General features: G+C 50.6%; 47 protein-coding genes, 1 tRNA gene and 3 pseudogenes. 18 read left to right on the top strand and 33 right to left on the bottom strand.

Annotated elements, in window-relative coordinates; genetic code table 11:
- The coding region (locus tag LH51_RS00340) for a sensor histidine kinase (protein ID WP_036518645.1) at nucleotides 1-346 on the top strand (346 nt) is incomplete at its 5' end.
- Nucleotides 347-377: 31 nt separating this feature from the next.
- On the top strand, nucleotides 378-989 hold the full coding sequence (locus tag LH51_RS00335) for a nucleoside 2-deoxyribosyltransferase (protein ID WP_052063303.1): 612 nt from the start codon (nucleotides 378-380) through the stop codon (nucleotides 987-989).
- A gap of 120 nt (nucleotides 990-1109) precedes the next feature.
- Here the strand turns inward: LH51_RS00335 and yiaY are convergent, their stop codons facing one another.
- The gene (yiaY, locus tag LH51_RS00330) at nucleotides 1110-2198 is read right to left on the bottom strand and encodes an L-threonine dehydrogenase (RefSeq protein ID WP_235263352.1); all 1089 of its coding nucleotides are present in this window, start codon (nucleotides 2196-2198) and stop codon (nucleotides 1110-1112) included.
- Nucleotides 2199-2467: 269 nt separating this feature from the next.
- Nucleotides 2468-4642, bottom strand: coding sequence for a catalase/peroxidase HPI (katG, locus tag LH51_RS00325; RefSeq protein ID WP_036518642.1), 2175 nt, complete (start codon nucleotides 4640-4642; stop codon nucleotides 2468-2470).
- 327 nt (nucleotides 4643-4969) lie between these two features.
- Here katG and LH51_RS00320 point away from each other — a divergent pair, with 327 nt between their 5' ends.
- The 3 genes from LH51_RS00320 (at nucleotide 4970) to LH51_RS00310 (ending at nucleotide 7814) form a co-directional block, all read left to right on the top strand.
- Nucleotides 4970-5413: a lipocalin family protein gene (locus LH51_RS00320; protein ID WP_235263350.1), complete on the top strand. Its 444-nt coding sequence runs from the start codon at nucleotides 4970-4972 to the stop codon at nucleotides 5411-5413.
- A 207-nt stretch (nucleotides 5414-5620) separates the two neighbouring features.
- Nucleotides 5621-7213, top strand: coding sequence for a PAS domain S-box protein (locus LH51_RS00315; protein WP_160173658.1), 1593 nt, complete (start codon nucleotides 5621-5623; stop codon nucleotides 7211-7213).
- Between the two features lie 157 nt (nucleotides 7214-7370).
- A complete protein-coding gene (locus tag LH51_RS00310; protein ID WP_052063302.1) occupies nucleotides 7371-7814 on the top strand; it encodes a hypothetical protein in 444 nt (147 codons plus the stop codon).
- 159 nt (nucleotides 7815-7973) lie between these two features.
- Here the strand turns inward: LH51_RS00310 and LH51_RS00305 are convergent, their stop codons facing one another.
- The 3 genes from LH51_RS00305 to LH51_RS00295 all read right to left on the bottom strand — a co-directional run bounded on the left by LH51_RS00305 (nucleotide 7974) and on the right by LH51_RS00295 (nucleotide 11145).
- Nucleotides 7974-8873 carry an MBL fold metallo-hydrolase gene (locus tag LH51_RS00305; protein WP_235263349.1) on the bottom strand — a complete coding sequence of 300 codons (900 nt, stop codon included), beginning with the start codon at nucleotides 8871-8873 and terminating at the stop codon, nucleotides 7974-7976.
- 270 nt (nucleotides 8874-9143) lie between these two features.
- Nucleotides 9144-10556 carry a dihydrolipoyl dehydrogenase gene (locus LH51_RS00300; RefSeq protein WP_081960585.1) on the bottom strand — a complete coding sequence of 471 codons (1413 nt, stop codon included), beginning with the start codon at nucleotides 10554-10556 and terminating at the stop codon, nucleotides 9144-9146.
- Between the two features lie 118 nt (nucleotides 10557-10674).
- On the bottom strand, nucleotides 10675-11145 hold the full coding sequence (locus LH51_RS00295; protein ID WP_036518637.1) for an MgtC/SapB family protein: 471 nt from the start codon (nucleotides 11143-11145) through the stop codon (nucleotides 10675-10677).
- A gap of 251 nt (nucleotides 11146-11396) precedes the next feature.
- Here LH51_RS00295 and LH51_RS00290 point away from each other — a divergent pair, with 251 nt between their 5' ends.
- Both LH51_RS00290 and LH51_RS00285 read left to right on the top strand, forming a co-directional pair.
- The gene (locus LH51_RS00290) at nucleotides 11397-11678 is read left to right on the top strand and encodes a DUF883 family protein (protein WP_052063301.1); all 282 of its coding nucleotides are present in this window, start codon (nucleotides 11397-11399) and stop codon (nucleotides 11676-11678) included.
- Complete coding sequence (locus LH51_RS00285; RefSeq protein WP_200881811.1) at nucleotides 11678-11953, top strand: hypothetical protein; 276 nt, start codon at nucleotides 11678-11680, stop codon at nucleotides 11951-11953. The genes LH51_RS00290 and LH51_RS00285 overlap by 1 nt, the downstream gene beginning before the upstream one ends.
- Before the next feature lie 5 nt (nucleotides 11954-11958).
- Here the strand turns inward: LH51_RS00285 and LH51_RS00280 are convergent, their stop codons facing one another.
- From LH51_RS00280 to LH51_RS21020, 7 genes are all read right to left on the bottom strand, one after another.
- Nucleotides 11959-12390 carry a hypothetical protein gene (locus LH51_RS00280; RefSeq protein ID WP_036518633.1) on the bottom strand — a complete coding sequence of 144 codons (432 nt, stop codon included), beginning with the start codon at nucleotides 12388-12390 and terminating at the stop codon, nucleotides 11959-11961.
- A complete protein-coding gene (locus LH51_RS00275) occupies nucleotides 12387-13562 on the bottom strand; it encodes an AI-2E family transporter (RefSeq protein ID WP_036518631.1) in 1176 nt (391 codons plus the stop codon). The genes LH51_RS00280 and LH51_RS00275 overlap by 4 nt, the downstream gene beginning before the upstream one ends.
- A gap of 15 nt (nucleotides 13563-13577) precedes the next feature.
- The gene (locus LH51_RS00270) at nucleotides 13578-13793 is read right to left on the bottom strand and encodes a DUF3185 family protein (RefSeq protein ID WP_036518629.1); all 216 of its coding nucleotides are present in this window, start codon (nucleotides 13791-13793) and stop codon (nucleotides 13578-13580) included.
- Nucleotides 13794-13894: 101 nt separating this feature from the next.
- On the bottom strand, nucleotides 13895-14287 hold the full coding sequence (locus LH51_RS00265) for a PRC-barrel domain-containing protein (RefSeq protein ID WP_036518626.1): 393 nt from the start codon (nucleotides 14285-14287) through the stop codon (nucleotides 13895-13897).
- Entirely contained in the window at nucleotides 14284-14418 is a 135-nt protein-coding gene (locus LH51_RS23245; RefSeq protein ID WP_268746495.1) for a hypothetical protein, read from the bottom strand. The genes LH51_RS00265 and LH51_RS23245 overlap by 4 nt, the downstream gene beginning before the upstream one ends.
- Nucleotides 14419-14542: 124 nt before the next feature.
- Entirely contained in the window at nucleotides 14543-14947 is a 405-nt protein-coding gene (locus LH51_RS21025; RefSeq protein ID WP_200881810.1) for a phospholipase D-like domain-containing protein, read from the bottom strand.
- Nucleotides 14948-14955: 8 nt separating this feature from the next.
- A complete protein-coding gene (locus tag LH51_RS21020; RefSeq protein ID WP_200881809.1) occupies nucleotides 14956-15750 on the bottom strand; it encodes a phospholipase D-like domain-containing protein in 795 nt (264 codons plus the stop codon).
- Between the two features lie 169 nt (nucleotides 15751-15919).
- Here LH51_RS21020 and LH51_RS21795 point away from each other — a divergent pair, with 169 nt between their 5' ends.
- The 3 genes from LH51_RS21795 to LH51_RS21015 are packed head-to-tail and all read left to right on the top strand — an operon-like array spanning nucleotide 15920 to nucleotide 18059.
- Entirely contained in the window at nucleotides 15920-16534 is a 615-nt protein-coding gene (locus tag LH51_RS21795) for a catalase (RefSeq protein WP_235263347.1), read from the top strand.
- Nucleotides 16483-17712: a catalase gene (locus LH51_RS00255; RefSeq protein ID WP_235263345.1), complete on the top strand. Its 1230-nt coding sequence runs from the start codon at nucleotides 16483-16485 to the stop codon at nucleotides 17710-17712. The genes LH51_RS21795 and LH51_RS00255 overlap by 52 nt, the downstream gene beginning before the upstream one ends.
- Nucleotides 17703-18059: a DJ-1/PfpI family protein gene (locus LH51_RS21015; RefSeq protein ID WP_200881808.1), complete on the top strand. Its 357-nt coding sequence runs from the start codon at nucleotides 17703-17705 to the stop codon at nucleotides 18057-18059. The genes LH51_RS00255 and LH51_RS21015 overlap by 10 nt, the downstream gene beginning before the upstream one ends.
- A 37-nt stretch (nucleotides 18060-18096) precedes the next feature.
- On the opposite strand, the gene LH51_RS00250 is transcribed toward LH51_RS21015, so the two are convergent.
- A complete protein-coding gene (locus tag LH51_RS00250; RefSeq protein ID WP_235263344.1) occupies nucleotides 18097-18414 on the bottom strand; it encodes a GlsB/YeaQ/YmgE family stress response membrane protein in 318 nt (105 codons plus the stop codon).
- A 165-nt stretch (nucleotides 18415-18579) separates the two neighbouring features.
- On the opposite strand from LH51_RS00250, the gene LH51_RS00245 reads away from it, so the two are divergent.
- Both LH51_RS00245 and LH51_RS00240 read left to right on the top strand, forming a co-directional pair.
- Nucleotides 18580-19194: a hypothetical protein gene (locus tag LH51_RS00245; protein ID WP_036518624.1), complete on the top strand. Its 615-nt coding sequence runs from the start codon at nucleotides 18580-18582 to the stop codon at nucleotides 19192-19194.
- A 48-nt stretch (nucleotides 19195-19242) separates the two neighbouring features.
- Nucleotides 19243-19824, top strand: a complete 582-nt coding sequence (locus LH51_RS00240; RefSeq protein WP_036518622.1) for a hypothetical protein — start codon at nucleotides 19243-19245, stop codon at nucleotides 19822-19824.
- 235 nt (nucleotides 19825-20059) lie between these two features.
- Here LH51_RS00240 and LH51_RS21010 read toward each other — a convergent pair whose 3' ends face one another.
- Nucleotides 20060-20395, bottom strand: coding sequence for a PRC-barrel domain-containing protein (locus LH51_RS21010; RefSeq protein ID WP_200881807.1), 336 nt, complete (start codon nucleotides 20393-20395; stop codon nucleotides 20060-20062).
- Between the two features lie 659 nt (nucleotides 20396-21054).
- On the opposite strand from LH51_RS21010, the gene LH51_RS00225 reads away from it, so the two are divergent.
- From LH51_RS00225 to LH51_RS00215, 3 genes are all read left to right on the top strand, one after another.
- Nucleotides 21055-21996: a GGDEF domain-containing protein gene (locus LH51_RS00225; RefSeq protein ID WP_052063300.1), complete on the top strand. Its 942-nt coding sequence runs from the start codon at nucleotides 21055-21057 to the stop codon at nucleotides 21994-21996.
- A gap of 570 nt (nucleotides 21997-22566) precedes the next feature.
- Nucleotides 22567-22968, top strand: a complete 402-nt coding sequence (locus LH51_RS20715) for a hypothetical protein (protein ID WP_160173657.1) — start codon at nucleotides 22567-22569, stop codon at nucleotides 22966-22968.
- A complete protein-coding gene (locus LH51_RS00215) occupies nucleotides 22857-24827 on the top strand; it encodes a sensor domain-containing protein (protein WP_052063299.1) in 1971 nt (656 codons plus the stop codon). Before LH51_RS20715 ends, LH51_RS00215 begins: the two co-directional genes overlap by 112 nt.
- Before the next feature lie 78 nt (nucleotides 24828-24905).
- Here the strand turns inward: LH51_RS00215 and LH51_RS23810 are convergent, their stop codons facing one another.
- The 8 genes from LH51_RS23810 to LH51_RS00185 all read right to left on the bottom strand — a co-directional run bounded on the left by LH51_RS23810 (nucleotide 24906) and on the right by LH51_RS00185 (nucleotide 30518).
- Complete coding sequence (locus LH51_RS23810; protein ID WP_200881806.1) at nucleotides 24906-26999, bottom strand: CheR family methyltransferase; 2094 nt, start codon at nucleotides 26997-26999, stop codon at nucleotides 24906-24908.
- On the bottom strand, nucleotides 26930-27328 hold the full coding sequence (locus tag LH51_RS23805; protein ID WP_052063297.1) for a chemotaxis protein CheB: 399 nt from the start codon (nucleotides 27326-27328) through the stop codon (nucleotides 26930-26932). Before LH51_RS23805 ends, LH51_RS23810 begins: the two co-directional genes overlap by 70 nt.
- A 2-nt stretch (nucleotides 27329-27330) precedes the next feature.
- Nucleotides 27331-27504, bottom strand: coding sequence for a hypothetical protein (locus tag LH51_RS21000; protein ID WP_200881805.1), 174 nt, complete (start codon nucleotides 27502-27504; stop codon nucleotides 27331-27333).
- Entirely contained in the window at nucleotides 27501-27920 is a 420-nt protein-coding gene (locus LH51_RS00205) for a hypothetical protein (protein ID WP_036518617.1), read from the bottom strand. The genes LH51_RS21000 and LH51_RS00205 overlap by 4 nt, the downstream gene beginning before the upstream one ends.
- Nucleotides 27921-27936: 16 nt before the next feature.
- Nucleotides 27937-28758: a Crp/Fnr family transcriptional regulator gene (locus tag LH51_RS00200; RefSeq protein ID WP_081960583.1), complete on the bottom strand. Its 822-nt coding sequence runs from the start codon at nucleotides 28756-28758 to the stop codon at nucleotides 27937-27939.
- Nucleotides 28759-28903: 145 nt separating this feature from the next.
- The gene (locus tag LH51_RS00195; protein ID WP_036518615.1) at nucleotides 28904-29218 is read right to left on the bottom strand and encodes a BON domain-containing protein; all 315 of its coding nucleotides are present in this window, start codon (nucleotides 29216-29218) and stop codon (nucleotides 28904-28906) included.
- Nucleotides 29219-29344: 126 nt separating this feature from the next.
- Nucleotides 29345-30148 (bottom strand): transglutaminase-like domain-containing protein, encoded by an 804-nt coding sequence (locus LH51_RS00190; protein ID WP_200881804.1) that lies wholly within the window; start codon nucleotides 30146-30148, stop codon nucleotides 29345-29347.
- Nucleotides 30149-30299: 151 nt separating this feature from the next.
- Nucleotides 30300-30518: a CsbD family protein gene (locus tag LH51_RS00185; protein ID WP_235263342.1), complete on the bottom strand. Its 219-nt coding sequence runs from the start codon at nucleotides 30516-30518 to the stop codon at nucleotides 30300-30302.
- A 467-nt stretch (nucleotides 30519-30985) separates the two neighbouring features.
- Between LH51_RS00185 and LH51_RS00180 the strand changes: the two genes are divergently transcribed.
- Together LH51_RS00180 and LH51_RS23240 are read left to right on the top strand one after the other, a co-directional pair.
- Nucleotides 30986-31930 carry a DUF2254 domain-containing protein gene (locus LH51_RS00180; RefSeq protein WP_036518614.1) on the top strand — a complete coding sequence of 315 codons (945 nt, stop codon included), beginning with the start codon at nucleotides 30986-30988 and terminating at the stop codon, nucleotides 31928-31930.
- Nucleotides 31837-32271 (top strand): annotated as a pseudogene (locus LH51_RS23240) (DUF2254 family protein); the annotation flags it as partial. The gene LH51_RS00180 and the pseudogene LH51_RS23240, both read left to right, overlap by 94 nt.
- An 89-nt stretch (nucleotides 32272-32360) precedes the next feature.
- Here LH51_RS23240 and LH51_RS00170 read toward each other — a convergent pair.
- The 11 genes and pseudogenes from LH51_RS00170 to LH51_RS00120 all read right to left on the bottom strand — a co-directional run bounded on the left by LH51_RS00170 (nucleotide 32361) and on the right by LH51_RS00120 (nucleotide 40856).
- Nucleotides 32361-32437, bottom strand: a tRNA-Met gene (locus LH51_RS00170).
- Between the two features lie 66 nt (nucleotides 32438-32503).
- A complete protein-coding gene (locus LH51_RS00165) occupies nucleotides 32504-32872 on the bottom strand; it encodes a PilZ domain-containing protein (protein WP_036518610.1) in 369 nt (122 codons plus the stop codon).
- The gene (locus LH51_RS00160; protein ID WP_036518608.1) at nucleotides 32869-33657 is read right to left on the bottom strand and encodes an OmpA/MotB family protein; all 789 of its coding nucleotides are present in this window, start codon (nucleotides 33655-33657) and stop codon (nucleotides 32869-32871) included. The genes LH51_RS00165 and LH51_RS00160 overlap by 4 nt, the downstream gene beginning before the upstream one ends.
- Entirely contained in the window at nucleotides 33654-34481 is an 828-nt protein-coding gene (locus LH51_RS00155) for a motility protein A (protein ID WP_052063296.1), read from the bottom strand. Before LH51_RS00155 ends, LH51_RS00160 begins: the two co-directional genes overlap by 4 nt.
- Before the next feature lie 67 nt (nucleotides 34482-34548).
- Nucleotides 34549-34935 carry a Co2+/Mg2+ efflux protein ApaG gene (gene apaG, locus LH51_RS00150; RefSeq protein ID WP_036518606.1) on the bottom strand — a complete coding sequence of 129 codons (387 nt, stop codon included), beginning with the start codon at nucleotides 34933-34935 and terminating at the stop codon, nucleotides 34549-34551.
- A 9-nt stretch (nucleotides 34936-34944) separates the two neighbouring features.
- Entirely contained in the window at nucleotides 34945-35754 is an 810-nt protein-coding gene (rsmA, locus tag LH51_RS00145; protein WP_036518605.1) for a 16S rRNA (adenine(1518)-N(6)/adenine(1519)-N(6))-dimethyltransferase RsmA, read from the bottom strand.
- Nucleotides 35755-35760: 6 nt separating this feature from the next.
- Nucleotides 35761-36765: a 4-hydroxythreonine-4-phosphate dehydrogenase PdxA gene (pdxA, locus tag LH51_RS00140; protein ID WP_036518603.1), complete on the bottom strand. Its 1005-nt coding sequence runs from the start codon at nucleotides 36763-36765 to the stop codon at nucleotides 35761-35763.
- A gap of 8 nt (nucleotides 36766-36773) precedes the next feature.
- Nucleotides 36774-38051 (bottom strand): peptidylprolyl isomerase, encoded by a 1278-nt coding sequence (locus LH51_RS00135; RefSeq protein WP_036518600.1) that lies wholly within the window; start codon nucleotides 38049-38051, stop codon nucleotides 36774-36776.
- 3 nt (nucleotides 38052-38054) lie between these two features.
- Nucleotides 38055-38624 (bottom strand): annotated as a pseudogene (gene lptD / locus LH51_RS23235) (LPS assembly protein LptD); the annotation flags it as partial.
- Nucleotides 38625-38676: 52 nt separating this feature from the next.
- Nucleotides 38677-39402 carry an LPS assembly protein LptD gene (gene lptD, locus LH51_RS23230; protein WP_036518592.1) on the bottom strand — a complete coding sequence of 242 codons (726 nt, stop codon included), beginning with the start codon at nucleotides 39400-39402 and terminating at the stop codon, nucleotides 38677-38679.
- Entirely contained in the window at nucleotides 39399-40856 is a 1458-nt protein-coding gene (locus tag LH51_RS00120) for a putative LPS assembly protein LptD (RefSeq protein WP_036518589.1), read from the bottom strand. The genes lptD (LH51_RS23230) and LH51_RS00120 overlap by 4 nt, the downstream gene beginning before the upstream one ends.
- Nucleotides 40857-41005: 149 nt before the next feature.
- On the opposite strand from LH51_RS00120, the pseudogene LH51_RS00115 reads away from it, so the two are divergent.
- Nucleotides 41006-41469 (top strand): annotated as a pseudogene (locus LH51_RS00115) (phosphotransferase); the annotation flags it as partial.

Below are 41469 nucleotides of genomic sequence, written 5' to 3'. Positions count from 1 at the left end.
GGACACCTACCCCGGCCCTCTGGAACAGGTGTTGATTAACCTGATCCAGAATGCCTTGATACATGCCTTCGAAATACAGCCGGGAAGCATCCGTATTACAGCCACGGCCTCTGATGAGTGGGTGTATTTGCGAGTGCGCGATGACGGTAAGGGTATGACAGAGGCCATCCAGCAGCGCATTTTTGAGCCCTTCTTTACCACGCGTCTTGGCCAAGGAGGCAGCGGTCTGGGGTTAAGTCTGGTTCACAACATGGTCACTGGCATATTGGGTGGTAAAATTCGCTTGATCAGTCAGCCAGGGCAGGGCAGCGAGTTTGAGCTGACCTTGCCACGTTCATCTGCATGATTTTTTATTTTTCCAATAAAGCGGAAACGGTATGAGCAACCCTATGCAGTCTGACTTATTGAAAAACGAGGCTCTGAAGTTGTTGGTTGAATCTGAACAGCAACCCTTGTCGCCTACCCCGTTCCAGATATACCTGGCCGGTCCCTCGGTGTTTTACCCGAATGTTGCCAGTTTGTCGGCACAGCTCAAAGCCGCTTGCTGCAAACTGGGCATGGAACCCCTTTATCCGCTGGATAATGAAATACAGCAAGGACACCTGACACCTGTCGAAATGGCTCAAGCCATTGCTCAGGCCAATATCCATATGATTCAGAAAGCCGATGCAATCATTGCTGATATCAGCTGTTTCCGTGGTACCGCAATGGATGTGGGTACGGCGTTTGAAATCGGCATGGCCGTGCAGCGAGGCATTCCGGTAATCAGTTACACAGATGCACCACGTCCTGAATACCTGACTCGGGTTAAGGCTGCTGATGGCAGTGTGCGGCAGGAGCAGGGGGTATGGATGGATGCGGTGGGTATGATTGAAGATTTCGGTCTGCAGGAGAATCTGATGATTGCCTGCACCACTGAGTATACCGATCAGGGCGCGGCGATGGCGCTGTCAATGGTCAGAGTGTTGCTGTCTGCTGATCGTGCTTAGCTAAGTTATGAACATGGCGTCTTATTTTCAGACGCCATGTTAGCGTTAATCTAAATTACGTTTACCAGGCGCTTTTGAAAATTTCCTCAATTTGAGCCTGTGTTGCTTGGATCGGGTTAGTTATTCCACAGGCATCCTTAAGGCATTTTCAGCCAGAATGGGGATGTCTTCCTGCTTGGCACCCAAGTCAGCCAGTCCACGTGGAATACCCACCTGATCTTTAAGTGCCTTGATCGCCTCGATGCAGGCGTCTGCGCCAGCTTGTGCTGATTCGCTGGCGGCCAGTCCCATTGCCTGACCTACTTGCGCCAGGCGTTCAGCCGCTACCTGGCTGTTAAAGGTTTGTACATGAGGCAGTAGTACGGCATTACATACCCCGTGTGGCAGATCATAAAAACCACCCAGTTGGTGGGCCATGGCATGCACATAACCCAACGATGCATTGTTGAACGCCATACCGGCCAGGAACTGGGCATAGGCCATCTGCTCACGAGCCTCCATGTCATCTCCCTGAGCAACCGCACGAGGCAGATACTGAGCAATCAGTTCGACAGCTTTCAAGGCGCAGGCATCGGTGATAGGGGTAGCGGCGATGGAAACATAGGCTTCAATCGCATGGGTTAAGGCATCCATCCCTGTTGCCGCTGTCAATTGGCGAGGCATACCCCGCATGGTCAATGGATCATTGACCGACAGAATAGGCGTGGTGTGTTTATCCACTATGGCCATTTTAATATGACGGGTTTCATCGGTGATGATACAAAAACGTGTCATTTCACTGGCTGTACCTGCGGTTGTATTGATGGCCACCAGCGGCAATTGGGGTAGGGCAGATTTATCCACACCTTCAAAATCTCGTATATTGCCGCCATTGGTGGCGACCAGAGCTATGCCCTTGGCGCAGTCGTGAGGTGATCCACCTCCTAACGAAATCACCAGATCACAGTTGCCTACTTTAAGTAATGCCAGTCCAGCCTCAACGTTGGCAGTGGTTGGGTTGGGGTGTACCTCGGCAAAGACACTGCACTGGATGCCTGTCTGTTGTAGTGAGGCTGTGACCTGATCTACCAGTCCTGCCGCGACCAAACCTGCATCCGTGACAATCAGCGCATGCTTGAAGCCCTTTTTTTGAACGGTGTCGATGGCTTGCGCAAGTGCGCCTTCACCCATTAGATTCAATGAGGGAATATGAAATTCGCTGACCGTCATGGTCTATCTCCTTGTTGATAACTGATTAGACTTTAGTTTATCAAGTTAGACGGTGAACCCTTTGATCCGAATCAAGTTCAAGGGTAGTAAGAACAGGCACGCATAGCTTACTGTACTTGTGCACAAAAACCGGGGACAAGCCTGTGTATAACCCGTGGGGGAATCTGGCAAGTCGCTGCTGGTGTGGCGTTGAGAGGGGCTGGGTAGTAAACACACAGCATAATCAATGAACGCCCCGTAGGGCGCTCATTGGTCACAAAGGTTGATGATCAGTGCAGATCAAAACGATCCGCATTCATCACCTTGGTCCAGGCTTTGACGAAATCCTGCACGAACTTCTCTTTAGCGTCATCCTGCGCATAGACCTCCGCATAAGCGCGTAGGATCGAGTTGGAACCAAACACCAGATCCGCACGTGTTGCTGTCCACTTAACCTTACCCGACTTGCGTTCTACTATCTCGTAGGAGTTCTTGCCAGTAGGCTTCCAACTGTTATGCATATCGGTCAGGTTGACGAAAAAGTCATTGGTCAACTGTCCTGCGTTATCGGTGAACACGCCATGTTGACTACCACCATGATTGGTGCCCAGTACCCGCATGCCACCCATCAGCACGGTCATCTCTGGTGCCGTCAGGCCCATGAGTTGTGCACGGTCCAGCAGCAGTTCTTCCGGACTAACGGCGTAATCTTTCTTCACCCAGTTGCGGAAGCCGTCATGCACTGGTTCCAGATAGCTGAAGGACTCAGCATCGGTCATCTCGGCCGTGGCATCACCACGACCTGGTGAGAAAGGTACAGAGACCTCTATGCCTGCTGCTTTGGCGGCCTGCTCTATGCCAACATTACCCGCCAGCACGATAACATCCGCAACACTGGCACCTGTTTCGGCGGCAATGCCTTCCAGTACGCCCAGTACTTTAGCCAGGCGAGCCGGCTCATTTCCTTCCCAGTCTTTCTGGGGAGCTAAACGGATACGTGCACCGTTGGCACCGCCGCGCATATCCGAACCACGAAAAGTTCGTGCACTGTCCCAGGCAGTTGCGACCATTTCACTGATGCTTAGACCGCAGGCGGCAATGTTTGCTTTCACGGCCGCGACATCATAGTCACTGTTACCAGCCGGAACAGGGTCCTGCCAGATCAGATCTTCCTGAGGTACTTCCGGACCTATATAACGGGCTTTGGGGCCCATATCACGGTGTGTCAGTTTGAACCAGGCGCGGGCAAATACCTCACTGAAGTACTCCGGATCCTTATAGAAACGCTCCGAAATCTGGCGATATTCCGGGTCCATTTTCATTGCTATATCGGCATCGGTCATGATTGGATTATGACGGATAGAAGGATCTTCCACATCGACCGGTTTGTCTTCCTTCTTGATATTGACCGGTTCCCACTGCCAGGCTCCAGCCGGACTTTTTTTCAGTTCCCACTCGTAGTTCAGTAGCAGATAGAAATAGCCGTTATCCCATTGGGTCGGATTGGTTGTCCAGGCTCCTTCCAGTCCACTGGTTACCGTATCACGGCCAACACCCCGCTTGGTTTTGTTGTTCCAGCCCAATCCTTGCTCATCTATGTCAGCCGCTTCCGGTTCGCCACCCAGCAAACTGGCATCACCATTACCATGGCACTTGCCTACTGTGTGTCCACCGGCAGTCAGCGCGACAGTTTCTTCATCATTCATTGCCATGCGCTCGAAGGTCTCACGCACATCTTTGGCAGTTTTCAGCGGGTCTGGATTACCATCAACACCTTCCGGGTTAACATAGATCAGACCCATCATGACCGCAGCCAGCGGGTTTTCCAGATCACGCTCACCGGAATAGCGGCTTTTTGCATCGTCACTGGGTGCCAGCCATTCCTCTTCTGCACCCCAGTAGATATCTTCTTCTGGGTGCCAGATATCCTCACGACCAAAGGCAAAGCCATAGGTTTTTAAGCCCATGGATTCATACGCCACATTACCCGCAAGAATGATCAGGTCAGCCCAGCTGATCTTGTTGCCGTACTTTTGCTTGATTGGCCAGAGCAGGCGCCGTGCCTTGTCCAGATTGGCATTGTCCGGCCAGGAGTTCAGTGGTGCAAAACGCTGGTTACCTGTACCGGCACCGCCACGGCCATCGGCAACACGGTAGGAACCTGCCGCATGCCAGGCCATGCGGATCATCAGGCCGCCGTAGTGCCCCCAGTCAGCAGGCCACCAGTCCTGGCTATCAGTCATAAAGTCGGTCAGGTCTTTTTTTAGAGCCGCTACATCCAGGCTTTTCACCGCTTCACGGTAATTAAAGTTCTGACCCAACGGGTTGGTCTTGCTGTCGTGTTGGTGAAGAATATTCAGGTTTAGCGCATTCGGCCACCAAGCCATATTTGTTTTGCCGCTGCTGGTGTTGGCGCCATGCATCACGGGGCATTTACCAAAGGAACCGGCATTATTGTTGTCCATATCACTCTCCTGTTTTGACTTGCACATTGTGTAACTGCCAATATTTATAAGGGCATTTACACTTCACTAACAGGATAGATGAAAACTGGGTATTCCTCTTTATTTACTCAATTTTAATTAATTACTGCTTTGATAGTTTATATCTATGGTGTGTCTCGCTCAGTAGATCAGTGCTAATTCCGACAGCCTCCCAGGCTCCAAAATCGTAAAGCATGCGTATCAGTAATCATGTTTCAATGGGTAACTTAAATGTTCAAATTATCAGTTCTAATAGTGTGTTTAGTGTTTTTAACAGCTTGTAGCGGTGTACCTGACAAGGTAACACCTGTGAGCCCTTTCGATCTAAATAAATACTTGGGTGAATGGCATGAAATAGCACGCCTCGATCATCGATTTGAAAAAGGGCTAACACAGGTGACTGCACAGTATTCACTTCGTGATGATGGCGGGGTGAGCGTTATTAACCGTGGCTTTAATGCAGCTGAGCAGCGTTGGAATGTGGCTGAAGGCAAAGCTTATTTCGTGGAAGGCACAGATGTCGGTAGGCTTAAGGTTTCTTTTTTTGGTCCTTTTTATGGCGGCTACAACATTGCGAAGTTGGATGACGACTACACGCTGGCGCTGGTGGTGGGGCCTACAACAGACTATGCTTGGTTATTAGCACGAACAAAAGATCAATCGAAAACTGATTGTGATCTTTATATACAAGAAGCTGAGCATATCGGTATTGATAGGGATTCTTGGATATGGTTACAGCCATGCACCGATTAGTTCAGTTTTCCTGGTGTACGAAACTTCCAAATATATCCAAGGTGTCATGATGCTTTTTAACTTCAGTAACTTATCTTCACGTTCATTAGATCAAACGACTATTGCAGTCGTGACTATTGATAATAAAAACTGCGTGATCTATTACAATGATGCGGCTGAGCTGCTCTGGGATATTCGCGTAATGAAGTGCTGGGCCAGAATGTTAAAATGCTTGTTCCACAAATGCACCGGGCCAGCCATGACAGTTACGTGAATCGCCATCGTGATCAGGGTGGCGACCGAATTGTTGGCTCTGCGGTAGAAGTTCCTATTGAGCGTAAAGACGGCAGCACATCCTGGATCAATATTACCCTGTCAAAAATCAAGGTGGGTAAACAGCAGTACTACACTGGTTTTGCCCGCGATTGCAGTAAGGAGCGAGCTGAGCGCTCTGTTGTAGAGCAGGTGCTTGAACAAGCTAATGATGGTGTGATTACCATTGACGCTAAAAATGAAATTATTTTTGCCAATCCGGCGGCTGAAGCCCTGTGGGGATACAGCCGTGACGAACTCATGGGCAAAAATGTAAAAATGTTGGTGGCACCAGAGCATCAGGGTAATCACGATAAGTATGTCAATCGTAACCGTGAAACAGGTATCAACCGAATTATAGGTAAGCCGATTGAGTTACCTATACACACCCGTAGCGGTGAGCTGCGTTGGGGGCTTTTTACCCTGGCGCGCATCGTTGTTGCTGATCAGGTGCTTTTTACCGCATTTGTCAAAGATGTGACCGACGAAGTACTGAAGCGAGATGAAATAGCCATGCTCTCGCTGGTGGCTAACAAAACCAGCAATGCCGTTATTATCACCGACAAAAAAGGTGCAATTGTTTATAGCAACAAGGGCTTTGAGATGATGACGGGGTATACCCTCGATCAGGTAAAAGGGCGTGTACCAGGCAGCTTTCTTCAAGGGCCTGATACCAATCCTGAAACGGTTGAGCATATCCGTACCAAGCTTCAGTATGGCGAGCCTTTTTATGAAGAAATTCTAAATTACACGCGTGATGGCAAACCCTACTGGATTGCTATGTCCATAGACCCGGTGTTCGATGATCGCGGCCAGGTGAGCCATTATATCTCGGTTCAGGCTGATATCACTCATACCAAGCAAAGTGCCAAAGACTCAATGGATCGTCTCAGCCTGATGGACGAAGCGCTGATGGTTGTTGAATGGCAACCTTCCGGCCAGGTGGCGCACATGAATGCGTTATTCCTGGAACGTGCAGGGAATGCTGATAGCGCCAGAAATGCGGCCGCCACTATCTGGCAGCAGATCCAGGCAGAAAAAAAGAACATTGGCTCAAGCCATAATGCTAAACAAATAAAACTCATCGTCAGTTTTACTGATCATAAAGGACTGCTGAGATCCTTTGATGCGCGCATTTGTGAGCTAAATGACCTTGAAGGAAAGGTTACCCGTTATGTTGTCTTCGGTGTCGATATTACTGATCGGCAGATTGCGTTAAAAGAAACCAATCAGGCAATGGGTGAGTTGTTGAGTGTGGGTAATGAGATTGGCAATATTGTCGGAAGTATTGCCGGGATCGCCGGACAAACCAATCTGTTAGCGCTTAATGCCGCCATCGAGGCGGCGCGTGCCGGTGAGGCAGGTCGAGGCTTTGCTGTCGTGGCTTCAGAAGTTCGCGATCTTGCCAGCCGTTCTTCAGACTCGGCTGGTCAGATCACTAAACTGGTTGAAGCAACACGTGCGCGTATAGACGAACTGGCCAAATCACTTGATCGTATTGATAGCTGATTTTTGCTTTTAAATCGCTGTTTTGCTGCCACTTAGGTATTTCTGCTTGTGATGCTTTTCAGTATTTGAGCTTATTCCCAGCGTAATAATGCTATAAAAATTAGTTTATGCTAATATGTTCTTAGTATATTCCTAATTAATACGATGGAGACAGCTCATGAAGAAACGCAACTATGCCGCATTGATTTTAGGTGTATTCCTGCTGGCGCCACTCGCTGTTCAGGCCGCAGGCCACGAGCAGGCTGGAGAAAAAGCACTGATTATGGTCAACAGTGATTCTCTGATGACACAGGGTATGGCCATGGTGCTGGGCAATTCGATGCAGGGCCAGGGTGTGCAGGTTGATGTACTCCTGTGTGACCAGGCGGCGGATCTGGCGTTGCAGGAAACAACCAGTGCAGAATTAAAGCCAAACGATGTAACGCCTGAACAACTGATGATGAAATTGCAGCAGGGTGGTGCCACTATCAGCGTGTGTGCCCTGTATCTTCCCAATAGCGGTAATGACATGGATGCTTTACGTGAAGGGGTAGAGGTTGCGGCTCCACCGGCTATCGCCGAGCAAATGATGGCGACAGATACGCGCGTATTTAGCTTCTGAATAAATGCGTGTTAAATAGTATTTTTCTACTAAACAATAATGGGGCCATATAGCCCCATTATTGTTTGTTTAAACAGAGCCAAATGATCGCTCAGTGTGAAGAAGGAGGAGACCCCGGTAGTCACTATCTCAGCCCGCATCCTGTTGTATCCCAACGGCTCAAAACAAGTTAATCGGAATTTTTAAATACACCTGGCCATTGTCTTCGGCAGGAGGCATTTCACCCGCACGCATGTTCACCTGCACAGAAGGTAAAATCAGAGTAGGCATAGCCAGTGTAGCGTCACGTTCGGTACGCATGCGTACAAACTCGGCTTCACTGATGCCTTCATGTACATGAATATTGTTTTTGCGTTGTTCAGCTACGCTGGTCTCATGCACATATTCTTTGCGTCCTGGCGCCTTATAATCATGGCACAGAAAAATACGCGTTTCGGCTGGCAGGCTCAGCACTTTCTGAATGGAGCGATATAAAGTTTTCGCATCGCCACCCGGGAAATCGCAGCGTGCGGTGCCGTAATCAGGCATAAACAGGGTGTCTCCGACAAATACGGCATCACCGATTACATAGCTCAGACAGGCTGGTGTGTGTCCCGGTGTGTGGAGTATGTAACCTTCCATATTGCCGATCGCGAAGCGGTCACCTTCGTTGAATAACCGGTCAAACTGGCTGCCATCACGGGCAAACTCGGTTCCGGCATTAAAGGCTTTTCCAAAGGTTTCCTGAACCAGGGTAATCATGGCACCTATGCCGGTTTTGCCACCGAGTGCCTCATGCAAATAAGGAGCTGCTGATAAGTGGTCAGCGTGTACATGGGTTTCCAGAATCCACTCAACCTGAAGCTTTTCGGCTTTAACGTAGGCAATGATTGCATCGGCCGAATGCACGTCAGTGCGACCACTGGCGTAATCAAAATCCAGCACTGAATCGATAATGGCACAAGCCTTGGATGTAGGATCCTGTACCACGTAACTAAAGGTATTGGTCGGCTCGTCAAAAAAGGCTTTAACCTTTGGTGTCATTGGCGAATCGATGTGATGATTGGCTAAGTCACTCATGCTGTATCTCCTGGGTGCTGATAGTGAGTGCTGGCTGCTGCTTAAAAATTACCCTCACTTCTGTTAAAGAAAAGAGGGTAACATTTCAGACTACAATAGCTTAGTGTAGTTTTTACAGCTGCTTAGTTTAGAAGTAAAAATCAACACACTCGTATTCACCGGAATTAACGCGCTTATCCACGCCTGGATGAATCATGCCATAGGCGCGTGCTACATCCATTATTTCATGCTCTTCACTGACTATAATGCTGTCACGGGTAATCAGTTCGCTTAATTTAGCGCCTCTGCTTCATAATTACTGCAGGTTACTAGATCTCGTTGGCTGCCATTTAATTGCCCCGCGATGTCTCTAAGCGCCGAACGTAACCCTTCTTCAAGAACAGGATGATAGAAGGGCATTCCAAGCAAATCCTGAACAGTTAAGTGACGGCCTATCGCTAAGGCGAGTAGATGTGACATATGCTCGGCAGCGGGACAGCACATCTCAGCACCGAGCAGCAGGCCATCAGATTGCCTTGCATAAATACGCATCAGACCGTTATTGCGTTGAGCGCTGAGTGCCCGTCCTTGCGTTGCAAAGTTAATACTACCGATCAGGCTGGCAGGCTGATCAAGTTCGCTGTAACGCACACCCACAGCGGCAATGCCGGGATCAGAAAATACAACGGCCAGGGGTGTGCGACGTTGGAAACAGGTGACGTCATCAGCTGTGGCATTTAAGCCTGCGATATATCCCTCATCGGCGGCTTCGTGAAGCAAGCTGACATCCGCATTCGCGTCACCGGCAATAAAAATAGGAAGATTCTCGATCTGCATTGTATGACGGTCAAATGAAGGCATGCCTCGTGAATCAAGCGAAACACCCAATCTATCCAGGCCTAAATTATCTACATTGGGTTTACGTCCGACAGCAGCCAAAACTTTATCAACCTCAATCGATACAGGTCCCGCTTCAACACGAACACCCTCAGCAGTCCCTGTTAATTCAACTTCATGACTCGTATAAATAGAAAATTCTGATTCGAGCGAAGTGCGCAGTGTCTTGGCTATTTCTGGATCAGAAACGCCTGCAATTTGATCTGTTTTACCAAACGCATGAACGTCTATACCCAGACGCGAAAGTGCCTGAGCTATCTCGACACCAATTGGACCCAATCCAATGATAGCCATGCGCTTGGGTAAGTCTTTTTGCTCAAAAAAATTATCTGTGGTGAGTATTTTATCGCCAAGTTGCATCCAGGGTTTTGGCATGATTGGTGTAGAACCGGTTGCGAGAATAATTCGTTTGGCTTTGAAGGTATTACTGCCTACCTTGACAGTTTGGTGATCAAGCAGGATCGCTCGTCCCGAAATACTGCGCTCACCGAGGCCTTCAGTAGATTTAAGCACACCTTTCACAAAACGATCACGCAGATTTCTGACCCGCTGCATCACGGCTGGCAGGTCGATAGTCAGATTTTGATGGCCGCGAATGCCAAAGGCTTCGGCTTTGTGACGGGCATGGAAGGCATTCGCCGCTTCGATTAACACCTTTGAGGGCATACAACCCACACGTGCGCAGGTGGTGCCATAGGGACCCTCATTAATCAGCAAAAAGTTGTCTGTTTGCTTGCTAATCTGTTTGACAGCAGCCAGGCCTGCAGACCCCGCTCCGATAACAATGGCATCTAATTTTGTATTCATCATCTAATCCTGGCCTTTGTAGTCGAATGTTTGACAAGTTCTTTAAAAAAACATTGCGCGCTTTGACTAAGTCACTCATAGAGCCGGTGTTGAAGCCCTGACAAGTGTTCGGAGTAACTCAGTCAGTCTTTTTGTTTACCTGCGGGCTCAACAGTGCTTTGGCCGGAGTTACAATTCGCAGGGTAAAGAACGTCAGGACACTCAAAATCAGCGCAATTTCGAGTCGTCCGGTGGCTACTGATATTCCTATTGCTCCGGTTAACCACAGGCTTGCGGCGGTAGCTGTGCCGGATACGAAGCTTTCACCTTGAACTACATTTTTGAGGATGGCACCACCGCCAATAAATCCTATACCGGTAATAATACCTTCCATAACACGTGCTTCGGCATCGGTTGAGCTGAGCACCTGAAGACCAACCAGCATATAGCCGCATGCAGCGACCGCAACCAGGGGAAAGGTACGCAGGCCTGCCGAGCGTTCATGTTTTTCGCGGTCCCAGCCTATGGGTAGGGCGAGGATATAAGCTAAAAATAAATCGCGAACATGCAGTATGACAATGTTCCAATCAAAATCAGGTATCAAGCTCATGTGTCTATACCAGAGGGTTTAAAAATAAAATCGAAAATAGAAAATCGTAAATAGAAAGAGTTACGTGTATCTATATTCAACTGAAGGTTAGCAACTGCTGATCAATGTAGCCTGCGGTTAGTCGGGATTCAAGGTCGGCCTTTGTTCGGTGCCGCGCAGACGGGTGGTGGTATTTAGGTGAGAATTCTTGGTACATGCCAGTGGACGCCAACCGGCAGCCAGCATGTCTCAACAGATCAATGGAGAAAACCATGAGTAAATTTAGTGACCACGCCACCACAGACCGTCTTTCTGATAGTGCCCATGATTCGGTGGATCAGATCGCCAATTCAGCAGGAAAAGCCGAAGAACGTATTCGTCATGAGGCCGCAGATGCTAAAGCCTATGCCAGGGATGCCGGACAGAAAACCAAGGAGCGCACCGATGAAGCTATGAATACTGTTAGCGTCTTCGTGCAAGATAATCCTTTGATCGCACTGGGCTTAGCCTTTGCCGCAGGCACCTTGCTGTCGACCTTTAAACGTCGCTCTTAGTGTCTCGTAGCAACCAGTTGAGGCAGGAGGCCGCGCAGCTGCGCGGCCAGATTGACTGTCGGGCCGGTGTGATTCATCAGCGTATCGACAGCCTGATGTATCAGCTACGGACCTTGGCTCGCAACCCGGCTGCACTGCCAGTTGCGTTTGTCTGTGGCATTCTGGCAGCACGCCTGCATCTGCCGGGCATCAAACGCATCTACGGGCTCCTGGCAGGTCAGGTAAAAAACCTGCAGATCGTCTCCAGCCTCATCAGTTCATATACAATTCGTTAACCACCTCACTCTTCCTGTGGCCGCTGCGGCTCTGCAGGGACAGCGAGGCACTGAGCTTGGCTCACCAGGTTGTTTAGGCTCGCACGGCTTTCGCGAAAGGTGAGGTCTCGGGTAATGTATCTTAGTCGCCAGATGGCCAGGGTAGCCAGAACCAGGTTTATAAACGCCACCATCAGCAAAGCGCTGGTCAGGTTGAAAACCTGCAGGCTGGCCAGCGCCATAGCTAGCGCCGCTCCGGTAAACAGCCATCCACCCAGCAACAGCAGTGCTATTATCAAGCTTATCCAGATCATTGCCAGCAGCGTGTGACCGAAAAGCTTTGTTTCTATTACTACCAGGTGTGCCATATCAGCCAATAGGTTTTTGATAATGAGCACTATGTCTGAAAAAGCGAGTTTGTTAGCGGTTGTATCCTGAGTGGGTTCTGATTCCTTCATAGTTTCGCACCTCGGCGGTTGTTATGCGTGTTTTCCAGATTAGCTTTGATCTCTCTCCAGATGGCTACGAAGAAAGCTGTCAGAGGGACCGCGAGTACCATGCCGATAATGCCACCCAAGACCGTGCCCCAGAAAAACAGTGAGATAATCACCAGGGCTGGGTGTAGTCCTGTACGGTTGGCCATGATTTTTGGTGTCAGCATCCAGCTCTCAACCAGTTGCACTGCCGCGAATACCAGCGCGGCCATCAGCAGCAACTCAAGCCCGCCACTCGGCTGAAAATAGGCCATCGGCAGAACCACCAATAGACCAATCAAGGAGCCGAGGAAGGGGACGATATTCAGCAGCCCCAGCCCCAGCCCGATGAGTACGCCAAACTCTAGACCGATCAGGGTAAAACTGATCGCATACAGGGCACCCATGCACACGGCAATGATCAGTTGGCCCTGAAAGAAGGTGCTGATGTACTCCACAAAGATATCCATGAAATACAGTGATTTCTGCTGGGCAGGCTTGTGAAAGACTGATAAAAGTTCTGATACCTGTCCGCGGAGTAAGCTTCCGGAACACAGAGCGAAGAACAGGAACAAGGGCACGAAGCTGATTCCTGCCAGCAGCCCTAAATAAGATAGGATGGTTTTACCGGTGTTTTCCATATCGGGCAAAATGGTCTTGGATTCCTCTCCACCATTATTCTCCAGATTGGTTGAAATCATCGAGCTGAGTTGTGGGAAATTGAAGGAGAAATGTGACTGCCAGCTTGCCAGTAGTTCGGGCAACACAGTCATCAACTGGATGGCCTGGTTAACCATAATCGGGACGATCAGGAAAATCAGGCCAGCGATACTTGTAAAAAATACCACCAGTACAATAATGATAGCCAGCAGGTGTGGCAAGTGAAGTCGTCTTTCAAGAAACTCCACCAGCGGATAAAGCACCAGAGCCAGAATACCGGCGAGGGAGAGCGACAGCAGCAGGTTGTAAAATACACTGAGTAACCAGCTAAATGCCCACAGGGTGATTCCGATCAGCGCGGTTAGTGCAATCAGGGAGAACAGAACGGCTGTGTAGCGAAATAAGCGCAGCTCAGCTGGAGTAAACAGTCGCTTATCCGGGGTTGTTATGGCAACCCTTGCTCCGCCATTCTGGGGTTCATGTCTATCATGGGGCATTGTAAGTTTCAGCCTTTAGCCGCCTGTGGATCTACCGAACAGCAGCAGTCCAATACCGGCCACTGAAGCCGCTGCTCCAAGGATAAGGAACCAGGTAGTGGAGTTAGTGAAGCGACCGGTAACGGCCTCTGTTACCTGATCACCCATGCTTTGGGATGACTGGTAGGCAAAGAAAAGCAGAATTATACCTACAACAAGTAACACCAGAGCCAGAACAATATTATTGGTCATTGCAATCTCCTTTTCGCCAAGTCATATGGCTTTGTTTGCAGGGTTGATCCGAGGTAGGGGTATTACCTGGATCTTCCCTGATCATCTTCCGGTTGATCAGATCACCGGGTGTAGTAGGAATCGACAGTCGAGTTCCAGGTAGGATCAGCCATATTTGGCCATTGGTCCTTTTCGAAACCTGGTGCGTTCTTCAGGCGGTCAAGATCTACGTCAAGCAGGAATCGATGGTTCTCCTTGTCCAGAGTCAAGGCTCTCCATGGAACGGCAAACAGGTGATCACCCATGCCTAAAAATCCGCCCGAAGACAATACCGCGTAACGTATCTTGCCCTCAGTGATATCGAGCATAATGTCCTGAATTTTGCCAAGATTTTCATCCTGCAAGTTGAAGACCTCATCACCAGTAATGGTGGTAGCGCTGAGTAAGACTAATCCGGCCTGCAAGTTACCTGCGGCGTCGAATCCACTGTTCAATTGCATCGTTGAATTGTTCATTTGCTATCCTTCTTGCTATCGTTATTGACATCGGCTAACACGGTTTCATGCTTGCCACCAGGCTTCTCAGTTTGATGCTTTTTTTCGGTGCTTTTGTCGCTCTCACTAACCTTGACCTGATTCTTGTTCATGAGTTGGTTTCCAGGTAATTGTTGCGTTCGGGTTCTGTCTCTCACCATGAGTTTACGGTGATTCATCCAAATTAATGGATGCACGAGACAGGGTCTGTGCGTTGTCTAACTTAACTATCCTGAATCAAAGCTGGGATCTGATGGGTAGCAAAACCCTTTCGGACAGCTTTTCGTGCCATGGCCGACTAGTCCAATGGGCAAATGAATAGGGCTCAGATGCCAGCAGGTCGTTTTCGAACACTGCCGTCATCTGCGTGGCAAAGTCATTGCTGTAGATATTCAGATTTGCTTCGTCATTGATCCGAAGCGATCGCATGTCGAAATTGGTTGATCCCACCGAAACAAACATCGTATCTATGATCAAAAGTTTGGTATGCAGCATGGTTGGCTGATAGATATGGATCTCGACTCCTGTTTGCAGTAGCGCTCCCCAGCTTGTTTTGGAGGCTGTCTTGACTGTAATCGCATCAATATGCGGTCCAGGTAATAATATGCGTACCCGAACATTGCGATTACGGGCGGCGATCAAGGCAGCTATCAATAGCCTGTCAGGGACGAAATAGCTGCCGCCAGATCGATAGTTTGTTCAGCAGCGGTGATGGCAAGCAAAAACATCAAGTGCATGCTTTCGCTCCCCCCGGATGGCGAGGCAATAAATACATTCGCATCCATCTCGCCGATCCCCTGCAGGGCTGGAAAGTAGCTCGGACCATTGAGTATCTGGTCAGTGGTCTTGATCCAATTGTCGTTGAAAGCCGCTTGTAACTGTGCAACTACAGGCCCTTCAATGCGGTAGTGTGTGTCTCGCCAATGCTCAGGATCACCACCATCACCAGTCCACTGATCAGCAATACCGACGCCTCCAGTGAAGCCGATGTGGCCATCGACCACCAGCAGTTTTCGATGCGTACGATTGTTCATACGGCCCAGGTTGTACCAGTGCAATGGCCTATATCGATGTATCTGTACACCGTGGTTTTGCATGGAATCCAGTAGTGACTGATCCATTCGGGTGCTACCTACCCAATCGATAATCACATTAACCGGTATGCCTGTGCTGGCACGTTCTGAAAGCGCTTGCGAGAAGGCCTCACCGGTTTCACCTGACCAGTAAATGTGAGTTTCTAACGTGATCGATGTCTGTGCCGAACGAATGGCCAGTAGCATCGCCGGAAAAATCTCCGTGCCGTTTTGCAATGCGATTACGTGATTGCCACCGACTATCGCCGGTCCCAGCAGGACGGACATTTCGCGCTTAAACTGCGGATCGGAGACAGCGAAGCGATGCTCTACCTTACGCTCCACCACCTTCTCGGGTGAATTGAAGACCATCGGTAACTCCTGACAAATCATTGCTAGCCTGTGTGTCAGCCAGAGTCTACCAATAGGGGGCGTCGCGTCAGTGCGGTAGCACACGTAACGCAAAATAGCATGGAGTGACTGAGAAACCAGCCGTCAGGTGCAAGTGTTCGCCAGCAAACAGACAGATCCCGGCAGCCACATGAAAATCGATACAGGTTATCCCCTTATACACCTCACGGAGAACATCATGGCCAGGAACAAAAAACCAGCTCAGTCGCCACGAGCAGGCATCAGTGCTGATGCTAACGCTACGACCTTGACCACCAATCAAGGTGTCCGCATTGAAGATAATCAGAATAGTCTGAAAGCCGGATTGCGTGGCCCTTCGTTACTCGAAGATTTCATTCTGCGGGAAAAAATCACCCATTTCGATCATGAACGTATTCCCGAACGAATCGTTCATGCGCGCGGTTCCGCTGCACACGGATACTTTGAGGCCTATGATGGGTTTACTCAGTACACCCGGGCGGCACCGTTTGCTGAGAAGGGGAAAATCACCCCTGTATTTGCACGCTTTTCCACTGTGGCTGGTGAACGTGGTTCGAAAGACACAGCACGCGACGCCCGTGGCTTCGCTGTAAAGTTCTATAGCGACGAAGGTAACTGGGACCTGGTCGGCAATAACATACCGGTATTTTTCATTCAGGATGCGATGAAATTTCCCGATCTGGTCCATGCCCTCAAGCCGGAACCGCATCACGCATGCCTCAAGCTGGGTCCGCGCATGATACCTTCTGGGATTTTGTTTCGCTGATGCCAGAATCCACCCATATGCTGATGTGGGTAATGTCTGATCGCGGTATTCCCCGCAGCTATCGGATGATGCAGGGCTTTGGCGTGCATACCTTTCGCCTGGTTAACGCGCAGGGCGAATCGGTATTCTGCAAGTTCCACTGGAAGCCGCTGCTGGGAACCCATTCACTGGTCTGGGATGAAGCGGTGAAAGTGGCAGGTGCTGATCCGGATTTTCATCGGCGTGACTTGTGGGAAGCCATCGAGTCGGGTGAATTCCCGGAATGGGAGCTGGGGCTGCAGATATTCACGGAGGAACAAGCCGACGCGTTTAGTTTCGATGTGCTTGATGCGACCAAGCTGATACCGGAAGAGTTGGTGCCACTGCTACCCGTTGGACGCATGGTACTTAACCGCAACCCGGATAACTTTTTTGCCGAAACAGAGCAAGTCGCCTTCTGTACAGCGCACATCATTCCGGGTATCGATTTTTCTAACGATCCATTGCTTGCTGGTCGAATCCATTCCTATGTGGATACGCAGATCACCCGGCTAGGCGGACCCAATTTTCATGAAATTCCAGTCAATGCACCGCTTGCACCGCTACAGAATAACCAGCGCGATGGCATGCACCGTCAAGCAGTAGACCCAGGACGGGTTGCCTATGAACCCAATTCATTGGCCGGTGGTTGTCCTCTTTTAATTGGAGCCACCGGATTTGAGTCATTTCCTGAGGTGATTACTGTAGACAAAGTCCGTGGAAAACCGGAAAAATTTCTTGAGCACTATGCGCAAGCCAGGTTGTTCTTCGACAGTCAGACGGCTATCGAGCAAGAACATATTGTAGCGGCCTTCCGTTTCGAACTGAGCAAGGTCGAAGTGCGCGCCATACGTGAGCGGATGCTGTCCTCGTTGGTGAATGTTTCTGCACAATTGGCTGCAAAGGTCGCTGCCGGTTTGGGAATGGACGTGCCGGAAGCTATGCCGAAGGCTATCACCGATTCACAGCCACCTGAGATCACTATCTCACCAGCCTTGTCATTGATGGCACTGCCGGGCGACGGTGGTATCCGTACGCGCCAGATTGCTGTGTTAGTCGAGAAGGGCGTCCAGTATGCGGCACTCGTCAGTCTTGAGAGTGCTTTGACCGATGCCGGTGCTGTGGTGCATTTCGTGGGCCACATGTGGGGATGTTTGTAGCTGCCAGTGGCGAGAAAATTGAAGCGGGTAAGTCGCTGGAGAATGCTCCGGGTGTCCTGTTCGATGCACTGGTGCTGCCTGATGGTCGTGACGCTGTTCAGTTACTTGCAGGCAACGCGGATGCGCAGGAGTTTATTAAAAATGTATGTAAACACGGCAAAACCCTGCTTGCTTTGGGTGCCGGGCAGGAACTGCTGGAAATGGCTGGCATTAAACCCAGCCGGACTAAAGATGCAGGTATCTTGCTGGCAGAGAGTACCCATGTAGCTGAAATAATACCTGCATTCATGGATGCAATCGCTGCTCATCGTCATCCAGATCGCGAGAGTGAAACACTAACCTCCTGAGTCAGCTTGCCCGCTGCCAGGCAGCGGGCAACAGGGTTCAGTGTTTAGTTCTGCGCTGAAACAGATTGACCAGGGCGAGCAGTATGATCGCGCCAATCAGCGATACGATGAAGCTCATGATGGTGATGCCCTCGTTGATGGAGCCTGCGCCAAGCATGGGTCCGATCAGCCATCCGCCAATCAGTGCACCGACGATACCGACTACAACGTTGAGGATGATGCCCTGCTGGGCGTTAGTGCCCATGATCATGCTTGCGATCCAGCCGACCAGGCCGCCCATAACGAGCCATATAACAATGCCCATAATTTTTTCCTCCAGATGATATGACGCCGCATGCGTCAGTGGAACCAGCATACGGTGACTATTCAGCGGTTACCGTGCGCTAACACACCGACTCAGCAGTGCCTGGCTTCCTACTATTTGAAAACCAGTCGGTCAGTATGTGGCCGATTGGGTAACCTAACCCAATGTGACATCCCGTCTCTTGGCGGCGTGTCCAGAAGCATTAAAGAGTAACCCATGAAAAAGAAACCCTATATCAAGAAGCAACTGCACGAGTTGCTATATCAGGCTCTCGAAACGGAACGCGGGGGTATAAAAATATACGAGGCCGCACTGTCCTGCGCCCAGAATGAGGACCTGAAAGGTGAATGGCAGGAATACCTTGAGCACACACTCAATCACGAGCAACTGCTGATGAAGGTATTTGAAACACTGGATCTCGATCCAAACACCATCACTCCGGGGCGCGAAGTCGTGGCACATATCGGAGAATCTCTGGTTGCTGCGATGAATATGGCCAAGGCGAAAGGTAGCCCAGCAGACGCTCAACTGGTAGCGGGTGAGTGCGTAGTCCTTGCAGAAACCAAGGACCATATGAACTGGGAGTTGATCGGGCATCTGGCAGAGCATGGCGAGGGTGAAGAAACGGCGGCTCTTAAAACTGCGTTCGAAGCGGTTGGTCAGCAAGAGGATCATCACCTCTACCACACCAAAGGATTTACGCGTGAATTGTGGATCGAGTCGCTGGGTTTACCAGCCGTTCTGCCACCGCCTGAGGAGGTCAAGACGGTTGAAAGTGCCATTGGTGCCGCACGGGCGGAAAACCAGCGCGATGACATGCTGCAATCATAGCATTGATGGCCTCCTTGTGGAGGCATCATTATGGAGAAGGAGAGTGTTATGTCAGACATTAACACAGGATCGAAAGCCTTGGGAATGCACAGCGCTGCCGCCAGCGTCAATGACGCGCAGGTAGGGGACAAAGCTGTCTCCTGGGCGGCGATTTTTGCTGGAGCGACAGGTGCAGCGGCCCTGTCGCTATTATTGCTGATTCTCGGTGCCGGGTTGGGGTTTTCCACTGTATCCCCTTGGGCCATGGATAGCTCCAGTACCACCAGGATAGGGTTTGCGGCGATTATGTGGCTGAGCTTTACGCAACTTGCCGCATCCGGAATGGGTGGCTATTTGGCTGGACGTTTGCGAACCCGGTGGGCAGCGGTACACACCGATGAAGTGTATTTTCGCGATACGGCCCACGGCTTTCTAACCTGGGCTGTCGCCTCACTGTTGACGGTCATGGTGCTGACGTCAGTGCTGGGATCCGTCCTTGGAATGGCGGATGGAGTCATTGAGGGTTCGGCTACAGATGATGCGCGTAAAGCATCAGCTTACGGGGCGCTTTGGATGTTTGTAACGCTGCTGGTGGGTGCATTTGCAGCCAGTCTGATGGCGGTATTTGGTGGTCGTCAGCGCGATGCCTGAATCACATTTTGTTAATTTAAAGGATTAATTGAAAGGAGAAAATTATGCGATCAATACTACTGTGGTTTCTCGGGATTCCGATTCCTATCATCATTCTGATCGCGCTGATCCTGTAGCTCGCGATTGCTGGCATACCTGATAAAGGGTATCTGCCGGTGGCATAGAAAAACGGCAGGGGCTTTCGCCCCTGCCGTTTCTCATTTCACTAACAGTAAGAGTTTGTTACTGGTATCGACTAGCGTTTAGCGAAACTAGGCGCAGAACGCAACTGATCACTGGTCACGTCAACAACAAGATCCTTGTCGTCAGCTGTGCCTGATAGGGTGATGTGATCCCAGCCAATGGCTACGTCTTTTTCACCCATGCCCAGGAAACCACCAACGCCGACCAATATAGCCACGACCTGGCCACTTTCGTCAATAATCAGTTCGCTTACCGAACCGATATCATCATCTGCATCGGTGCGAACATTGGCACCAATCAGGTCACTGGCCTGGGTTCCATTAACCGGAGCTGATTCCAGATAGCCGCGATTCGGCATGTCAGTCGTATTGCGTCCGGTTGTTGTCAAAGAGCGACTCTGCCAGAGTCCTGACCCTGTGAGTTTTGGTCACTGAGTGAGGATTTCTGACCATCCTGGTTAAGCTCTGAGCTCTTCTGGTTAGCACCATCCTGTGTAGTGGTTTGTTGGGCCAGCACAGAACCTGCACCAAATGTAATAGCAGGAGTGACTAATGCATAGAATAAAAATGAATTTAGCTTTTTCATATGAATACCTTCATTTCGGGTGTTTAGTCAGACAAAACTGTCTGTTTAACCGCTTCATCACAGCGCTTCTTATCGGCATCATTGCTGGGAAGAAGTCTGAATCACCAATACAGCTGTAATTCAGGATGAACATCTAAAGTACGCGGTGGGTAGGGGGCGTCGGTTCGCTAACGCACGTAGATCAGCCGGTCTTAAAATGCGTGATTTTGGTTGGTTATACGGGCGCTGTGTATGTTTGTTAGGTAACGGACATGCCCGGTCTCTGCACCTAAAATCAAAACCTTTGAAACAAATGTATTAACGGGTGCTGTGTCAATGGTGAAAAGATCTAACCGTAAATCACAAGGCCGGGTTGCGGTTGAACCTCGGGCGCATTGTATGTCGGTATTAAATCATGCGCTCGTGCATCAGCCTGACAGATCCTTATTACACGAGCTTCAAGTTCACCAGGTAGAATTGGAAATGCAAAATGAAATGCTGCGTAAGGCGCAGACGGAACTTGAAGTGACCCGTGATCGCTATGCGGATCTGTTCGATTTTGCTCCTATACCTTATATCACGCTATCTGCTGATGGAAAAATTAGTGAGGCTAATCTGGCCGCTACGGCGTTATTGGCAGGAGATCAAAAAGATCTGGTTGGACACGGCTTCGCAGAATTCCTTGTTCCGGATGATCTTGCACGTTGGGTACGGCATGTGAATGCCGGTTGGCAGCTACCGGGTATGCACTTACCAGAGTTTGAGCTCTTGCTCAGAGGTAATGGTCGGGCGCTGTTTTCGGCTGAGCTACACTGTATGGTCACGGCGCGCCCTGGCGCTTTTTCCAGTATGCGTATTGCCTTGTTCGACATCACTGAGCGGCTTGCCATTGCTGCAAGAATGGAACAGCTGGCTTATTTTGATTCACTTACACAGCTGCCGAATCGTCGACTATTTCACGACCGATTGGAACAAGCCGTGACGGCAAGTAAGCGCAGTAACCGCTACGGTGCCCTGCTGTATCTTGATCTGGATGGTTTCAAGCTACTCAACGATACCCATGGCCATGACGCTGGCGATCACATGCTGATTGAGGTAGCACACCGCTTGCGTACGAGTCTGCGGGAAGGCGATACAGTGGCACGTATTGGTGGAGACGAATTTGTGATGATTCTGGAAAGGTTGGCTATGTCCGAGGCCGGAGCGGCGCAGTTTGCTCAAGAGGTTGGAGAAAAACTCAAGCGTGCCATTGCACTCAGCTTTGATCCGGAAGGTGTAGAGTTACAGTGCTCTGTTAGCATTGGCATACGTATGTTTGGACCGACTTCGCACGTTGACGACTTGCTCAAGCAGGCTGATCAGGCGCTCTATCAGGCCAAGCGCGCCGGGCGCAACCAGATCAGTTTTTTTAACGCAAAAACGTAACTATTTAGTTCCCAGTTCCTTACGGCAGGACAAAAGATCTAACTTGGTGAAGGGCCGGTCCTGAGCCATGTTTTGCGCTGCAAAGATCACCATCTCGCCGAATGAAGCCGAGTGCCGTCAGCAGAGCACAAGGGACGACTTGATCGCTGGTTTCCTGGGTGCAGATGTTATCCAGTAATTGCGAACTTATTTTGTCATTTGTGACTAGTATAGCCATGTGTGGTATATTGACATTGCATTTTACTGTACAAGGGTCATCTCATAATGAAAAGAAAAGACCTGCGCAAACAGGCTAGAATCTGTTCAGGAAAAATAAAAACAGCTAAGCTGCCAGAGTGCTCTGGAGATATCTTTGTCGTGCAGCTAGCGATCGGCCGGGCTGTTTGACCAAATTCTCCGAGCTGTCATGTGCCAACAAGGATAAAAATACTCTGCTGGCTGGCACCGGCTCGACTTTGTGCTTAACCAGGCGTGCCTACTGCAATACACCCCATCCCCTTGGATATCGTCACCAGGCTACATGGTTCGGAATCCCCCTTCAGCAAAGCATAACGACGGGTGGATAAATCCTTGAGTAACAAACTGCAAAATTTCACTCAGCCTCACATCGAGGCCGTGGCCCTGCGTAAACGGGCTGAAAAGCAAGCTTCGTTCATGGAGTCGTCCGAGCTGTTCGCACAAACCCCTGAAAAAATTCAGCAGATGCTGCATGAGCTTCGGGTACACCAGATTGAACTGGAGATGCAGAACGAGGAGCTTCGCACGGCCCATGAGGTGATTGAAGCTGTTCGGGCGCGCTATTTCGACCTCTATGACCAAGCACCGGTGGCTATTGCATTCTGTCTGAGCTGGGGCTGGTTGTGGAGGCCAACCTCACCGCCGCTACGCTACTGGGCACGGCCCGCAACATGCTGGTCAAGCAGCCGCTCACCCGCTTCATCTTTAGAGAAGATCAGGATATCTATTACCTGAAGCATAATCAGCTCCTAGCAACGTGCGAAGCACAGGAATGTAACCTGCGGCTGGTCAAGCCGGATGGTTCGTTCTTCTGGGTACATATGACGGAAATCTTCACTCAGGCAGATGACGGCGTTCCGGTTTTCCGAATGGTGTTCAGCGACATCACCGAGCGCATGCGTACCGAGGATGAACTGCGTATTGCCGCCGTCGCATTTTCGACCCAGAACGGCATGGTAATCACTGACACTAAGGGCATCATTATGCGGGTGAACCTGGCCTTCACCCGTTTAACTGGCTACATGCCTGCTGAAGCAATTGGTAAGACAATGTCCCTGTTGCACTCGGGGCGCCACTCCCTGCTGTTTTACCAGCGTATGTGGCAGAAACTCAATGACGATGGACACTGGCAAGGCGAAATCTGGAACCGACGCAAGTGCGGCCAGATTTATGCCGAAATGCTAAGCATCACCGCAGTCGTGTCACCTGAGCGAGGTGTCACTCATTACGTTGGTAATTTTTCCGACATTACCGAGAACAAAGAGGTTGAAGCTGAAATCCATCGACTGGCCTACTACGATGTGCTTACCAGTTTACCCAACCGTCGGCTGCTACAAGATCGTATCGGTCAGGCCGTAACCGCCACGGTACGTAGCGGTCTCTTCGGTGCTTTGTTTTTCATCGACATTGATCACTTCAAGACGCTCAACGATACGCGTGGTCACGATACGGGTGATCAGTTGCTGATTGAAGTCGCGCAGCGCTTAAGCGCGATGGTACGCGATGGTGATACAGTTTCACGACAAGGCGGTGACGAATTTGTCGTGCTAATGGAGAATCTGGGTGCAAGCACACATGAGGCCATTGCCCTGGCGGGTCGCCTGGGCGAAAAATTGCGCAATGCCTTCGAACAGCCGTTCACGCTCAAGGGCAACGAATACCAGTGCAAGATTAGTATCGGCGTCAGTCTGTTCAATAGCGGCGATACAGTCGAAGACCTTTTCAAGCACGCTGATCTGGCGCTGTATCAGGCAAAAAATGCCGGGCGCAACCTGGTGCGCTTTTTCGATCCGGCCATGCAGGCTGAGCTGGAGCAGCGCAGTGCCCTTGAAATCGAGTTGAGAAAGGCGCTACAGCGCCAGCAATTGCGGCTTTACTACCAGTTACAAGTCAATAGCAATGGCTGCCCTATCGGCGTTGAGGCTTTGCTGCGTTGGCAGCATGCGCAGCACGGACTGGTGCCACCGGATGATTTCATTCCGTTGGCAGAAGAAACCGGCCTGATCTTTCCTATTGGCTTGTGGGTGTTGGAAACGGCCTGTGCCCAGCTTGCGGTCTGGGGTGACGATGTTCGAACCTGCGAATTGCAAATCGCTGTGAATGTCAGTGCCCGGCAATTCCGCCAGGCAGACTTTGTCGCTCAGGTACAGCAGGTGTTGGCAGTCAGCGGTGCCAATCCAGCACGTTTGAAGTTGGAGTTAACGGAAAGCATGATGCTGAAAGATGTTGCCAACACCATTGAGACAATGACCGCGATCAAACGACTTGGGGTGAGCTTTGCCATGGACGATTTTGGCACCGGCTACTCGTCGCTCGCCTATCTGGCGCAGCTACCGCTCGATCAATTCAAGATCGACCGCTCTTTTGTGTGCAACCTGCCAGGAAACCAGAATGACGAAACTATTGCCCACACCATCATTGGTATGGGACGCGGGCTGTCCATGGACGTGATTGCTGAAGGCGTTGAAACCGAAGCGCAACGCCATTTTCTCGAAAAACATGGCTGTTATGCCTATCAGGGCTATCTGATCAGTCGACCCTTGCCGATTGACGAGTTGGAGATATTGCTGCTGAACCCTGCAGGACATCACTGAACACAAGCGTGCCGGGCGCAACCAGATCAGTTTTTTTAACGCGAAAACCTGACTCTCCAGCCGTTGTTGCATAGCGACTCACGGCTGGTTTTCTATCCGTTCCACCGTCTCACGCAATTCGGCTTCCAGCTTTTTCGCCAGGGTGATATCGATAAAGGTAATCACGACGCCGTTGATCAGGTTTTGCATGGTCCGGTAGGGCATGATGCGCACAGTGAACCAGCGCTCGTCACTCGCCGTGACCTGTTTTTCGGAGAAGATCAGGGTGCGCAGCACTTCCTCTGCATCCTGGGCCAGATCCGGGTAGGCCAGATCGCTTGCCAGATCTGACAGTGGCCGCCCGACATCGGCCGAAATAAGTTTAATGACACGTGCCGCTTGTTCCGTAAAACGCCGGATATGTAAACGATTATCCAGAAAAATGGTGGCAACCTCGGTGCTGTTGAGCAGGTTCTGCATATCGTCACTGACGCGTGACAAGTCGTCCACTCTGGATTGCAGTTCGGCATTAACGGTTTGCAACTCTTCGTTGAGTGACTGCATCTCTTCTTTCGAGGTGGTCAGCTCTTCGTTGGTTGATTGCAGCTCTTCATTGGTAGATTGCAGCTCTTCATTGGCCGACTTGAGCTCCTCTCCAGAGGTTTGCATCTGCTCACGCAGGCACTTAACTTCTTCCTGTGCCTGCTCTAGCGACTGTTCAAGCTGGGCTTCCAGCGGCGATTGTGCTTTTTTCCTGGTTTGACGTTTGGCTGGCGGTTTTGACCGGAGCTCTTTGAACACAATCATCACAGTGCCATGCAGTGGCTCCGGATCTTCAACATATTTCAGCGTGAGGTCCAGTTGATAGGTTTTGCCGTCATCCTCCAGGGAAAGGTCGTGGCACTCGACACGTCCTCTATCACGAACAACTTGCTGCAGGGCGCTTGCGAGGGCATGGCGCAGGCCATTACGCGCCATGGCGTAGATATTCCAGTTAGCCTTACCCGCGGCAGGCTCTAAATAGCGCCCGGTGCGCCCGCAGATATAGATAATATCTCCGCTTGCCGTCACCAGAACGGCGGCAGGGGCAAACTCGCGCAGTAACAGCTGGTCTGCGAGAAGCTGTAGATTTTTGGCGGCTGGCAGAGTCGCGGTGTCACTGTCATCCGACAAGCTACTCAGGCGTGTCGGGAAGTCAACCGAAAGCATCTGTGCTGACGTATCCAGACGACGATAGATCCGTGTTTTTGAATCCAGTGCTTCGAACCCCTGGGTGGTGGAACCGACGGTTTCGGAGTTGCCCAGGAACAGCACCCCTCCGGGTGTCAGGCTGTAATGAAATAACGTCAGTAATTTTAGCTGCAGTTCGGGCCCAAAATAAATCAAAACATTACGGCAGGACAACAGATCCAGCTTGGTAAAGGGCGGGTCCTGAGCCATGTTTTGCGGTGCAAAGATCACCATTTCACGCACGTCTTTGGAGATCTGATAGCCATCATCCGTGGCTATAAAATAACGTTCCAGCCGCTCAGCCGATACCTTGCCATCGATATCTTTGGGGTAGTGGCCTACACGCGCCAGATCTATGGCGTCCTGAGACAGATCTGTGGCAAAAATATGCAAGGAGTAACGACCGCTGGGCTGATGTATCTCCAGCGCCTCTTTAAAGCAAATCGCAATGGAATAGGCTTCTTCGCCGGTCGAACAGGCTGGCACCCAGGCGCGCAAAGCACGGCCGGTTGAATGGCGTTGGAAAAGTGCTGGAAAAGCTATATCGCGCAGGCTGTCCCAAGCCGCAGGATCGCGGAAAAAGCTGGTGACGCCGATCAACAGCTCCTTGAACAGCAGGTCCAGCTCCTGAGCATTTTCCTGTAACAGCAGTACATAGTCGCTAATGTGTCCAAGTTGGTGGACGCCCATACGTCGTTCGATGCGCCGGTAAAGTGTGCTTTTCTTATAGGGCGAAAAATCCTGACCGTTGTGTGCCTGTATCAGGGACAACACCCTGTCCAGTCCACTTTTGGCCAAATCATCCTGGCTATCCTTGGATTTATCGGTACTTAACCCATGCTGTAAACGTGCGATGATGCGCTTTGGAAGCCCGGCAGCCGGTGCGATGATATCTACCAGACCCGCATCGATTGCACTTTGTGGCATCGACGGGAAGGCGGCGGTGGTTGGGTCTTGTACCAATACCAGCCTGCATGCTTCTTAATGGCAGCCAGACCTGCGGTACCATCTGAGCCCATGCCCGACAGCAGCACAGCGACCGCCTGTTGCTGGTAATCCAGTGCCAGAGAGCTCAGAAAAAAGTTAATGGGCAGGCGCTGTCCGCGAGGTGCTGCCGGTGTGGATAGATAGAGGGCACCCGCCTTAATGGATATATCGTGGTTGGGCGGCAGTACATAGACGTGATCTGGAAGCACCTTGAGGTGATCTGTGACCTGAATAACGGGTAAGCTGGTAGCCCGCTGAAGCAGTTCCGGCATCATGCCCTTGTGTGTGGGATCAAGGTGTTGCACGATCACGTAGCCATGCCACTGTTCGTCGGCACGGCGCTGAGAAATAGCTCCAGGGCTTCCAGCCCACCGGCCGAGGCGCCGATGCCGACCACGGGAAAGGAGGGCTGAGAGGGTGCTGCTACATGCGGGTTGTTGATTTCGTTTTCAGGGAGCCGATCAGTTTCACATTCATTCATACTTTGCTCATGTTAATGCGACACTCTTGCCCCTCTTCATTAGGTACGCCCTCTAGCTTAATCCGCGTTTCGGGCTGTTCTGGAGTGGTTTTAAGAGCGACCTCACAGGTGTTTAATAGCTTACCTTCAAGTATATCATCTAAAAAGCGCTGAAAGATTGGTAGGGATAAATCAGAGAGCAAGGATTGAAAACGGTGGCGGTCCTTATTCGAGCGCTTGATTTTGATCAGAATAGCCGCAGCCAGATTCATCTCCAGAATTGAACCTATCGAGTTCAGGGTGAGATAGGGTGCTGGAGCAAAATCGTATATATCAACATAGTGGGCGCGCAGTGCATCGGCTTCTTCGTAGGCCTGTTTGAGTTCTTCGTTGTTCATCTCCAGCTCAATTTGATGTATCTGCAGTTCCTGTATCATCCGCGAGCTGTCCCAACTAGTGTTCGGGGGGAGAAGGCATTTGCTCTAAGCGTTTTTCGGCACGCTGGCGCAGCGTAGCGGGATTGTGGCGAGGTTTTCCCTTGGAGGGTGAGACTGGCTTGAGGCCGAACAGCCGATCATACTCTGACTTGACTACGTTGTAGCATTCGCAGGCGCGCTGTTGGATTCCGGCTCTGTCGACAATGATAATACGCCCACGGCTATAGTGGATAAGACCTGCATCCTGAAGTTTGCCAGCGGCAGCGGTCACACATTCACGGCGTACACCGAGCATGTCAGCGATAACTTCCTGGGTCATATCGATCTGATTGCCACCCAGAAGATCCAGACTCAGCAGCAGCCAACGACACAGCTGTTGATCGGCGTGATGGTGGCGGTTGCAGACGACGCTCTGCGCAATTTGGGTCATGAGTGCTTGCACATAAGCCAGCGACAGTTGCAACAGGTTTTCGCTCTGTTCCAGCTCCCAGGTAAAACTGGCGGCTGGCAGGCGGTAGGCGAAGCCCTTGCTTTGTACAACGGCTTCGTAGCTGGAGTGTATCCCACCCAGTACCAGCGGAATACCGACGAAGCCATCTTTGCCTGTCATTGCCAGCCCGGCTGATGAGCCATCTTTGGTGGTGAATACTCTGGCTACGATCCCGGAGGTTAGAAAATAGACATACTCCAGCTTTTCACCCGCCTTAAACAGCACCTGACCCACCTTCAGGGGTACCCGCTCAAGGTCATGGAGTAGACGGGAGTAGTCAGCATCATCCAGGGTTGCCAGAATGCGATTCTGTTTAGGATCATCCACTGTGTCAGGTGTTGCATTCATACTGTTCCCCGCTAATTGAGGCGGATAAGATTATACAACCAAGCGTGATCCGCGTTATCTAGAATACTCCAGAAAAGATCGACATAATACGACTGTTTAATGCCGGTGATCATTAAGGTCCCCGGCAGGAGACCTTAACAGTTGTTTACTTGACTTGCATATCGTTTTTGACCGATTTTACCCCTTCAACATTCCGGGTAACCCGAACCGCCCTGTTAATTTCTGTTTGTGAACTGACAAAACCGCTCAGTTGCACCACGCCGTCGAAGGTTTCAACATTAATTTCGTTGACCCTAAGCTCCGGATCTTCGAGTATGGTCGCCTTAACACGGGTGGTAATCGTCGTATCATCGATATAGGCGCCTACCGTTTGCTGCTTTTCCGGTGCGGCACAACCTGCTAATAACAGCATAGAGAAGGCGAAAAAGATCGCTGCAGCATACTTGCTAAGATGTTTCATGATGAAATCTCCAGTTTTTACTTGTTAAGGCATTAGGTGAGTGGATCAAATTGATCTAATCAAACGTTGGTTTAGTTTAGTCTGTGCCAGTGATAGTCATCTGTACGCTAGCGCACATTTAGATTATTAGTGGGGTATCAGGTGGTAATGGGTGACAGGTATATCGGCGGTTGATAGTACCTTGGTTTGGTGTGCCGGTAGTCTTAAGTCCTCTTCTGAATCCACGATAGCGTCAATGGCTATGCGCACGGTTGAGGAGGTCACCGAACCGAATACCGTGGCAAATGAGACATCAGCCGCATCTCTACCGGTTCCAAGCCGCATCAGTCCCATGGTTGGGCATAAGCCACTCGGATCAAAAAGATACCAGCGGCCACTGAGATATACCTCAACATAGGCATGGAAATCTGGGGGTCCCAGCGCCGGATCAGAGCCATAGTCGATACCGGAGACAAATCGAGCCGGAATATTCAACGCGCGGCACAGGGTAATCATCAGGTGGGTAAAGTCACGACACACGCCTGCTTGATCGGCCAGAGTGTCGATGGCGGAGGTACTTTCCGCTGAGCTGCCAGAGGTGAACCTGGTGCGTTGATTGACCCAATCCTTGATGGCAAGTACACGCGCATAGCCTGGTACCATGTTGCCGAACTCCTTATTAGCGAGTTCCCGCATACGGTCTGACTGGCAATACCGGCTTGGGTAAATATAGCTGATGACATCCAGTGGCAGATCACCGACTTCAACTTCTTCTAAATCATCAGGTTCTGCTTCGATATGCACCAGGTCCACCACACCTTCATAGCGAACATTGAGTGGTCCGGCATGGCCTCGTAAACGCATATAGCGTGTGCCATCTGCCTGATGACTATAAACTTGTGCTGCGCCGACTGGTTTATAGTCACCGACTCGCTGACAAGCTGCTGGCACTGGGTAATGGCCGGGTGAATATTGAATATAAAATCACAAGATTCATCCAGTACCTCGTACGCCAGTTCAATAGAAAATTCCAATCTCACCATGTTAGGGCTCACTTGAGTAAAGAGTTCACTGTGTAAATAGTGCAATGACGAATAGATGGTTAGCGAATATGTGTTTCGGTGAAGAGTTTCACTTGTTTTTCAGCTTCTTCACGGGTGATGTTGTACTTTTCTTCTATCAGACCAACCAGCTTCTGGTGATGTCCTGACGTTTGCATCAACTGATCATCAGTAAGTTTGCCCCAGGCAATTTTGGCCGCGCCCATATGCTGTTTCCATTGAGCGGAGAGCATATTCATCGTATTTTCTGAAGTTGTCATGTTAACCTCTGCAGGTGGTGCTCTTCTGGCGACGCCAGTTTGTAGAACCACTATAAGATTATAGGATAAAACCCTGCGTTGCTCCGGTCAGTGCGTTATCGCGCTTATTGGGCAACAAGGTGCATGAGCGTAGCACCTGAAGACCGACCAGCATAAAACTTGTGGCATACACTAGAGATGATCAGAGCTATCATTTTGTCAGGTTGCTCTCGGTATCTTCGAACTGTGCAAGATCTGAGTTCGCGCCATATGTGGAAGGGTGCTATTCTCATTAGTAAATGTATCAGCGCGACTAGCCGCAAAGTTGCAGCCAGTCTGGTTATGGAGGTGCCTGCGCCATGTCTAAGGTTATTGCCGTATTGGTTGAGAGGGACATCCATCATGCTCTATACAGTCATTTTGTAATAAGGGCCCTCCAGCTTGATTAAGCTGCCAGACCACCGGGATATCAGCAAGCTGGCCTGCGGATGCTGAGCCTGGACAGGTTTCGTTTTGTTTTCAGTCGTATCAAAGAGCGTTTGTGGGTCAAGCCACTGGTAGTTTGTGTGTTTTCGGTTGGTGGTACATTCCTCGCTATGTTAGCTGATGATGCAGGATTATCCAGAGTGTTGCCCGAGGTCACTCAGGGGTCAGTGGAGTCGTTGTTGTCTATCATGGCATCCAGCATGCTGGTGATTGCGACCTTCGCCGTAGGCTCCATGGTTGCGGCTTATGCATCCGCCAGTACGGGTGCTACCCCTCGCTCCTTGCCTTTGGTATTTGCTGATGACGTTACTCAAAACGCCTTATCTGTGTTTATCGGTGCTTTCATCTTCAGTATTGTTTCTCTGATAGCCGTCAAGAACGACTTATTCGACTCGGCAGGCTTGTTTGCGATTTTCGTGCTGACTCTTCTGGTATTCACTATTGTCATCGTCACCTTTGTGCGCTGGGTGGACAAAATTGCCCGGCTGGGCCGGGTAGTCAACACTATTGAGAAAACGGAAAGTGCTGCTGCTGACGCCCTGGATCGCCGCCGACATGCACCCACGCTGGGCGCTTTGGCAGCCTCATCGCACCAGGCCAGTAGCAAGGGGGTTCTGGTAAGTTCGTCAAGGGTTGGGTATGTACAGCATATTGACCTGGAGACGTTACAATCCTGCGCTGAAACGCTTAATTGCTATGTTATGGTATTAGCCGTGCCTGGCACCTTTGTAAGTGCAGGACGTCCGTTGTTGAGTATTGAAGGGCACCTTGAGGCTGTGATACGTTCAAGCCAGATGCTTTTTCGAACGCCTTCACTGTTCGCTCAAATCGTACTTTTGAAGACGATCCCCGTCTTGGACTACTTGCGTTGTCCGAAATCGCCGATAAGGCACTATCACCGGGTATTAATGACCCTGGAACCGCTATCAATGTCATTGGCACATTGATACGACTGTTTACGCTTTGGCAATCACCTCTGGAAAACGACAAATTACCCGAGACTATCTATGATCGCGTAGTGGTTCCCGAGCTCGTGATTGAGGACTTGTTTGATGATGCCTTTACAGCGATTGCCCGCGATGGTGCCGCGATGGTTGAGGTTTCTATCCGTCTGCAGAAAGCTTTCTGCACTTTGGCTGAAGCGGGTGATCCTGCGATGACTGCGGCCGCCAGAAAACATTCACGTATGGCACTGGCACGCTCAGAACGCGCTATGTTACTCTCGGATGATATCGATGCTGTGCGTAGAGTGGCTAATCGCCTGGCAGACAGTAGTGTGACAGCTTGACCTTGGGGATCGATCCGTAGCGGGGAATAGTGCATCTGTATAAGCGAAAAAGGCAGATCAGTAAGTAACTGATCTGCCTTCTTAAAATTTGGTAGCGGGGACAGGATTTGAACCTATGACCTTCGGGTTATGAGCCCGACGAGCTACCAGACTGCTCCACCCCGCATCAACGTGGGACGAATATTACAGAGAAGGGCTTTTACTGTCAAGCGTTTATTGCGCAGTTGCAAAACTATTCTTCTCTTTGGCGTAATATTGCATGTTTCTGGCATTCCAGGATGAAGCGGGATAACAGGCGTTCATCCATGGTACTCATGTCTTGTAACTCGCCACCATAACTGCCTGTCAGGGTTCTAATCAGATCTACCTTGCAGTAGATGGTGAAATCGCGCTCACCCAGGGTAAAGTTAAGCTGGGCATCATAGCATCCGGACTTGAGTTCATGTTCACTGAGAAAAGCCACACCATTGGCTGACAGGTCTTCCAGATCAACCAGGTCGCCATTTACCCGCAGGCTGACCGGGTCATCCTGTACTGGGGTCATACGAAAGGCTCTGCGGCCGCGGTCTGTGATTCCCGGAAGTGAGATTAGTGGTTTCATCTTGGTAACTCCGTCCGTTCAAGGACAAACTCTAAGCGTCGGTTGGCCGCTCTGTTTTCTTCAGTAGTGTTGGGCAGTAGCGGCATGGAGTCGCCGTATCCACTGGCAACAACACGCTGTGGAGACAGTCCTCCCTCAATAAGAAAGCGTAGTACAGCGGTGGCACGAAAGGCGGATAGTTCCCAGTTGGAGGGAAAGCGTTCAGTGTCAACAGGCTGATCATCCGTATGTCCTTGAACTTCGAGTTTGAAGCCCGGGTTATCCAGGACCACCTCAAGAACACTGTCGAGCAGAGGCATCATTGAACGTCGAATTTCGACGGAGCCTGGTTCAAACATGACGGCGGCATTGACTTTCAGGTTGAGTTTTCCATCCAGTGGTGAGCCGATCTCAACCCAACTGCCCATATCTTTTTCAGCCAGAGATCCTTCGATATCGGTAACGATTTCTTCAAGTTCGGCATTGATGGAGTCCACCAGGGCTTGCTGGAAGCGCATCTGATCGGCCAGTTCTGCATTGCGGTTAATCATGGCCGGATCATTGAGGTCGGGTATACGTGTGGTTTCGGCAGCCGGTTCCAGTAACGGAATCAGGCTGGAGGGGGCAGAGTCGCGAGATAGGGCGATATTCAGTGATTTGGCGGCCTCTTCGAAGGCTTCATGTTCGACACTGGACATGGAAAATAACAGCACAAAAAACACCAGAAGCAAGGTCATCAGGTCAGCAAAGGTGGTAATCCAGCCAGGACCTTCGTTGTCTTCCAGTAGCTGCTGCTTGCGGCTCATGCCTTCTTATCCTGCGGCTTGGCTTTCTCCGCTGCTTTGGCTGGCTCCTGTGCTTTGTTTTGCTTGCCTGCACGTAGCGGTTTGCGTGAGGCTTCTGGTAGATAAGAAGACAATTGCTCATACACATGTGCGTAGTGGTCATTGGTTAGAATGCTGATGCAGCCTTCGCGGATGATTTCCAGATTGGTGACTTCAGCGAGTGTTCTGGCGCGCAGCTTTCCGGCAATAGGTAGAAATACCACGGTTGCCAATAGTGAACCATAGAAAGTGGTCAGTAGCGCAATGGCCATGGCCGGTCCAATGGTTTCCGGATCCTGAAGGGCGCTGAGCATCTGAATCAGGCCGATCAATGTGCCCAGCATACCAAACGCAGGGGCATACATGGCCATCTTGCGAAAAACGTCCTGTACCGTGAAGTGTCGGCCTATCAACGAGTCGATTTCATTTTGCAGGGTGTTGCGAATAACCTGCTCCGAAGCGGCTTCTGCAAGCAGGTTGGAGGCGCGTTGTAAAACCCTCGAGTTGGTTTCTATATCGCCTAGCATCAACAGGCCATGGCGGTGACTGATACGGCTCAGCTCCAGCATGGTATCGATCATTTCCTGGGCATTGGTTTTGTCCCGAGTGAATACGAACCAGGCTGCGCGGAAGGCGTTCAGGACATCTTTGAATTGCACAGTTAGCAAGGTAGCCGCAATGGTACCACCGGCTACAATCATCAGGCCTGGAATATTGACAAAAACATCTGGGTTGCCGCCCAGAAAGATGGCAATAATAATCAGGGCGAAGCCTGAAATAATCCCTAGTAATGATGCAAAATCCATAGCCGGTCTCTGTTGTTTAATGATCAGCAACCGAGTATAGCAATACTCGACTGGTGTTCAGTAAGTTTCAATGTAACGCATTCGGTAGTGCCAGGGTGAAGGCGGGAATCGGGGCGATAAATTCACCAGTTTCATCGGTCATCATACAATAATGTCCCTGCATACTGCCGACCTCGGTTGGCAGTACGGTGCCACTGGTATAGCTGTAGCTTTGGCCAGGTTCTATAGTGGGTTGCTCACCGACCACACCTTCACCGGTGACTTCCTGTATTTGCTCGTTGCCATCAGTGATAACCCAGCGGCGGCTGATCAACTGAACCGGAATGGGGTTCTGGTTGGTGATGGTAATGTGATAAGAAAAAACATAGCGGTGTGCATCCGGGTCAGACTGCTCATGCAGGTAAGCGGTGGCGATAGAAATGTGCATGTTTTCACCCATAGATTTACTATTCATAAACGCTGGTTATTCCTTTTCTTGGTCACATAGAAAGTCACTGATGCGGATAAATTCCTGCAGTGTCAGGCGCTCGGGACGTTCTCCCGGATTAATCTCAAGTGATTCGAGTGCTTCAGCACTGATCAGCTCTTTCAGGTTATTACGCAGTGTTTTGCGGCGCTGATTAAAAGCCGTTCTAACCACAGACTGTAACTGATCCACATCTTTGGCCACCAGGGGTAGCTGCTTATGGGGTGTCAGGCGCACGATAGCGGAGTCAACCTTTGGGACTGGATTAAAGGCCTCTGGTGGTACCAGAAACAGGTTTTCAACCTGGCAATAATATTGTGACATGATGCTCAGTCGACCATAGTGCTTCTCGCCAGCTTTGGCTGCCAGGCGTTCCACCACCTCTTTCTGTAGCATAAAGTGCATATCAGCTATGTGTTGATTATAGCTTAGCAGGTGAAAAATCAGCTGTGTGGAAATATTGTAAGGCAGGTTGCCGACGATACGCAGTGGACGTTGATCATCACATAGTGAGGTGTAGTCAAATTTCATCGCATCGGCTTGATGGACGCGAAAATGCTCAGCATAGTTAAAAAACTTGGTGCGCAGAATCGGTACCAGATCACGATCCAGTTCGATGGCATCAAGATCACCGGCTGCGTTGAGAATTTCTTCTGTCAGTGCGCCCAGTCCCGGACCAATTTCCACCAGGTGGTCAGTGGGGCGGGGGGATATGGCGCGGATAATACGCTGAATAACACCCTGATCCTGAAGAAAATTCTGACCAAAACGTTTGCGGGCTTTGTGGCCTACCGGTTTTTTACTCATGAGTTCCTAAGCTGTGTCTGATGCTGAATGGCGAGCTGAGGCCATCTGTGCAGCATAATTAATGGCAGTAATCAGGCTGCCGGTATCGGCCTTGCCACTACCGGCCAGGTCAAATGCGGTACCATGATCGACTGATGTACGGATAATCGGTAGCCCCAGGGTAATGTTAACAGCTTGGCCAAAGCCCTTGTACTTGAGCACGGGTAATCCCTGATCGTGATACATGGCGAGCACGGCATCGGCCTGGCTGAGATACTTCTCGTTGAACAGGGTGTCGGCTGGTAAGGGCCCCTGAATCAGCTCACCACGTTGGCGAAACGCATCTAATACCGGGGTGATGGTGGTCAGCTCCTCATCGCCCAGGTGTCCACCTTCTCCGGCATGGGGGTTAAGTCCGGCAACCAGTAAACGTGGCTGGGAAATGCCAAATTTCTGGCGTAAATCCTGTAACAAGATACTGATAACATCTTCCAGCAGGGGGCGGGTAATGGCATCGGCTACAGCTCTCAGTGGCAGGTGAGTAGTCGCCAGGGCCACTTTTAACCCCTCTGTGGCCAGCATCATGACCACCTTGGGGGTGCCGGTCAGAGCTTCCAGAAACTCGGTGTGTCCGGTGAAAGGGAAGCCTGCATCATTGATGATGCCTTTGTGAACCGGTGCGGTGATCAGTGCATCCAGTTTACCTTGCTGGCAGTGCTGTGTGGCCAGTGTCAGTGTTTCCAGGACATAATGGGCATTACGAACATCAGGTGTGCCTGCCTTGGCTGGAACACTCATGGATACAGGATAAACCAATAGCTCTCCTGGTTGCATCAGCCTGTTGTCCTGTTCCCCTTGCCACTCGCTTAGCAGCAAGGGCAGGCCCAGCTCTTCAGCGCGTGTGCGCAGTAGAGTGGGATCGGCGAAAACAATCAGCTGGTGTGGCCAGGCTGTTTGCGCGAGTTGCACACACAGGTCCGGACCTATACCAGCGGGTTCACCTGGAGTGACTGCAAAGCGTAGCAAAACCACTGGGCGTGTTATCCTGGATTCCGGATTTCAACATAGGCTTGTGAGCGTAATTCCCGTAGCCAGTTATCCAGTTCTTCATTATATTTGCGTTGACTGATGGTATTTCGAGCCATGTTTTCCATCATTTCGGCAGACATATCTTGTGTGCGACGGTCTCTGACCCAGAGTACATGCCAGCCAAAGCGTGATTCGAAGGGCTCGGATATCTGGTCAACGGCCGTACTGCTCATGACCTGCTCAAATTCCGGTACCATCTGGCCTTCCTGAGTCCAGCCCAGATCCCCGCCTTGTGATCCGCTGCCTGGATCATCACTGTAGCGGCGTGCCAGATTTTCAAAGGGCTGGCCATCACGGATTCGGCTAGCCAGATCGTATGCCAGGGTACGCGTTTGCTCGTCTGAGCGAATTTCATTCGGTGTGAGTAGAATGTGGCTGACCAGTGTTTGCTCGACCAGGGTTACGTCTCCACCACGGCGGTCTCTAACCTGAAGAATGTGAAATCCACCCGGTGTGCGTATCGGACGACTGATATCACCGGGTTGCAAGTTTGCGATTGCAGCCGCCAATGTTTCCGGCAGTTCACTCTGATTACGCCAGCCCAGATCACCACCGTTGAGTGCATTGGGGGCGTTGGATACAGACACCGCCGTGTCCGCAAACTCTGCACCATCTGTCAGTGTGGCATAGATCTCCTCCGCTTTACGCTCGGCTTCCTGAATTATATCGGGTGAGGCTTGAGAGGGGAGTGCAATCAGAATGTTGCTCAGCAGAAACTCAGCTTGGCGTTGTTGGGCCGCATCTGAGTTAAGAAAATTGCGAATTTCCTGTTCTGATACCTGTATGCGGCGGTTGACATTGCTTTGTTGCACCTGGCTAACTAAAAGTTCGCGACGAATCTGCTCCCGAGCTTGCGCATAATCCTGCCCTTCGGCAATCAGTGCTTCACGAAACTCTGGCAGAGTCAGCCCATTCTGAGCCGCAATGGCTTCCAGTGTTTCATTCAGTTGACGGTCGGAGATACGTAACCCTTGTATTTCGGCTATCTGCAGCTGCAGGCTGTCCAGAATCAGACGGTCCAGCACTTGCTGGCGCAATACATCGGCGGGCGGTACTTGTACTCCCTGACCCTGAATCTGTTCGGTTATTAGTCGGGTGCGCTGGTCCAGCTCACTTTTCATAATAATATCGTCGTTAACGACGGCGACAATTCTGTCCAGCTGCTGTGCCTGCGTGTGCAGTGAAAACAAAGCTACCAGCACAAAGGTCAGTACAGACTGATCAGCCATTTATCAGAAGTTATCATGATCTTTCTCTCTAAAACCGGTTATTTCTTCAATGAGGCTACGACCACCGTCGTCACCAAACGAACCCAAACCGCGTAGGATAAACTGTAAAAACACACCGCGGTCATATTCTGCTGTGGAACCACGGGTATTGGACGATTTCAGCCATTCTCTGGCTGTCAGACGCATTTTCCAGCAACAGGTTCCGTATTCCAGCCCCAACAGGCTATCCAATCGCTGCCGATTGGCTATGTCGTGTTGCCAGCGCCCTATAACACCCCACTGTGGGTTGATCTGGTTTCTGAAAGCTATGTCCGATTGACGTGTTCTTTCTCCCCCGGCAATGGCTGAGTTAACTCTGTCACGGTAACTGAAATAGAACATGTTTTCATCATCAGGTTGCCAGGTTAGCCGATAGTTCTGCTCTTCCAGGCTGAAGCTGTCACGATCAATTTCAGAGTCGTGACGTAAGCGAAGTGCCGGGGTGATATTCCACTGCGCCAGTAATGCCAGGTTGGAGCTGGACTCATCACCGTTAATATCGCCTGGGCGCAGATCATTGCCTTGCCTGTCTGTGGCGTAATAGGCTTGAGCGACAGCAAGGCGGGCTTTCTCAAAGCCGCGTTGATCATAGAGGCTGAAGACACGCTATTGTTGCTTGTGATGTGGCTGAAACCCGGTCATTACCACTCCAGCCATAGCGATCAAACAGATTGTTGTAGCTGAAGCTTAATTGTGATGTATCAAAATAGCGGAAACTATCAAGCGTTGGCTGTTGGTTGTTTTTTTCCACATGCAGCAGCATCAAACGTGGTTCAAGTGATTGAGAGTAGTCACTATCAGCAAGGGTGAAGTCCCTATCGAAGTAAAGACCTGAGTCAATGCTGGCGATACCCGCCGTGACCGAGTCAGGGATGTTTGAGGTATCGGCCCCTGTTGGGAAGTCAAAATCGTAGTTGCTGTGCCACAGGGTCAGTTCGGAGTTCATAAAGCCCCAGGGGCGGCTGTTACGATGTGTTATCGAAGGCCTGAAGTGCACGCGCTGGGCATCTGTGCGGAGAATGTCTGCTGAGTTGCTAAAAAAATCTTTTCGATCACGCTCAAAACGTACATATTCTGCCGAATAGCTCAGTGCTGCTTTCTCGCTTAGGCTTTCATTCCCGGTTAGCAAGAGTTGTGGTGTGCGTTGATAGGGCGATGAAACGTTATCATTGATGGTCTGGTATTGATGCAGGTTGGCGAGAAATTGCCAGCCATCTCCCAGGTAACGTAGCTGCCCGCGTTGATTCAAATGGTCTTCACGCTGAATTTCCAGTGAGGTTCCCAGATCGGAAAAATAGTTATTATCACTCACTTTAGTGAAATCAATCTGGCTTTCCCAGCGATCACCGGGTGTGCTTGATGATTGAAGCCTGCCAACCAGCGGTTTTCACCATCCAGCTTATCATCACCAGACAAGTAGCCAAGGCTCAACATGTTGTGAGACCAGTCATTCATGTATCTGAGTTCATTTTCCAGCAGTAAGCCGCGCTTCTCGATGTAGCGAAGTGTCAATGTGTCGTCGATATTGGGCGCTATATTAAAGTAGTAGGGAATGCTGAAGTCCAAACCATCACTTTTGGAAATCCCGATACTGGGGTACAGAAAACCGGATTGGCGCCGACTGTCGATCGGAAAACGGAACCAGGGCATATAGAACACAGGTATGTCTGCAACTCTGAAAGTGGCATGTGTGGCTATACCATAGCCCTTGTCAGGATGGAGTACTATATTGCCTGATCCGATTGACCAGGCGTTATTGCCAGGTTCGCAGTAGGTGACAGCACCTGATTCCAGACGTATGCGGTTGTCATCATAGCGTGTGATAGTTGTTGCCGATCCTCGCAGATGTTCTGCATGCACAATATATTCAGATGCATAAAAACTGGATACACCGGTGTTAAAGTTGGTCTCTGCGCGCTGTCCGACCAGGAGTAGTCCAGGCTCTCTAAAGGTGACATCACCTTCTAGAAATGCGGTATTGGCTTCATTATCTACTTCGCCATAGCGGCTGGTGAACAGGCGACTTCCCTGCTGTAGTTTAACCCCACCTGTCAGGCGAGCCAGACCGCTTTGCAGGTCAGCACTGGAAAGGTCCGCCTCAGCATAAACAGCTTGTTCGCCTGGCGTCAGTTCACTTTGCAGGTAATCAATATCCGGTTCGACGTAGCGCCCGCTACATACAGCGGCCTCATTACTGGAGTAAGGGTACCAATCAAGGTGGGCATAGGGATTATTTATTAACAGCCCGGAAGCACCGGGTTGGGCTGCATTGAATCGACCCAGCTCGGCTACACTGACAGCCTGGCGATTACCTGGCGCACAAGACCAGTTGCCATCGGCGCCAATTGTACAGTCCCAGGCATCAGCTGAGCGAGCGCGAGCCGTTTGCTCAGTGGTTATCGATCTGCCTGGTTGACTTGCTTCAGGGGCTGGTGAGGCTGATTCTGCCGGAAAGGTTCGGGCCGTATCGGGCTCAGGTGTTAGTGTGGTTAATTCTGATTCAGGTGGACTTACGGGGTCACGCGGACTGATGGGCTCAGCTGATCTGTCTGGAACTGGAGCTGGAGTTGGAGCCGAAGTTGGAGTTGGCTCTGGTGTTGATACCCTGCGTGGCTCAGGTGTCAAAGGTTCTGCCGACTGAGCATCCATAAGAAGTTCATTAACTTCACAGTCCCATTCACCATTAGGCAGCAGGTTACATACCCACAGGCGCTCATCCGTTTGTGCCGCCACCAGGGGGCGCGCAGAGGATAGCTGCCACAGCAAGGGTTAGTTGATAAGCGCTATGTTTTTTAAAAGGCATCAGGTCGCAGTCCGGTAGCGAGTCAGGCAGAGTTTCTTGCTGCCCGTGAGTCTAGTACTATTAAGCACTGCATAATAAAGCATTAACTAGGGCAAGTGCTAGAGGACAACGAATGGGAAGGCGACAACTGGCGCTGAAAAACTGGGTAGCTGAACAAATAACAGGCTCTGGTTTGGAGCTTAATACAGATTTTAGACTGGAAATGGTGGCGGGTGATGCCAGTTTCAGACGTTATTTCAGAGTGAGAGCCCAGAATCAGTCTGTTATTGTGATGGATGCTCCACCTGAGCATGAGGACTGCGGGCCTTTTGTTGCTATTGCACAGCAGTGGCTTGCTGCAGGTGTACGAGTGCCGAAACTTCTGGCCCAGGATCTGCAACAAGGGTTTCTGCTGCTGGAAGATTTTGGTGATCAACTGCTGCATAGCGGGCTCAATAAAGATAGCGCTGACCCGTTATACGCCTTGGCTTTTACCGAATTGCTAAAAATTCAGCAGATTTCCGCAGCTGGACTGCCACTTTATGATGAAGCGTTGCTCGGCAGGGAAATGCACTTGTTTCGGGAATGGTTTTTAGC

This window comes from Nitrincola sp. A-D6 (genome assembly GCF_000764495.1).
GTDB lineage: Bacteria > Pseudomonadota > Gammaproteobacteria > Pseudomonadales > Balneatricaceae > Nitrincola.
The sequence above is the reverse complement of the archived record's forward strand: the minus strand, read 5'-3'. Positions and strand labels throughout refer to the sequence as shown.

Bases quoted from the DNA above. Each gene is read 5' to 3' on its own strand.
- LH51_RS00290 (WP_052063301.1), top strand. From the start codon at position 11,397: ATGAGTAAATTTAGTGACCACGCCACCACAGACCGTCTTTCTGATAGT.
- LH51_RS00250 (WP_235263344.1), bottom strand. From the start codon at position 18,414: ATGCTGGTTCCACTGACGCATGCGGCGTCATATCATCTGGAGGAAAAA.
- LH51_RS00335 (WP_052063303.1), top strand. From the start codon at position 378: ATGAGCAACCCTATGCAGTCTGACTTATTGAAAAACGAGGCTCTGAAG.
- LH51_RS23245 (WP_268746495.1), bottom strand. From the start codon at position 14,418: ATGAACAAGAATCAGGTCAAGGTTAGTGAGAGCGACAAAAGCACCGAA.
- LH51_RS00225 (WP_052063300.1), top strand. From the start codon at position 21,055: ATGCAAAATGAAATGCTGCGTAAGGCGCAGACGGAACTTGAAGTGACC.
- LH51_RS00165 (WP_036518610.1), bottom strand. From the start codon at position 32,872: ATGAAACCACTAATCTCACTTCCGGGAATCACAGACCGCGGCCGCAGA.
- LH51_RS00240 (WP_036518622.1), top strand. From the start codon at position 19,243: ATGTCAGACATTAACACAGGATCGAAAGCCTTGGGAATGCACAGCGCT.
- LH51_RS00300 (WP_081960585.1), bottom strand. From the start codon at position 10,556: ATGAATACAAAATTAGATGCCATTGTTATCGGAGCGGGGTCTGCAGGC.
- LH51_RS00275 (WP_036518631.1), bottom strand. From the start codon at position 13,562: ATGCCCCATGATAGACATGAACCCCAGAATGGCGGAGCAAGGGTTGCC.
- LH51_RS21795 (WP_235263347.1), top strand. From the start codon at position 15,920: ATGAAAATCGATACAGGTTATCCCCTTATACACCTCACGGAGAACATC.
- LH51_RS00315 (WP_160173658.1), top strand. From the start codon at position 5,621: ATGCTTGTTCCACAAATGCACCGGGCCAGCCATGACAGTTACGTGAAT.
- LH51_RS00160 (WP_036518608.1), bottom strand. From the start codon at position 33,657: ATGAGCCGCAAGCAGCAGCTACTGGAAGACAACGAAGGTCCTGGCTGG.
- LH51_RS00135 (WP_036518600.1), bottom strand. From the start codon at position 38,051: ATGGCTGATCAGTCTGTACTGACCTTTGTGCTGGTAGCTTTGTTTTCA.
- LH51_RS00295 (WP_036518637.1), bottom strand. From the start codon at position 11,145: ATGAGCTTGATACCTGATTTTGATTGGAACATTGTCATACTGCATGTT.
- LH51_RS00205 (WP_036518617.1), bottom strand. From the start codon at position 27,920: ATGATACAGGAACTGCAGATACATCAAATTGAGCTGGAGATGAACAAC.
- LH51_RS00310 (WP_052063302.1), top strand. From the start codon at position 7,371: ATGAAGAAACGCAACTATGCCGCATTGATTTTAGGTGTATTCCTGCTG.
- LH51_RS21000 (WP_200881805.1), bottom strand. From the start codon at position 27,504: ATGAATGAATGTGAAACTGATCGGCTCCCTGAAAACGAAATCAACAAC.
- LH51_RS00265 (WP_036518626.1), bottom strand. From the start codon at position 14,287: ATGAACAATTCAACGATGCAATTGAACAGTGGATTCGACGCCGCAGGT.
- LH51_RS00200 (WP_081960583.1), bottom strand. From the start codon at position 28,758: ATGAATGCAACACCTGACACAGTGGATGATCCTAAACAGAATCGCATT.
- apaG (WP_036518606.1), bottom strand. From the start codon at position 34,935: ATGAATAGTAAATCTATGGGTGAAAACATGCACATTTCTATCGCCACC.
- katG (WP_036518642.1), bottom strand. From the start codon at position 4,642: ATGGACAACAATAATGCCGGTTCCTTTGGTAAATGCCCCGTGATGCAT.
- LH51_RS00280 (WP_036518633.1), bottom strand. From the start codon at position 12,390: ATGAAGGAATCAGAACCCACTCAGGATACAACCGCTAACAAACTCGCT.
- yiaY (WP_235263352.1), bottom strand. From the start codon at position 2,198: ATGACGGTCAGCGAATTTCATATTCCCTCATTGAATCTAATGGGTGAA.
- LH51_RS00185 (WP_235263342.1), bottom strand. From the start codon at position 30,518: ATGACAACTTCAGAAAATACGATGAATATGCTCTCCGCTCAATGGAAA.
- LH51_RS00180 (WP_036518614.1), top strand. From the start codon at position 30,986: ATGCTGAGCCTGGACAGGTTTCGTTTTGTTTTCAGTCGTATCAAAGAG.
- LH51_RS00195 (WP_036518615.1), bottom strand. From the start codon at position 29,218: ATGAAACATCTTAGCAAGTATGCTGCAGCGATCTTTTTCGCCTTCTCT.
- LH51_RS00245 (WP_036518624.1), top strand. From the start codon at position 18,580: ATGAAAAAGAAACCCTATATCAAGAAGCAACTGCACGAGTTGCTATAT.
- LH51_RS00305 (WP_235263349.1), bottom strand. From the start codon at position 8,873: ATGAGTGACTTAGCCAATCATCACATCGATTCGCCAATGACACCAAAG.
- LH51_RS00255 (WP_235263345.1), top strand. From the start codon at position 16,483: ATGCCTCAAGCTGGGTCCGCGCATGATACCTTCTGGGATTTTGTTTCG.
- LH51_RS00270 (WP_036518629.1), bottom strand. From the start codon at position 13,793: ATGACCAATAATATTGTTCTGGCTCTGGTGTTACTTGTTGTAGGTATA.
- rsmA (WP_036518605.1), bottom strand. From the start codon at position 35,754: ATGAGTAAAAAACCGGTAGGCCACAAAGCCCGCAAACGTTTTGGTCAG.
- LH51_RS21020 (WP_200881809.1), bottom strand. From the start codon at position 15,750: ATGGTCTTCAATTCACCCGAGAAGGTGGTGGAGCGTAAGGTAGAGCAT.
- LH51_RS00155 (WP_052063296.1), bottom strand. From the start codon at position 34,481: ATGGATTTTGCATCATTACTAGGGATTATTTCAGGCTTCGCCCTGATT.
- LH51_RS21015 (WP_200881808.1), top strand. From the start codon at position 17,703: ATGTTTGTAGCTGCCAGTGGCGAGAAAATTGAAGCGGGTAAGTCGCTG.